This is a genomic window from Sutcliffiella horikoshii, assembly GCF_021991925.1.
Classification (GTDB): domain Bacteria; phylum Bacillota; class Bacilli; order Bacillales; family Bacillaceae_I; genus Sutcliffiella_A; species Sutcliffiella_A horikoshii_F.
The window spans coordinates 461,373-519,043 of the sequence record NZ_RXZI01000002.1; the positions used below are offsets into that span (position 1 = coordinate 461,373).

51 protein-coding genes (2 of these 51 cut by a window edge) are annotated in these 57,671 nt (G+C 39.9%); 34 read left to right on the top strand and 17 right to left on the bottom strand.

Translation table 11 applies throughout. From position 1 onward, the window contains the following. Both galU and EKQ44_RS07645 read left to right on the top strand, forming a co-directional pair. Positions 1-588 carry the 3' portion of a UTP--glucose-1-phosphate uridylyltransferase GalU gene (gene galU / locus EKQ44_RS07640; RefSeq protein ID WP_237662959.1) on the top strand. Its footprint begins 297 nt before the window's first position, so only the last 588 of its 885 coding nucleotides appear in the window; its start codon lies off the left edge, out of view; the stop codon is at positions 586-588. A 321-nt stretch (positions 589-909) separates the two neighbouring features. Further along, positions 910-1,386, top strand: a complete 477-nt coding sequence (locus EKQ44_RS07645; protein WP_237662960.1) for a VanZ family protein — start codon at positions 910-912, stop codon at positions 1,384-1,386. A 103-nt stretch (positions 1,387-1,489) separates the two neighbouring features. Here the strand turns inward: EKQ44_RS07645 and EKQ44_RS07650 are convergent, their stop codons facing one another. Next, positions 1,490-2,869, bottom strand: a complete 1,380-nt coding sequence (locus tag EKQ44_RS07650; RefSeq protein ID WP_237662961.1) for a Glu/Leu/Phe/Val family dehydrogenase — start codon at positions 2,867-2,869, stop codon at positions 1,490-1,492. A gap of 109 nt (positions 2,870-2,978) precedes the next feature. Beyond that, positions 2,979-4,622 carry a diguanylate cyclase domain-containing protein gene (locus EKQ44_RS07655; RefSeq protein ID WP_237662962.1) on the bottom strand — a complete coding sequence of 548 codons (1,644 nt, stop codon included), beginning with the start codon at positions 4,620-4,622 and terminating at the stop codon, positions 2,979-2,981. 314 nt (positions 4,623-4,936) lie between these two features. Between EKQ44_RS07655 and EKQ44_RS07660 the strand changes: the two genes are divergently transcribed. The 6 genes from EKQ44_RS07660 (at position 4,937) to EKQ44_RS07685 (ending at position 12,081) form a co-directional block, all read left to right on the top strand. After that, the gene (locus tag EKQ44_RS07660) at positions 4,937-5,905 is read left to right on the top strand and encodes a carbohydrate ABC transporter permease (RefSeq protein ID WP_237662963.1); all 969 of its coding nucleotides are present in this window, start codon (positions 4,937-4,939) and stop codon (positions 5,903-5,905) included. Then, positions 5,905-6,732 (top strand): carbohydrate ABC transporter permease, encoded by an 828-nt coding sequence (locus tag EKQ44_RS07665; RefSeq protein ID WP_237662964.1) that lies wholly within the window; start codon positions 5,905-5,907, stop codon positions 6,730-6,732. The genes EKQ44_RS07660 and EKQ44_RS07665 overlap by 1 nt, the downstream gene beginning before the upstream one ends. Before the next feature lie 94 nt (positions 6,733-6,826). Beyond that, positions 6,827-8,104, top strand: coding sequence for an ABC transporter substrate-binding protein (locus tag EKQ44_RS07670; protein WP_237662965.1), 1,278 nt, complete (start codon positions 6,827-6,829; stop codon positions 8,102-8,104). Positions 8,105-8,473: 369 nt separating this feature from the next. Beyond that, entirely contained in the window at positions 8,474-10,267 is a 1,794-nt protein-coding gene (locus EKQ44_RS07675; protein ID WP_237662966.1) for a sensor histidine kinase, read from the top strand. Then, the gene (locus tag EKQ44_RS07680) at positions 10,248-11,006 is read left to right on the top strand and encodes a response regulator transcription factor (RefSeq protein ID WP_237662967.1); all 759 of its coding nucleotides are present in this window, start codon (positions 10,248-10,250) and stop codon (positions 11,004-11,006) included. The genes EKQ44_RS07675 and EKQ44_RS07680 overlap by 20 nt, the downstream gene beginning before the upstream one ends. 37 nt (positions 11,007-11,043) lie before the next feature. Then, entirely contained in the window at positions 11,044-12,081 is a 1,038-nt protein-coding gene (locus tag EKQ44_RS07685) for a Gfo/Idh/MocA family protein (protein ID WP_237662968.1), read from the top strand. Between the two features lie 117 nt (positions 12,082-12,198). Here EKQ44_RS07685 and EKQ44_RS07690 read toward each other — a convergent pair whose 3' ends face one another. Next, complete coding sequence (locus EKQ44_RS07690) at positions 12,199-13,560, bottom strand: general stress protein (RefSeq protein WP_237662969.1); 1,362 nt, start codon at positions 13,558-13,560, stop codon at positions 12,199-12,201. A 446-nt stretch (positions 13,561-14,006) separates the two neighbouring features. On the opposite strand from EKQ44_RS07690, the gene EKQ44_RS07695 reads away from it, so the two are divergent. After that, positions 14,007-15,080: a bifunctional glycosyltransferase family 2/GtrA family protein gene (locus EKQ44_RS07695; protein WP_237662970.1), complete on the top strand. Its 1,074-nt coding sequence runs from the start codon at positions 14,007-14,009 to the stop codon at positions 15,078-15,080. A gap of 326 nt (positions 15,081-15,406) precedes the next feature. Here EKQ44_RS07695 and EKQ44_RS07700 read toward each other — a convergent pair whose 3' ends face one another. Next, the gene (locus EKQ44_RS07700) at positions 15,407-15,931 is read right to left on the bottom strand and encodes a hypothetical protein (protein WP_237662971.1); all 525 of its coding nucleotides are present in this window, start codon (positions 15,929-15,931) and stop codon (positions 15,407-15,409) included. A gap of 143 nt (positions 15,932-16,074) precedes the next feature. Then, positions 16,075-16,500, bottom strand: coding sequence for a hypothetical protein (locus tag EKQ44_RS07705; RefSeq protein WP_237662972.1), 426 nt, complete (start codon positions 16,498-16,500; stop codon positions 16,075-16,077). A 224-nt stretch (positions 16,501-16,724) separates the two neighbouring features. Between EKQ44_RS07705 and EKQ44_RS07710 the strand changes: the two genes are divergently transcribed. The 4 genes from EKQ44_RS07710 (at position 16,725) to EKQ44_RS07725 (ending at position 19,929) form a co-directional block, all read left to right on the top strand. After that, positions 16,725-16,871 carry a hypothetical protein gene (locus tag EKQ44_RS07710; RefSeq protein ID WP_237662973.1) on the top strand — a complete coding sequence of 49 codons (147 nt, stop codon included), beginning with the start codon at positions 16,725-16,727 and terminating at the stop codon, positions 16,869-16,871. 184 nt (positions 16,872-17,055) lie between these two features. Further along, entirely contained in the window at positions 17,056-18,111 is a 1,056-nt protein-coding gene (locus EKQ44_RS07715) for an SEC-C metal-binding domain-containing protein (protein WP_237662974.1), read from the top strand. 190 nt (positions 18,112-18,301) lie between these two features. Beyond that, positions 18,302-19,246, top strand: coding sequence for a processed acidic surface protein (locus EKQ44_RS07720; RefSeq protein ID WP_237662975.1), 945 nt, complete (start codon positions 18,302-18,304; stop codon positions 19,244-19,246). Next, positions 19,246-19,929: a class D sortase gene (locus EKQ44_RS07725; RefSeq protein WP_237662976.1), complete on the top strand. Its 684-nt coding sequence runs from the start codon at positions 19,246-19,248 to the stop codon at positions 19,927-19,929. The genes EKQ44_RS07720 and EKQ44_RS07725 overlap by 1 nt, the downstream gene beginning before the upstream one ends. 475 nt (positions 19,930-20,404) lie before the next feature. Here EKQ44_RS07725 and EKQ44_RS07730 read toward each other — a convergent pair whose 3' ends face one another. Next, entirely contained in the window at positions 20,405-20,833 is a 429-nt protein-coding gene (locus EKQ44_RS07730) for a YwpF-like family protein (RefSeq protein WP_237662977.1), read from the bottom strand. A gap of 343 nt (positions 20,834-21,176) precedes the next feature. On the opposite strand from EKQ44_RS07730, the gene EKQ44_RS07735 reads away from it, so the two are divergent. Next, positions 21,177-21,650, top strand: a complete 474-nt coding sequence (locus EKQ44_RS07735; RefSeq protein WP_237662978.1) for a single-stranded DNA-binding protein — start codon at positions 21,177-21,179, stop codon at positions 21,648-21,650. A gap of 394 nt (positions 21,651-22,044) precedes the next feature. On the opposite strand, the gene EKQ44_RS07740 is transcribed toward EKQ44_RS07735, so the two are convergent. Further along, positions 22,045-22,446 (bottom strand): helix-turn-helix domain-containing protein, encoded by a 402-nt coding sequence (locus EKQ44_RS07740; protein WP_237662979.1) that lies wholly within the window; start codon positions 22,444-22,446, stop codon positions 22,045-22,047. Between the two features lie 230 nt (positions 22,447-22,676). Between EKQ44_RS07740 and EKQ44_RS07745 the strand changes: the two genes are divergently transcribed. Together EKQ44_RS07745 and EKQ44_RS07750 are read left to right on the top strand one after the other, a co-directional pair. Then, the gene (locus tag EKQ44_RS07745; RefSeq protein ID WP_237662980.1) at positions 22,677-23,165 is read left to right on the top strand and encodes a hypothetical protein; all 489 of its coding nucleotides are present in this window, start codon (positions 22,677-22,679) and stop codon (positions 23,163-23,165) included. A gap of 122 nt (positions 23,166-23,287) precedes the next feature. Further along, the gene (locus EKQ44_RS07750; protein ID WP_237662981.1) at positions 23,288-23,818 is read left to right on the top strand and encodes a VanZ family protein; all 531 of its coding nucleotides are present in this window, start codon (positions 23,288-23,290) and stop codon (positions 23,816-23,818) included. Between the two features lie 224 nt (positions 23,819-24,042). Here the strand turns inward: EKQ44_RS07750 and EKQ44_RS07755 are convergent, their stop codons facing one another. From EKQ44_RS07755 to EKQ44_RS07765, 3 genes are all read right to left on the bottom strand, one after another. Further along, positions 24,043-26,856, bottom strand: coding sequence for a DEAD/DEAH box helicase (locus EKQ44_RS07755; RefSeq protein WP_237662982.1), 2,814 nt, complete (start codon positions 26,854-26,856; stop codon positions 24,043-24,045). Continuing rightward, positions 26,849-28,399, bottom strand: coding sequence for a hypothetical protein (locus EKQ44_RS07760; protein ID WP_237662983.1), 1,551 nt, complete (start codon positions 28,397-28,399; stop codon positions 26,849-26,851). The genes EKQ44_RS07755 and EKQ44_RS07760 overlap by 8 nt, the downstream gene beginning before the upstream one ends. A 508-nt stretch (positions 28,400-28,907) precedes the next feature. After that, on the bottom strand, positions 28,908-29,450 hold the full coding sequence (locus EKQ44_RS07765; protein ID WP_237662984.1) for a BsuPI-related putative proteinase inhibitor: 543 nt from the start codon (positions 29,448-29,450) through the stop codon (positions 28,908-28,910). A gap of 223 nt (positions 29,451-29,673) precedes the next feature. On the opposite strand from EKQ44_RS07765, the gene EKQ44_RS07770 reads away from it, so the two are divergent. The 4 genes from EKQ44_RS07770 to EKQ44_RS07785 all read left to right on the top strand — a co-directional run bounded on the left by EKQ44_RS07770 (position 29,674) and on the right by EKQ44_RS07785 (position 32,923). Continuing rightward, a complete protein-coding gene (locus EKQ44_RS07770) occupies positions 29,674-30,462 on the top strand; it encodes an N-acetylmuramoyl-L-alanine amidase (protein ID WP_237662985.1) in 789 nt (262 codons plus the stop codon). A gap of 368 nt (positions 30,463-30,830) precedes the next feature. Further along, positions 30,831-31,148 (top strand): hypothetical protein, encoded by a 318-nt coding sequence (locus tag EKQ44_RS07775; protein WP_237662986.1) that lies wholly within the window; start codon positions 30,831-30,833, stop codon positions 31,146-31,148. 79 nt (positions 31,149-31,227) lie between these two features. Beyond that, on the top strand, positions 31,228-31,836 hold the full coding sequence (locus tag EKQ44_RS07780) for a class D sortase (RefSeq protein WP_237662987.1): 609 nt from the start codon (positions 31,228-31,230) through the stop codon (positions 31,834-31,836). Between the two features lie 316 nt (positions 31,837-32,152). Beyond that, entirely contained in the window at positions 32,153-32,923 is a 771-nt protein-coding gene (locus EKQ44_RS07785) for a tyrosine-protein phosphatase (protein ID WP_237662988.1), read from the top strand. Positions 32,924-33,174: 251 nt separating this feature from the next. Here the strand turns inward: EKQ44_RS07785 and tagU are convergent, their stop codons facing one another. Together tagU and EKQ44_RS07795 are read right to left on the bottom strand one after the other, a co-directional pair. Beyond that, positions 33,175-34,101, bottom strand: a complete 927-nt coding sequence (tagU, locus tag EKQ44_RS07790) for a polyisoprenyl-teichoic acid--peptidoglycan teichoic acid transferase TagU (RefSeq protein ID WP_237662989.1) — start codon at positions 34,099-34,101, stop codon at positions 33,175-33,177. A 214-nt stretch (positions 34,102-34,315) separates the two neighbouring features. After that, the gene (locus tag EKQ44_RS07795) at positions 34,316-34,690 is read right to left on the bottom strand and encodes a hypothetical protein (protein ID WP_237662990.1); all 375 of its coding nucleotides are present in this window, start codon (positions 34,688-34,690) and stop codon (positions 34,316-34,318) included. Positions 34,691-35,097: 407 nt separating this feature from the next. Here EKQ44_RS07795 and wecB point away from each other — a divergent pair, with 407 nt between their 5' ends. The 5 genes from wecB (at position 35,098) to EKQ44_RS07820 (ending at position 40,754) form a co-directional block, all read left to right on the top strand. Beyond that, a complete protein-coding gene (gene wecB / locus EKQ44_RS07800) occupies positions 35,098-36,240 on the top strand; it encodes a non-hydrolyzing UDP-N-acetylglucosamine 2-epimerase (RefSeq protein WP_237662991.1) in 1,143 nt (380 codons plus the stop codon). Between the two features lie 278 nt (positions 36,241-36,518). Then, on the top strand, positions 36,519-37,631 hold the full coding sequence (locus tag EKQ44_RS07805) for a glycosyltransferase (RefSeq protein WP_237662992.1): 1,113 nt from the start codon (positions 36,519-36,521) through the stop codon (positions 37,629-37,631). Between the two features lie 19 nt (positions 37,632-37,650). Next, positions 37,651-38,754, top strand: a complete 1,104-nt coding sequence (locus EKQ44_RS07810) for a glycosyltransferase (RefSeq protein WP_237662993.1) — start codon at positions 37,651-37,653, stop codon at positions 38,752-38,754. A gap of 18 nt (positions 38,755-38,772) precedes the next feature. Continuing rightward, positions 38,773-40,041 carry a glycosyltransferase family 4 protein gene (locus tag EKQ44_RS07815; RefSeq protein WP_237662994.1) on the top strand — a complete coding sequence of 423 codons (1,269 nt, stop codon included), beginning with the start codon at positions 38,773-38,775 and terminating at the stop codon, positions 40,039-40,041. Between the two features lie 2 nt (positions 40,042-40,043). Further along, entirely contained in the window at positions 40,044-40,754 is a 711-nt protein-coding gene (locus tag EKQ44_RS07820; RefSeq protein ID WP_237662995.1) for an acyltransferase, read from the top strand. Positions 40,755-40,808: 54 nt separating this feature from the next. Here EKQ44_RS07820 and EKQ44_RS07825 read toward each other — a convergent pair whose 3' ends face one another. Then, entirely contained in the window at positions 40,809-43,373 is a 2,565-nt protein-coding gene (locus EKQ44_RS07825; RefSeq protein ID WP_237662996.1) for an SH3 domain-containing protein, read from the bottom strand. Between the two features lie 235 nt (positions 43,374-43,608). On the opposite strand from EKQ44_RS07825, the gene EKQ44_RS07830 reads away from it, so the two are divergent. From EKQ44_RS07830 to EKQ44_RS07865, 8 genes are all read left to right on the top strand, one after another. After that, positions 43,609-44,670: a glycosyltransferase family 4 protein gene (locus EKQ44_RS07830; RefSeq protein WP_237662997.1), complete on the top strand. Its 1,062-nt coding sequence runs from the start codon at positions 43,609-43,611 to the stop codon at positions 44,668-44,670. Between the two features lie 115 nt (positions 44,671-44,785). Continuing rightward, complete coding sequence (locus EKQ44_RS07835) at positions 44,786-45,793, top strand: glycosyltransferase family 4 protein (RefSeq protein ID WP_414491284.1); 1,008 nt, start codon at positions 44,786-44,788, stop codon at positions 45,791-45,793. A 144-nt stretch (positions 45,794-45,937) separates the two neighbouring features. Beyond that, positions 45,938-47,047, top strand: coding sequence for a DegT/DnrJ/EryC1/StrS family aminotransferase (locus EKQ44_RS07840; protein ID WP_237662999.1), 1,110 nt, complete (start codon positions 45,938-45,940; stop codon positions 47,045-47,047). Between the two features lie 63 nt (positions 47,048-47,110). Continuing rightward, positions 47,111-47,863 (top strand): GumC domain-containing protein, encoded by a 753-nt coding sequence (locus tag EKQ44_RS07845; protein ID WP_237663000.1) that lies wholly within the window; start codon positions 47,111-47,113, stop codon positions 47,861-47,863. Continuing rightward, the gene (locus EKQ44_RS07850; RefSeq protein ID WP_237663001.1) at positions 47,856-48,866 is read left to right on the top strand and encodes a Gfo/Idh/MocA family protein; all 1,011 of its coding nucleotides are present in this window, start codon (positions 47,856-47,858) and stop codon (positions 48,864-48,866) included. Before EKQ44_RS07845 ends, EKQ44_RS07850 begins: the two co-directional genes overlap by 8 nt. A 14-nt stretch (positions 48,867-48,880) precedes the next feature. Continuing rightward, positions 48,881-50,194 (top strand): nucleotide sugar dehydrogenase, encoded by a 1,314-nt coding sequence (locus tag EKQ44_RS07855; protein ID WP_237663002.1) that lies wholly within the window; start codon positions 48,881-48,883, stop codon positions 50,192-50,194. Positions 50,195-50,231: 37 nt separating this feature from the next. Then, positions 50,232-51,653, top strand: coding sequence for a lipopolysaccharide biosynthesis protein (locus EKQ44_RS07860; protein WP_237663003.1), 1,422 nt, complete (start codon positions 50,232-50,234; stop codon positions 51,651-51,653). A 190-nt stretch (positions 51,654-51,843) separates the two neighbouring features. Beyond that, positions 51,844-53,028, top strand: a complete 1,185-nt coding sequence (locus EKQ44_RS07865) for an O-antigen polymerase (protein ID WP_237663004.1) — start codon at positions 51,844-51,846, stop codon at positions 53,026-53,028. Positions 53,029-53,134: 106 nt separating this feature from the next. On the opposite strand, the gene EKQ44_RS07870 is transcribed toward EKQ44_RS07865, so the two are convergent. The 4 genes from EKQ44_RS07870 to EKQ44_RS07885 form a co-directional block, all read right to left on the bottom strand. Continuing rightward, positions 53,135-54,661: a SpoIID/LytB domain-containing protein gene (locus tag EKQ44_RS07870; RefSeq protein ID WP_237663005.1), complete on the bottom strand. Its 1,527-nt coding sequence runs from the start codon at positions 54,659-54,661 to the stop codon at positions 53,135-53,137. A 1-nt stretch (position 54,662) separates the two neighbouring features. Then, positions 54,663-55,319 (bottom strand): SH3 domain-containing protein, encoded by a 657-nt coding sequence (locus EKQ44_RS07875; RefSeq protein WP_237663006.1) that lies wholly within the window; start codon positions 55,317-55,319, stop codon positions 54,663-54,665. 130 nt (positions 55,320-55,449) lie between these two features. Continuing rightward, on the bottom strand, positions 55,450-56,418 hold the full coding sequence (locus EKQ44_RS07880; protein WP_237663007.1) for an LCP family protein: 969 nt from the start codon (positions 56,416-56,418) through the stop codon (positions 55,450-55,452). A 20-nt stretch (positions 56,419-56,438) separates the two neighbouring features. Then, positions 56,439-57,077, bottom strand: coding sequence for a YigZ family protein (locus tag EKQ44_RS07885; RefSeq protein ID WP_237663008.1), 639 nt, complete (start codon positions 57,075-57,077; stop codon positions 56,439-56,441). A gap of 359 nt (positions 57,078-57,436) precedes the next feature. On the opposite strand from EKQ44_RS07885, the gene EKQ44_RS07890 reads away from it, so the two are divergent. After that, positions 57,437-57,671 carry the 5' end (the start) of a sensor histidine kinase gene (locus EKQ44_RS07890; RefSeq protein WP_237663009.1) on the top strand. It continues 908 nt past the right edge of the window, so 235 of the gene's 1,143 nt are visible here — the first part of the coding sequence; the start codon lies at positions 57,437-57,439; its stop codon lies beyond the right edge, outside the window.

The following is a 57,671-nucleotide window of genomic DNA, read 5'->3' on the forward strand; positions in this document are numbered from 1 at the left end:
TATATTCGTCAAAAAGAACCACTAGGTTTAGGTCATGCCATTTGGTGCGCCCGAAAATTCATAGGTAATGAACCTTTTGCAGTTTTATTGGGAGATGACATCGTTCAATCAGAAAAACCTTGTCTCAAACAGTTAATAGATATCTATGAAAGGTATAATTGTGCAGTATTGGGTGTAAATGAGGTCCCAAATAAGGATGTAGTCAAATACGGAATTGTAAATCCGAAAGGACATATGATAGAACCTAGTGTTGTTCATGTTCAGGATTTAGTGGAAAAGCCCTCAGAGGAACATGCACCATCTAACCTTGCTATCATGGGTAGATATATTCTTAGACAAGAGATATTTGATATATTAGAAAACCTCCCAACTGGTGCGGGTGGAGAAATACAACTTACTGATGCAATCAGGCAATTTAATCAGAAACAGGCGGTACTCGCATACAATTTTGAAGGAACACGTTATGATGTGGGAGATAAAGTAGGCTTTATCAAAGCGACCATTGATTTTGCTTTACAAAGGGATGAATTAAAAGAAGATATACTAAATTACTTGGAAAGAGTGGTTAAGTATAATACTGAGTTTTGATAATTGTATAGTAATAGAAAGAGCCACCGTAGAATGATGGCCCAAGTGTTTCTTTATATTAGAAATGGGACTACGCATCCGATATGAATTACAACCGTTCTCCTTTAGCTCAAAATAATCTCTCTGATAGAAAAAATTCTTAATCCGCCCACCCGGAAGATCCCAGTGGATACTACTACATAATTATATGATTATATGCCACATAGGAAGAGGTTTCTATAAGGCAAGAAGGCAGGACCGATGGAGGAGATGGGGAGGTATATGCTATACTATCTAGATATCTAGTGAAATTTTAACAGTTTGTATTAAGGGAGAAATAGGATGTATTTTCAAAAAAGAATGCTAGCGGTAGTGTCCTGGGGCCTTGTTGTTAGTTGGATGGCTCTAATTTTTTTACTTTCCGCCCAGCATGCCGAGCAATCAGCAAATCTGAGCGGTGGTATCACCGAGCTGGTAAATGAAGTAGTTGAAAGAGTTGCGCCTCAGACGGACTTACATATAGAACAGATTAGCTATTTTGTAAGGAAGAACGCGCATTTCTTTGCTTATTTGTTGCTTGCGCTCCTGACTTTGAATGCGCTGAGAAGGAGTGGGGTGAGAGGTAGGAAGAGTGCTGCTTTGGCATTTGGCATCTCTGTACTCTATGCCATTTCCGATGAAGTGCATCAGCTTTTTGTCCCAGGAAGAAGTGGCCAGGTGAGTGATGTGCTGCTTGATAGTGTGGGGGCATTGACGGGGATTGGATTGTACGTGCTCCTTAGTCAAAGGAGAAGAAAGAGGAAAATGGGACAAATATAAAGAGCCGGAATGAAGGGATGGATGCCCTGGCATTCCGGCTCTTTTTTTGGGTTTCTTTAGTGCTTTAATTGATTGAGGGTCAGACCCCTTTTAACACGATACCTCAATAAAGCTTCCCTTGCCTATAAAGCACGGTGGAGAGCTTCATGACGGAGTGGATGTAGCAGTTTTGCCTTAGTGGGTGGGGGTCACCGAAGAAGGCTGGTAATATGGTGTCCATGGTGTTTTTCATTTTGTCGAGCAGGAGTTTGTATACCTGATCCTCTGAGTAAAATTGGGTTTCCCGTCCTTGCATCCACTCTAAGTAGGAGACGATGACTCCACCTGCGTTCGCCAGGATATCTGGTATGATGATGACCCCTTTATCGCTGAGGTATTCGTCTGCCTCGCTTGTCACTGGAGCATTGGCTCCTTCTACTATGATTCGTGCTTTGATCTTTTCTTTATTGGTGTCATGGATTTGGTCCTCAAGTGCTGCAAGGATCATTACGTCCACGTCCATGTACAATAAATCGTTCCTATCCATGATGGTTGCTTTTATATTCGCATCTAAAAGCTGGTTCTCTCCGGTTGGTAGATCACCATTATTCAGTGCAACAAATTTTATCAATGCTGGAATATCCAATCCGTCTGGGTTATGCAGAGTGACATTCCGGTCACTGACGGCTACCACTTTGTTTTGCATGTGCTGGCATTGATAAGCCTCAAGCGCAGCAACCGACCCAACGTTTCCAAAACCCTGCACGGCGATTGTCATGGGGCTTCCGTCGTATTCCAAAGCGGTCTTAGCAAAAGCATTATCCGTATTAGAAAGAAATTTTCTTTGGTTTTGTAAGAAGTCATGTAACAAATAGCGGAAAGTAAAATACACACCCTTACCAGTTGCTTCCCGCCTTCCCAAAGATCCTCCATTTATGACACTCTTTCCAGTAAAGCTTCCCTTATAGGCCTGGCCAGGCCGTATGCTTTTGTACTCCGCCATCATCCAATCCATTTCACGCTCTCCGGATCCCATATCAGGCGCCGGGATGTCCTTGTCCGGTCCTAGGATATCACTGAAGTATTGGACATATTTTTTGCATATTAGGTGAAGTTCCTTCTCGGAGTAAGATCTGGGGTCCAGTACAATACCGCCCTTGCCTCCACCATAAGGTACATCATGTAATGCGTTCTTCAATGTCATAAGGGAAGCCAAGTTGATGACTTCATCCTCATTCACCGATTCATGAAAGCGGATCCCGCCTTTATATGGTCCCAAGGCATTGTTATGTTGGACCCGGAAGGCAGGAATTCTGACAACGCTTCCATTTTCAAGCGCGATACGCAAAAACGACTTATGTAAATGGTTCGGTGTGGAAAGGATAGCACCAAGCGATGTAAATGCCTGTTTTCTTGCGTCCCCATCAAGCTCCGGTAGGAAAGCAGAATCCTCCAATAAAGCATCCAAAGACTCCTGTACAATCATTCTCGTCTGACTAATCATAAAAGACCTCCATCTTCTCTATATTTTCTAAAAAGTATAACATAATAAAAAAAGAAGCACCTTCGAGAAGGCTTACTCGAAGGTGCAGAGAAAAAGGGTCAGACCCCTTTTACTTCTCTACCGCACTAAAACCACTGACTTGGTAGCCGTTGCGGCCGGCTTTTTTGGCGGCGTAGAGGGCTTGGTCGGCTTTGCGGAAGAGTTGTTTGGCTGTTGTTCCGTTGGCTGGGTAGGTGGCCACGCCGATGGATGAGGTGACTTTGATTTGGTGCCCTTGGATGGTGTATGGGCTTGCCAAGGTTGTCAGGATTCGTTCTGCTACTTTGTCCACCTGTTCCAAGTTGTCGATGTCGTGCAGCAGGATTACAAATTCGTCGCCGCCTAGTCTGGCCACCATATCTCGTTCTCTTATACACTTTAATAAACGTTTGGAAAAGGCGATAAGTAGGTCGTCCCCCACTTCATGCCCATGTGTGTCGTTCACTTCCTTTAGATGATCGCAATCAAGGAAGAACACGGCAAGCATGGCTTTATTCTTTTCGGCCTCGGCCAAAGATTCTTCCAGCTTATCCTTCAACATTCTGCGATTAGGCAGCTCTGTCAGGCTATCATGATAGGCTTGAAAGGTTAGCTGTTCTTGGAGTTTTTCTCTTTCTCTTTCCATAATTCTTTTGTCCGTAATGTCTTGTGCGATGATATAGGTCCCCTTGGTGATGCCTTTTACAATAATGGGGACATTCGTTACGGATAAATAAAGGTCACGACCCTTGGCATCGGGAAAAAGTAGTTCGTAGTTTGCCACCTTACCACGCTTTGTCTTGTCCAGGTCTAGTTCAGGCACAACTTTATTTGCGTATTTTACAATGTTATAGCCAATAATTTCTTCTTTAGAGTAGCCTGTGATTGTCATACAGGCATCATTAGTATTTTGAATAACCCCTTCATCATCTACCATACAGACCGCACTTTTATGATAAGAAAATAGAGATTTGTACGCGTCATGGCTTTCCTCGAGCTTTTCTTCCAGTTCCTTTAAATGCTGGATGTTTCGATAAATCATCGAAATGGCTACGACTTTCCCATCCTCATTAAGGATAGGTGAATAGCTGATAGATGTGTGGATGGCCATTCCTGTTTTAGTCAACCGAATGGTTTCTTCAGTGGGTACGGACTTTGCTTCCTTAAGTAAGGCCAGGGTTTTCCACGATTGCGGTTTCATATCTTCTGGTGTAACGGCAAGGGACTCCAAAGGCTTTCCAATAAGTTCGCATGTATTCCAGCCGAATTGTCGGACAAAGGCTTTGTTAATTTTAAGTATAAAACCATCGGTATCGATGACGAGCATAGCATCTACTGTATTTTCTACTAAGGATTCGAGGAAAATATAATCTTCCGCCTTCTTTTTTTGGGCATTTAAGGTCTTAGTGATTCCAAGAACGAACGTCTTCTCATCCTCTTCAATAAAAGTCAGGCTTGTTTCTGAGGCGGGTAAGTCTGCAACAAACAGGTTAAGGTCTGAATAGGTGACAGGTTGCCTGGTTTCAATGCATTTTAAATAGTTCTCATTTATTAAGGTATATACGGATTGGGGAAGGACATCCACTAGCCTCTTTCCGACCATGTCTATTTTAAGCTTCTGCTGGGCAGCTGGGTTTACTTCTGTGTACCACAGTTCGTGATTCTTCCACTCTACCAAAAAGACCATATCGGCCATATTTTCAAAAAACAATGAAAACTGCTGCTTAATATTCATTTTATTCCTACTTTTCTTGAAATATAGTAAAATTTCCTCTTATTATACCAGAGAATATGGAGCGAATTAACAAAAAGAAGTGAAAAAAGTAAGGGTGAGGGGTCAGACCCCTGCAGGAATTTCCCCTCTCATGTCGAAGGCGCAAAAAAATTTTAAAAAAGGGTCAGACCCCCAAAGGATTTTCCCTCTTCATGTCGAAGCCCAGCGGCCATCGGTCAATTTAGTACTCCTAAGGTGTCAATTGAGTGGCCCTGAAATGTTGTGGAAGCGTTTTATAATGTAGGAAAGCGTTTACAAATAGGCGGTGAGTAACGATGGAGACTAAAATTGAACCTAAGGTGGATCCTGTTGTGCCGAATACGTCAGGCAGGACGAAGTTGCATGATGTGAAAGGCGATCCGAAAAGGAAAGCCAGGCTTAAGAGTATTTTAACGTACACGGCGTTTGTTGGCCCTGCACTTATCTTTTTCTTTGTAATCCAAATCATCCCGTTCCTGATGGGAATCTATTATTCTTTTACTTCCTGGAATGGTGTCAGTTCTGCCATTGAATGGGTGGGGCTTGCGAACTACAAACGAATTTTCACAAATGATGAAGTATTCTTCAACTCTTTCATGTTCACGACAAAATTCATGTTCGCGGCAGTTATCATCAGTAACTTGATAGGCTTCGGCCTCGCGCTGTTATTAAACGCAGCACTGAAAACGAAAAACATACTCAGAACCGTCTTCTTCATCCCGAATGTCATCGGGGGACTATTGCTCGGTTTCATCTGGCAGTTCATTTTCGTAAGAGGATTCGCATCCGTTGGGGAACTTACCGGACTTTCCTTCTTCCAGCTACCATGGCTTGGAGATGAAACAACGGCATTTTGGGGAATCGTCATCGTATTCGCTTGGCAAATCAGCGGTTACATGATGATCATCTATATCGCAGCGCTACAAGGGGTGGACAATTCCCTGCTTGAAGCGGCAAGGATCGATGGAGCGAACAGCTTCACCCTTATCACCAAAATCATCATCCCGTTAATTTTACCGGCCTTTACGATCTGTTTCTTCCTGACGATCGCCATGGCATTCAAAATATTCGACTTGAACCTGAGCTTAACTGGCGGTGGACCATTCAACTCGACACAGTCGGTGGCCATCAACATTTATCAAGAAGCGTTCCAGAATAACCGTTATGGCCTCGGAACGGCTAAAGCAATCATCTTCTTTGTAGTCGTAGCGATCTTCACGACATTCCAAGTAATGGCGACAAAGAAAAGGGAGGTTGAAGCATAATGGATCAAAAGTATACAAAACGAACCTTTGTGCTGGAAATTATCGGCATCCTAATTGCAATCATCTTCCTCATTCCCTTTTATTTTGTCATTATAAACTCGGTAAAAAGCTTTAGTGAAATACTGATTGACGCGGCTGCATTGCCGACAGAGATCCTTTTTAGCAACTATGCAAAAGTATGGGAGATCATCCAATTTCCACGTGCTTTCTGGAACTCGCTGATCATCACGGTTCTCAGTAACATTGGAATTGTTGTCATCAGTTCGATGGCAGCATGGAAAATGGTCCGCACTCCCGGAAAGTTTAGTAAAATATTATTTGTCATCATCGTTTCCGCAATGGTCATCCCGTTCCAAACGGTTATGATCCCATTGATGAAACTAGGTGGAGCACTTAATCTAATCAACAGCATCCCAGGAATCATCATCATGTACTTCGGTTTCGGGGTTCCGCTATCGCTCTTCCTTTACCACGGATTCGTCAAAACGGTCCCAGTGGAGATAGAGGAAGCGGCAAGAATCGATGGCTGCAGTCAGTTCGGGGTATTTTGGAGAATCGTATTCCCGTTACTTAAGCCGATCACGGTGACGGTCGTCATCCTGAACACACTATGGATCTGGAACGATTACCTGTTGCCATTACTGGTACTTCAATCGGCAGAGCTCAGAACGATCCCGCTTGCCACAAGCTCGTTCTTTGCCCAATATACGAAACAGTGGGATATGGGGCTTGCCGCATTGATGCTCGGTATCGCACCAATCATCATTTTCTTCTTATTTTTACAAAAGCATATCATCAAAGGTATTGCTGCAGGTTCTGTTAAGTAAGCTTTGCAAGGGCTGCAAGTTGCAAAGCGCACATTTTGCAGTTCCTGCCAGGTTACTATAAAATTATTCATTTAAAAACAAGGGGGGCATTTCAATGAAACGCTTAGTACTTCTATTATTATCGTTGTCATTGGTTGTGGGGATTTTTGCAGGATGTTCTAGCGATAATTCTTCCGGCAACAATGGCAATAACTCCGGGGATGGAGACCAAGTAACACTGAACCTTTTCCAATTTAAAGTGGAAATCGCCGATCAATTAGCGGAAATGATCAAAGAATTCGAAGCAGAACATCCAAACATCAAAGTAAAGCTTGAAACAGTTGGTGGTGGTGCCGATTACGGTGCGGCGCTGAAAGCGAAATTCGCATCCGGCGAGCAGCCTGACATCTTCAACAACGGGGGATTCAAAGAGCTTGAGCTTTGGAAAGAGCACTTGGCTGACCTTTCTGAGGAGCCTTGGGTAGAGCATGTACTTCCAATCGGAAAAGTTCCAATGACAGATCCGGAAGACGGCAAGCTTTATGGAATGCCAGTCAACCTTGAAGGATATGGTTTCATCTACAATAAAGATCTTTTTGAAGAAGCAGGAATTACAGAAGCACCAACTAATATCACAGAATTAAAAGCGGCTGCTGAAAAATTGGAAGCAGCAGGCATCACACCTTTCTCCGCTGGATATGGCGAGTGGTGGGTAATCGGTCAACATTTACTTAACATTCCATTTGCACAACAAGACGATCCGGAAGCGTTCATCGCAGGTTTATATGACGGTTCGGAGAAAATCGTTGGAAACAAGCATTTCGAGGATTTCAAAGAGGTTCTTGATGCAGAAATCAACTTTGGGAACGCAAACCCTTTAACAACTGACTACAACACGCAAGTTACTCAATTTGCTAGCGGCAAAACAGCGATGCTTCAACAAGGTAACTGGACAGAAAACATGATCTATGAAATTGATGCGGACATGAACATGGGCTTCTTGCCGATCCCGATCAATGACGATGCAAGTGCTGACAGCCTGCCTGTTGGGGTTCCAAACAACTGGGCAATCAACAAAAACTCTAAAAACATCGAAGAAGCGAAAACATTCCTTAACTGGATGGTTTCCTCTGAAACTGGTCAACGCTTCATCACAGAAGAGTTCGCCTTCATCCCGGCATTCGACAACATCGAGCCTGCTGGCCTTGGTGACCTTGGTCAATCTATCCTTGAGTACTCCACTGCGGAAAAAACGGTTCCTTGGACTTGGTTCATGTGGCCGGACGGAGCAAACAAAGAGTTTGCTGCCACGATCCAGGAGTATGCAGCTGGAAGAATCGATTACGATACCGTTCTTGAGCGCTTCCAAACTACATGGGATAACCTAAAATAAGTACTATTTTCGAAAAGCATGTCTCTTAGCGGGCATGCTTTTCTGCTATAATTATAAAAAAGGTTTTGTTGAACTGCTGTTGACTTAGAGCACCGGGCTTTGCTTTCCTCGGAGCGCCTGGGGAGTCTCTTTATCAACAAACAGCCAGATTCTTCTACTGCAGTTACCCTTAAACATTAAAAAATTCCCCCCTGTTGACTGAAGTGCAAGGTGTGAGACTCCTGCGGGGGGAAACGGTAGCTTGAGACCCCGCAACGAAGTGAGGAGGCTCAAGCACCGTCCCGCGGAAAGCGAACACTTGGAACGCAAGGAAACAGGGAGTTAAAAGGGTATACACAAAAAAATGTAAGCGCTTCGGAGGTGGTTGGGATGTTCAGGAAAAGTATTCGTAATAAGCTAATCGCACTACTATTGATCATCACCATCCTGCCATTCGGAACGTCGATCATCATCACCTACTACCAAACAAAAGAGGCATTCAAAGATCTTGTCGTCCAAGAAAATAGCAATTTGCTCTATCAGGGGAAAATAAATCTCCAAAACTATCTGTCAGAGCTGAACGGACTGACGTTATCCCTCTATAATAATCCTGATTTCATCAATTACATGAGGGCTCCTGAGAAGGATGATAACTATATAACGATAGGGATGGTCCGGAACGTGCTGCAGACTATCCTCTATGCGGAGGATAATATCACGAGGGTTCAGATTTCTTTTGCAGATGATAATAGGGGGATCACTGCATCCAAACGATCGACGGTTGTTTTTTCTGATAGGGTTTCGGATGCGTATGACGCTGCCTATAAGCTTGCACAAATCAGTCCGTTTAACTACCATATCGAAACAGATCAGCTTCAACAGGGACGGAATACCATTTATGTGCACCGGGTGCTCAGGAATGTACCTTCCGATAGGGTGCTCGCTTTTCTTACACTGGAAGTAGGAACGGAAAAGATATTAGAGTTAAGTGAAAATCTTTTTACAAAGGAAACGGAGGAATTTTTCATCCTTTCCCCAACAGGTGATCTAATCTACAGTTCGAATCCCGTGGTGGCTTCCGAGCAGGAGGAACAAGAATGGATCCCCGCCATCATGCAATCCGATGCTGAAAAAGGGACGATGGAGTGGGAGAATGGTGAGTTCCAAGGCGTGATGATGTTTGACCGGACAGAGCTAGCCGTTGGTGGCTGGATTTTGGTCAAGCGTGTTCCGTATTCAACCCTTTATGATAATGCCTTTGTTGTGACGAAGATTAATATCTTGTTTGGCGTCATCGGGTTATGCCTAGTCATCCTGGCCTCCTTGATCGTTTCGTTTAAAATAACTTCCCCGATCCGGGTGCTTTTGCAAAATATCCAACAGGTGAAAGAAGGGAATATGAAGGTTCAGTTTGAATCATTGGGGAATGATGAAATCGGTATTCTAGGATATCGTTTTAAGCAGATGATCGAGCGCATTAATATGCTCATTAATAGAGAGTATAAGCTTGAGATTGAAAACAAGACCAATCAATTGAAGGTGTTGCAATCCCAGTTGAATCCGCATTTTCTCTATAATGCCCTACAATCGATCGGCACACTGGCATTGAAAAACAATGTACCTCAGATCTATACGCTCCTGACGCATCTGTCCAAGATTATGCGTTACGGCATGAACATGGAGGAGGACATGGTCCCTTTGAAAAAGGAGATCAACTACTTGAAAGCTTTTCTTTTGCTGCAAAAGGAGCGATTTGGGGAGCATTTTGAATATGATTTTGATGTGGAAGAAGAAGCACTGAATGTAGAGGTGCCGAAAATGATCCTCCAGCCAGTCATCGAGAACTATTTTAAACATGGATTTGATATCCGGGAGGGCGTCGGGAAGATCGATATTACCGGAAAAGTTAAGGGTGAGTATCTGCATCTGACCATCCGTGACAACGGTGCAGGGGTGAGTGAGGGCAGACTGGCCGAAATTTACAGGGGCTTTTCGGAAGGGAATCCTGGTAGGGATGGAGAAGAAACACATATAGGACTCCGAAATATCTATACTCGTATGCAATTATATTATGATAATTTAGCGGCGCTTCGTTTGGAAAATCATCAGGACGGTGGGTTCATGGTAACACTGAAGCTTCCGCTCGAAGTTGGGGGTGATCGGGATGAAGGCAATCATCATTGATGATGAGAAACATGTGCGGGATGGCCTGCAACTATTGGCCGATTGGAAAGGAAATGGCATCGATAAGGTGTATGAGGCCGGAGATGGGGACGAGGCGATCAGGCTCATCAAAGAGCATCGTCCCGAAATCATCTTCACCGATATGCAGATGCCAAAACGGGATGGCATCAGCTTGTTGAAGTGGATTGCCGAATCGGAACTCACAAGCATTACAATAGTGGTCAGTGGCTATGATGATTACACTTTTATGCGAAATGCCATTACGTATAAAAGCTTCGATTATATTCTGAAGCCGATTGACCCTGACTTATTGAATGAAACATTAGAGCGGGCGGTCAAGAAGTGGAAGGAGGAGGCGCTGGTAAGAAGGTCTTTGGGTAGTGTGGAAACGATTCCTGCTGTTTCTGGGATTGGTGTCCCTTCTAGTATGGAAAAAATAGAGGAATACTTGCGGGCCAATTATCAGCAGGATATCACTCTCCAGGAGATCGCCGACCGCTTCTACTTAAGCAGGGAGCATATTTCGCGTAAATTTAAACAAGAATATCATGAGACCATCACGGATTATGTGACGCGGATCCGGATGGAGAAGGCGAAGGAGCTCTTGGCCAATCCAAGATCTAAAATCTATGAAATTGCCTATCATATTGGCTATCATAATGAAAAATACTTCAGCAAGGTTTTTAAGAAGTTTTATGGGGTCACCCCTAATGAATATAGGACTTCACTAGTAAAGTGATAACCAGACACAGAGAACAGATATGAGGTGCAGATAAATGGAAAAGTTAAGAATGGGAATTATCGGAGTGGGTGGCATTGCGCAGAACCGCCATATCCCGACGTTTTTAAAAATAAGTGACAAAGTGGAGATTGTCGCAATCAGTGATGTGAATGAAGCGACAGCAAAAATAGTAGGAGAAAAATTCGGTATAGCCAAAGTGTATGCACATTATGCCGATATGTTTGGGGATGTGGATGCAGTGACCATCTGCACACCGAACAAGTTTCACGCAGAAATTTCCATCGCGGCGCTTGAAGCTGGTTTGCATGTCTTCTGTGAAAAACCGATGGCCATGCGTCCTGATGAATGTGAAGCGATGATTGCTGCTTCTGAAGCTGCCGGGAAGAAGCTTGCGATTGCATACCATTACCGATTTATGAAGGAATCGGTTGCCGCTAAGCGTCTTGTATTGGAGGATGAGATCGGTCGTCCGATGGTGGCAAGGGCAAAAGGGATGCGTCGTCGCAAGGTTCCTGGATGGGGTGTGTTTACGAATAAGGAGTTGCAGGGCGGCGGTAGCCTGATCGATTATGGTTGCCACTTGTTGGACCTTTCCTTATGGTTGCTAGGAAATCCGAAGCCTGTGGAAGTGATGGGAACAACCTATAATGAGTTGAGCAAAATGCCAGGTCAGGTGAATCAGTGGGGAAGCTTTGATCATGAAACGTTTGAAGTGGACGACCATGTGACGGCATATATCAAGTTTGAGGGTGGAGCGTCGATGCTGTTTGAAACGTCCTGGTCTGCCAATGTGAAGAGTGATGAGGAGAGTGTCAGCATTTCCGGCCTGAGTGGGGGAGTGGACCTATTCCCGTTCCACGTCAATCAGATGAAGCATGGAATGCTCTTAAACACAGAAGCCGATTGGGTGCCGGGCGAAGATGACCCAAGCCTGCCGCAAGCCCTAAATTTCGTAAACAGCTGCCTAGGATTGGAAGAACTGGTGGTCAAGCCTGAAGAGGCCATGCAAACCTCGTTGATCATCGATGCCATCTACCGCAGCAGCGAAACAGGGAAGAGTGTAAGCTTGTAGTGGAAGTGGGGGGTTCGACGTCGAGGGGGAAAATCCTTTAGGGGTCTGACCCCTTTTTTAACTTTTTTCAAAAAAAAAGCACCAGCCCCCGGCTGGTGCCCTTTCTCTATTATTCTATTATTTCCGAAACAGGTCATCGTCCTCTGAGTCAAAGAGTCCGGCTCGTCTTGTTTCCATTCGCTCTTTTTTACGGGAGGAAAATGGCTCTGGGGTTTCCTCTTCAAAAACAGAAGTCTCATTCTCGTAATTGGAAGGTGTCTCTGAATAGATGTCGGCGTCTTCATCTGCCAATACGCCTTCTTCATACTCGGTTGTGTAGAGATCCTCTTGGCTCTCTGTCACAAGCGTTCCTTCCTCATCCAGGCCAGGCTCCGTTCCCATTTTGTCGCGTTCTATCTCGTTCAACGTATCCTCAAAAAGTATGGGACCGTTATCCTCAGTCGACACTTCTTCTTCTTCTTGCTCTAGTGCAGATGTTGGTCTTACTCCTTCATCAGATTGGAATAATGGCTTTTCCCTTTCGGTTGTGGTGGCATCCCCTGGTACCTCTTCGACATGCAATGGCCCGTCTGCGATGACATTTCTATCGTATACCTCTTCTTCATATGGCTTTTCCATTGGGAATGGTTGGCCATGCTCATAAAGTAGTGCCTTGTCCACATCTTCCTCTGTTTTGTTTTCCGCATATCGCTTTCCATTATTTGACTTTCGGAAGGTGGTATCCGCTCGCATTTCTCCTCGATCCATTGTAGGAGATTCATTGGTGACACTTGCCTGGTCATGCAGGGAAATTACTTCCTCCCGAGCGAAATCCTTTTCCACTTTTTCATCCACAACCGGCTCCTCCGTTAGCAATTGCTCATCAAGTGGAACACTGCCATCAATATTGGCATCCGGCATAGGTCTGTTGATGGAGCTACCAGGTGTATTCCCGGAAGTATGGTTGGAGGTGCCGGCCACATTCTCTCCTCCATCTCTCTGGATGTGGTTCTCGGAAGTGCTCTTCCTAGCCCCCACTTGCTTATCATCTTCCTCTATCATCAATGCCGGGTCCTCGCTCACACTATAGCGATTCACTCGGCTCTCGGTTGTATCTGACCCGCTGGTTGCTACCGGGGTAGCGAGAATCAGCATTTTCCCGACCTTCACATCAAATTCATAGCGGTAGGCTTCTTCTTTATCGATTCCAAGCTCCATCAGGGTAGCAGCGACGCTTTTGGATTCAGGTTTCAGCAGGCTGCCCGGAGAAACAACGGAACTGGTGGCACTTGTGCTAGCGTAATCGGTTTCCTCTGTGCCAGGACGACCTGAAACACCGCTGATTGGTTCTTCTCCCAATTGCTCCAACACGCCGCGTCGGTCGCGGATGATCCAAATTTCCTCAGGGTGGTAGCCTTCATCTTTTAACCAATTCACTTTATTCATTGCTTCTTCTTCCATTAGGTAAGATCCTACAATTTCCATGCGTTGCTCAGTCATGCTACTTCCTCCTCAAGGGTTGCGTTTATTTTATATGGGCATATTCCGTATTCTGCATCGTTATCCTTCTCGTCTATGAACGAAAATAGCTTAATGGTTATATACCCGGTACCCGGAAAAAGGTAAACCAACCTAGAAAAATATTCTAAAATGGCAACCTTTTATGTTAGGGATTCGTCTATTTAGGGAAAATAATGACAAATGCTTACTGCGAAAGTTCTGTGAACCATTTATTAGATAACAGCTTCTACATAGTGAAAGGCTATTTTCGTAGACTTTGTAATTTTACGTTCTGTCGTACTCTCTTCCTTGCACTATTGAATTTATTACTTGTTTTAAGTTTGTAAGCAGTAAAAAGTTCAATAGTTGACTTTTTACATTGACTATAAACAATTTTTTGGGAAAAGAGCGTAGTATAAAAATCCATCGTTATTGGAGGTATCATAATGGTAAGTAACAGTGATGTCACCGTTCTAATCCCGGCCTATAATCCTGATGAAAAGCTGACGACACTTATAGAAGAGATCATCAAGGAAGGCTTTCAGCAGATCTTAGTCGTGAACGATGGGAGCAAAGCCGATTGTCAGTCCATCTTTTCGAAAATAAAAGAGAGGGAAGAATGCATTTTATTAGAGCATGACGTCAATAGGGGAAAGGGGCAGGCGCTGAAGACAGCTTTCACTTATTTTCTAGAGGAGTGTCCGGGTTCGGTGGGGGTGGTGACGTTGGATGCGGACGGTCAGCATGCGGTGGAGGATATGAAGAGGGTGGCAAATAAGCTTACCGAACGACCGAGAAATCTTGTCCTAGGTGTTCGTGATTTTTCTGGAGAGGACATTCCGTTTCGTAGCAAGTTTGGAAATGTTTTAACAAAGAATATTGCCCGGCTTGCCTGTGGGGTTAAGATTTCTGATACACAAACAGGGCTACGAGGGATTCCAGCTCATTTTATAAAAAAATTGCTTGGTGTTACCGGGCAGCGTTACGAATTTGAGATGAATATGCTAATGGAATGCAAATCAAATCAAATCGAAATCGAAGAAGTGAAAATCCGTACAATCTATCTCGAGGAAAACAAGTCATCTCATTTCAAACCCATTAGGGATTCTGTACGGATCTATACCGTCTTTTTAAAATTCATCTTATCTTCCGTGCTATCATTTGGAGTGGATATCCTGCTTTTCGCCCTCTTCATCATGATGTTGAACGGAATATTTGTAGAATCCTACATCCTTCTTGCAACGATTGTCTCTAGGGTGCTGTCCTCGTTGTTCAACTATACCCTTAATCGAAAAGTGGTGTTCCAGTCTCACAGTTCTCATGCTCTGATAAAGTATTTTTCTTTGAGTGTGGCACAAATGCTTGCTTCGGCTGGGGGTGTCTACATTTTCTTCGAGTTGATAGGCTTTGGCGAGGTTGGGATAAAGGTAGTTGTCGACGGCCTTCTTTTCCTAGTCAGTTATGTTATACAACGAGAGTGGGTCTTCAAAAAGAAATACGCCTATCGGGCCGAACAGTAAACTCCCCAAAATAAAATCCCCATCTACTAATGGATGGGGGTTTTATTTTACTTATATAGCTATTTCAAAAGTTAATCCGAAATACGATGGCTGAACCCTATGGGAATCCTAATTTTCCGTTTACGGTTAATCAAACGTTTGTTTAAAAAAAGCTATATTAATCAAAATGAAATTTTGGAAATCCTTATTTTTCTATGGATTTCGACATCTCGTCATAAATGTTACCAACATAGCTTTCTCAAAAGTTAATCCAGAATGCAACAGCTGAAACCCATGTGAAATCTAACTCTTCACATTCAATTGATCAATCGTTTGTTCAAAAATTACTATTCTGGGTTTGGAGTCTTACGGGGTGGAAAAGCAATGGCTGTTAACGATCGATCCTGTACCTCGACACTGGCGATATGCTGTTCAGGCAAGGTAATGTGGTTAACTTCAATGGCATAGGTGTGGGTTCCCGGTAGAGGGACTATATCTGTCCATGTGATTTTCGTTGTGTTGATGATCGTTTTTTCGCTTTCTTTTTTTCCTATCTGGTTGATCATGGCAAAGCTTTCACTTGTCAGGGGAGTCGTCCCCCGCAATAATGAAAACTCCACGATAAAGCTGTAATACGGATCATTTTCCGTCAAGATGAAGGCCTCCAGCATCGCATCCAATTTTACGGGTTCATTTGGTTGGTATGTTGTTACCTCTAGTTCAATGGCCTGTGTCGGCGTATCAGCAGGAATAGCCATCATTTCATCCGACTGGTTAAAATAGTAACGCGGTTCCACCTGCTTTGGCTGAATATTGCAATTACATGGCACCCGGCACCCGCAGCTCTTCCTCCATTCAAAATATAATGACATAGTATAAATGCCTCCTTTAGACATACTATCCACTCCATAACATATGCTTGTCATGGTTGTTTGGCGAGGGTAGGAGCCTTGAAAAGGAAAATAAAAAAGCCTGTAAACACATGTTTCACGAGTTTACAGGCACAAATCTTTAGTTATTCATACAATTCCCTATATACAATCGCCTTCAAGGCCAGCAATTCCTCATCTGTCAGCTTATCCTCAAATGTCTGGATCATCTCCATGGCTTCCTGTTCCGTCATGCCGTTGGAAACCTTCGATTGGATTTGCTGCATCTCTTGGAAGCTTAGCTTGCTCATGACCATTCTTGTCGCTTCTTCTCTTGTTTGAATTGGCAATTCTTCCAAATTTGCCTGTGAACCCTCTGCGATATAATTCTTCAGTGCCGGGGAGTTGTCCACATATTCCCTTGCCATTGCAAGGTCGTTGTTATTCATAATATCATTTTCCACATACTCAACAGCCTGATCTTCGATGTATTTATTAATAATATAATAGCCTGCAAAACCAAGTCCACCAATTACAAGAGCAGTGATGAACATTCCTTTGATTACTTTCATTTAGAACACCTACTTTCTCTTTTTACTATATAAAATTGGGAGGAGGAAAAGCAAATTTTAAAAACATGTTTATGATTATGGGGAAAAGGCTATAGAATATAAAACAAATATCGACGTGAATTTTATACTATTAGAAAAATTTTCAAAATAATCTTGTCTTTTTTCGAGAAAGTAGTAGAATTGTAGTATATTTTGTAATTAATTAGGCGGTGAAATTCAGAGAAATGAATGACTATAAAGTTATTGATAATAAAGATGAAATCATAAAAGTCCTTCAGTATGCGTATCAACAAGGAACAGAACGGGAGAATATCTCTATGATGGAGCTTGTAGATGAAATGAGAGAAAAGCTGCAAACGCTTATAAAATAAATTGATAGATTGAAAGATGACACTTCTGAATTTAATGCTCAGAGGTGTTTTTTTATTGCCGTTGGCTAATATACCCAGCCCCTGGTTTCTCCATGAAGTGGAGAAGTATGTTAGAATTAAACTCGTTGTCTGTAATTTAGAAGGACGAACAACTACGAAAATACAAAAAGTGTAAGGTGATAGAATGATTGGAAGAAATGAACCATGCCTATGCGGCAGTGGCAAGAAATATAAGAAATGCTGTGAAAAGAAGCAGGATGGCCTTGAAAAAGTATTGGAGTCGGAACTGATGGGTTTGCAAGTCGATATCATGCGATTTGCATATGAGAAATTTGCTGGAGAGCTTGAGAGTGTAAGCACCAAATACCTACATGAATTTTCAATGGATGAGATGAAGGAAGAAGCTTTTAATGAGCTTCTCCATCTCTGGTATATGTTCACGGTCAAACACGATAACGGCCGCACGATTGTGGAAGAGTTTGTTGATGTTAATGCAGGGAAGTTCTCACGTTCCCAGGTGAAAGAATGGGCTGAGAGCTGGCAGGACGCTTATCCTTCCATTTACAAGGTGGCAAATCTTCGTGGAGATGTTTACACCATGGAAGACTTTTTCACCAAAGAAAAAGTGAAGGTCACATATATTGGTAGAGAGGACAGCTTAAGCAAAAACGAGCTGGTCATCGGGATGTTTGTTTCATATCAGCAGGCGAAAGTTGTATTCATGTCGACATTTGAACGTGGCGTGTTGGAGACAATCCGTCTGGAAGAAAAAATGCAGGACGCACTTAGCGACATTGCTGTAAACGAGACCTATATTCGAGAAAACTTCCCAGACCTTGCAGGGCGCATGGTTGAATTTGAGTTGAGTGAAGAGGATGTGCAGGAGCTTCCTGTCCAGGATGAGGCGCAGGAACGCGTATTGGAGCTGTTTGCTGAGGCGGCGAAAAAACGCGGATATCCGGAAAGGTTCTTGGAATTTGCCAACATGCTGTGGTCCATCTATTGCATGAAGGAAAGTCCGATGATCCGCAATGAACAGAACTACGCAGCAGCCATGATTTACTTTTTGGATACCCATTTTATGAAAGAGCAAATGGAAACCCAAAAGGCGCTTGCCGAGGAGTTTGGAGGATCACCCGGAAGTGTATCATCCACCTTCCGTAAGCTGGATGAGGTATTACAGCCTGTTCTTCAGACATTTGAAGAGGATATTGAAGCTGCACTGGAAGGCGCTTCTTAAAAAAGTTCAATGGCATCTGGTCTCTACCGTTTATTTTGGCGGCGGTAGAGGCTGGGTGTTTTTTTGTTGGAAAAGATTGGGGTAATCATCATTTAGGTTGCTCTATCCTCTTCACACTTGTGTTGTATAATTTTTCCGTTTTGGCGCATCCTACTAAAAAAATGTAGCGAGAATAGGGAGGCATGATGGTATGCAACGGATTTTATTGTTTGCTTGTGCATGGATGGTGGGGCTGACATTATTTCTTGGACCCGTCGCTGTTGCTGCGGCACCGAAAGTGGAGGAAGTGGATTCGTATTTGAAGGAAATTGGTTGGACGAGAAAGGACTTGGACAACTATTTGAAATTTTATGAGGTAAGTCTAGAGGATTTTAAAGATATCAATCACCTTCGCGATGAGTTAGGGACCCCGATTAACGAGGAAAATCTTTTGATTATGCTAGAAACATACGATTTGACGAAAGAAGAGTTGGAAGTGCTGTTATCCCGATTTGGTGAAAAAGTACAGGATTACACGTTCATTGAAGATTTAGAGCTTGCTGTGGACTTTTACATGACACACGAGGAGGAAGTGGCGCGCGCAGAGGATTTTCTTGTTTCCATGGGATTTGAAGCGGAGGAAGCAAGGTCCATTTTTCACCATATCCTAAGTCTGCCTAAAGACGTGCTGGCACAAGAGTTGGAGCGACTGGAGGGGATGCTGGAAGAGGAGCCTAATTCTGTAGATAAGGTGTTTTCCCTTTGGACAGAAATGATGAGTGTATTCCAGGTGGATGCGGACCTGCATGTAGAGGACGGCGAACGGGTGCAAGTGACAGAGGAAACCTTGATGCAACCAGGTTGGCTGGAGGGAAAGGATGTCCACCTGGATTTATATAATGGGGAAGGCAGCCTGCTTGCTTCTGCGGTGATGGATGAGCAGATTGTATCCCCATCCTATGTGAAGTCCACGGGAACTGAGCTTGTCCACCTAGGTCAGGTTGGGGTAAAGATGAGCGACGAGCTTTATCATAATAGAATGCCTGATACGGCTACCCTGTATGGTTTAGGAATGTTGGCTGGGCTATGTATGTTAGTCGCGGCAGGTGTGTTGGTGAGATGGAGTGGCATGGGCTTGGCACGCAGAGGTAACTGATGGATGGTGGAGCTGGTGGTTTTTCCGGAATGTTATTGCATGTGCTTCGGATAGTTGGAATAGTGTTGTTTGTCGTGGGGGCTGCTTTGTTAGTTGGAAGCGGCCTTTTGTATTGGGAGGGGTTTTCGGCTGTTGATGAGAGGAAGGATATTGTTGAGGAGTTTTCGTCGTCGGGGTTGGAATTGGAGGAATTGCGTTTGGGCGAGTCTCGGGTTACGGGGGAGGGGGAACGTGGTGAATCTGTAGAGGTAGAGGCAAAAGTAGTGGCCGGTGAAGAAATCGGCGAAGTTTATTTTCCTGTTTTGGAAGTTGGAATGCCGGTATTCCATGGTGTGTCTGAGGATGAGCTGGTAAAGGGAGTTGGCCATGTACCAGGAAGCCGGTTACCTGGAGAAGGGGGGAATATTGTACTTTCAGGTCACAGGGACACCGTATTTCGTAGGCTTGGGGAGCTTAAAGTCGGTGATAAGGTTGTAGTAGGATTTGATGGTGGGGAGTATATCTATAAAGTTGCCAGGACCAGGGTGGTAGACAAAGAGGATACTTCCGTGGTGGTCCCGAAACCGCGGGAGGTGTTGACGATCACGACATGTTATCCATTTCGATTCATTGGAAGTGCGCCTGAACGTTATGTGGTGGAGGCGGAGTTTTTGGGAAGGAGGTGGGAACAGGAAGTTCGTTAGGTTAGGTTAGCTTAGGCTGGTGAGAGGGGACTGGTGGTTATGCGAGTGAGTGAGTGGATTGCTAGTAGAAATATCGGAGATTTTCCCTAAATAGAGAGGGAAATCACTAATTTCCATTGTTCAAAATGTGTTCGGACATATTTTAATGCGGTTTGGACATTTGAACCCACTTTTTAAGCTAACTTTGGACAAAGATTTCGCTCATTGAGACAATAACAAGGTGGGGTTCGGACATTTGAAAATTTGGTTCGGACACTTTCACCAAAACTTCGGTCAACTTCTCGAAATCTTCGGACATTTGCCCTAGAGGGCTACCTGTATCATGGATATAACCCTTAAATTAACCGATGAATTTAGCGCATTAACGCACAGAGGGTCAGACCCCTTTTAGCGCATTAACGCAAAGAGGGTCAGACCCCTTTTAACACATTAACGCGCAGCAGGTCTGCCCCCCCCCTCTTATTCACGTCTATTTCTACTTACTCTTCTCCAACACAGGCTTTTCTTTGACTTTTGCCTTGAAGGCTTGGACGAGTTCTTCGCCTGCGTAGCCTTCGAGGACGAGGCGCTCGAGCAGTTTTTCGTGGTAGTTGGTGTTTTTGCGGAAGAGTTCGCCTTCAAAAAGGATGCTCATTTTGTTCTCCATCACAGCCACTTGGCGAACGACAGCTTCAAAGGAAGCGGGGTCATTTGTCGGTTTTGAGATGGTGGCTTGAATGTGAAGCATCTCTTCGGTATCACGGAACTTTTCATATTTTTCCGGCTCGCTCTTTGGAAGCAATGCCTCGATCAGCCAGTTTTCTTTGCCGTACTCTCTATTGATAATCAAACCGTCTTGTAAATCCAGCTGTTCAACGTCTTCACCATGTACGAGGGATAATGCTACTAGTTTGAACGTTTTCATGATTTTCCTCCAACGGGTCATTTTTTGGCTTAGTCGCAGTGGCAAACTCACGTTTAAGGCACTGGAGAAACCAATAACATGTACCAATATTTTGTCTTATTATAACATAAGCGCAACGAAAGATACCTTCTCAAAAAGAAAGCTCAAAAAAATATCCCATTTCTTCTAATATCATAATTCGACATGCACGTGGCGAATCAAAATCGTATTTTCCTCTAGGACAAAAACATGTTTTTACACAAAAAACACCAATCAAAATTCTAAAATCCTCATTTTACCAGATTTCCAAGAGCAGTTATGATAACGAAGCAGCACGAAAATTGTAGAAAAAGGAGGGAAGAAAGTGATAAATGAAGTAGTGCTCATAGGCAGAATGGTGAAAGACCCGGATCTGCGGTATACAAAGGATGGAATCCCTGTTGCCAGCTTTCGTTTGGCTGTCAATCGCACCTTTAAAAATCACGAAGGGGTGATTGAGGCGGATTTTGTTTCCTGCACTGCATGGAGAAATCTTGCGAAGACAACAGCTGATTATTGTCGGAAAGGTGCCTTGGTGGCTGTTACCGGAAGGATTCAGACAAGTAGGTTTGAAGGGAAGGATGGCACCACCGTCTTTGTGACAGATATTGTGGTCGACAATGTGCGATTTCTGGAAAAGAAGCGAGAGGAAAAACAGGAGGTCCCTGCGGCTTCCCATGGAACAGTTCCCCCGCCGCCACCGCCAAACCCTGACAAAGCCCCGTACACCCAAGCCCAAGGACAAAGGGACAGTGGAACCACCACGGGAATGGAACCAGGTTCAGGTCCCACAGGGTAATCAGAACGTTTCCCATCAAACACAGGAGTCCCAAGTATCCTCCCATACACAGGATCATCCGGATTTCATGGGAAGGCAGCCTGAAAAAGTCGAAGCTTAATTTTCTGCGCCATTAAAGTCGTCCATATTTATGTATCAAGTGATTTTTAACCTATTACCAATAAAGCAAAGGGCTCCCCTCCCATTTTTGCTTTGGCCTTTCATGTAAAAGGCAACTTGCGGAAACAAGCTGCCTTTCTTTTTTTGCTTATCAGCATGAAGCAGAGGATAAGCCCTCCAGGTTCCTCTAGAGAGAAGAATTGCCTCTATGTATCTCCATTTCATGGTGCCAGCCTTTGAGGGGTTGGCTTTTTTCGGATATATTGGTTAGCTTGTGGGGGGCATAGACCCACCCTCATTTATTCACATAGATACCCATCATTTCTTCCATCACTTTTCGATCTGTTATGTTTTGCTTGGTATGCTTATGTAGTATTTCTTTGAACTTTTGGTGCTGTTTCAAGTAGTCGACAATTTGCATGAGTTCTTCGTCTGACTGGTTGATCTGATAGAGTCGGTTGAATTCTTTTACATAATGGTCTTGTTCATAATGGTTGCCTACCAGGTAATCGATGGACACCTTAAATAGTTTGCTAAGCTCGATGAGGGTTTCTAATGGGGGCACTTCCTTTTCCGTTTCCCACTTACTGATGGTGGCGTGTACCCTGTTCAGGCGATCGGCAAGGTCTTGCTGGGACCAGTTTTTCTGATTGCGAAGGTATTTGATGTTTCTGGCTAAAAAGGACGTGTTCATCATATCTCCTTCCTCTTTTCCGCATTTCTTTTAACGTAATAGATAAGAGAAGGAGTGACTGTTCTTATGTAGAACAATGATCGTTAATGTTCCTATATGGAAAGTGTCGAATTTTGCAAATTAAGGAGAATAATTGAGTATAGGAAAGAATACCTAGAAAAACACAACAAAACATTAAATTACCTATATTTTCTATAAAAAGTAAATTTATCTATACTTAGGAGGAGTGAATTATGCAAGAGGGAGTGATGAATGTGGCAGATTTCAAGTTGACGACAGTTAGCTTTCATCCTGGGCCAGGTGACAGTTCGGCTGATGGGCAAAAGTACTTTATTTATATAAAAGAACCATCGGAAGACTATTCTGCATCAAGGGCTTCTTTTTTTGAAGCATTGGAGATCAGTAAGGAAGAATTATCTTTCAAAGAGAATCTGCGCTGCATTTCCACGTCCGGCAACCAGGCCGTTGAACTGCACTTCCGCTCTTATGCGGATAAAAGGATCATTTCGGTCACCATCAATCTCCCAAGTTACCAGCTTGATATCTCCTCCTATGCGTGGTACCGGCATCGAAAAGCATTCCTCAAGGTCGATTATCCAGAACAAGTGGGCATTGATGTGATAGAAGAGCTATTGCAACGTATTTTTGTGAAACATAAAGGGAAAACCGCCTATCTTACCATGAGGGAATCGAAACCTGGTGTGACAAGTAAGAGAATTTAATCATACGTGTATAAGGGATGCCTAGTTGGGACACACCGTAATTAAGTAGAATCTTTTTCTTAAAAGGCATCGAAAAGAGAGCCTCATAAAAAAGATCTAACACATTACCGGTGGTGGCTCCTATGAAAAATAAGAGAATCCTATACTATTTGTTCTTGGCCTTTGGCTGGACCGTCATATTGTTTTATTTGTCTTCTATGTCCTACGCGGAGCAGGATATCAGGCCATACTTGCGGATGCTTGTAGCAGAAGAACACATCGCTCAAGTATTTTCCGACGTCGAAATTACGTACAGGGATAACACGGTGAGTGTAGACAATATGGGAGGCTACCAGTTTGTGGAGTTTCTCTTCCGAAAAGGAGCCCATCTGTTTTTTTATAGTATCCTTGGTTATTTGCTTGTCCGTTATTTTGCAAGTTCTTTAGGGAGGAAGTATTTGAGGGTCTGTTTGTTTAGTCTATCAATCCTTCTAACCATTTCGATGCTTGACGAGTATTTGCAGCACCTGCACCCTGAACGAAGCGGACAGTGGGCGGATGTTTGGTTGAATGGTATGGGTGGGGTAAAGGGGATCATCACCGGTTTCCTCTCCACCTATATAAAAAAGAACCGTAAAGCCGAAACAAAAAAGAGCGCAGATCCATCTATGTAGATGGGAGCTGCGCTTTTTTTTGGTAATGAAGACAATCCCAACGCCAAAATGGGAGTGAGATTGTCATTATCGACCTTTAAGACAATCCCAACACCGAAATGCGAGTGAGATTGCCATTATCAGCCTTATGAAGACAATCCCAACGCAAAAATACGAGTGAGATTGTCATTATCTCCAACATTACTATGACTTCGCTTTACGTCGATACTATCCACGAAGCATCATCACCGCAACGTCAACAAATCTCTCAATTCCTCATTATCAAGCTCCGTTATCCAGCCTTCACTCGTGATGATCTGGTTATTCAGCGCTTGCTTGGATTCGATCATGGCATCAATTTTCTCTTCCAGCGTCCCGGTGGCGATGAATTTATGCACATGCACAAACCGGTCCTGGCCGATCCTGTAGGCCCTGTCCGTTGCTTGGTTCTCAACAGCCGGGTTCCACCAGCGATCATAATGGATGACATGGTTGGCCGCTGTCAGGTTCAATCCGGTTCCCCCTGCTTTCAAGGAAAGCACCAACACATTGAATTCCCCGGCCTGGAAGTCTTGGATGAGTTGGTCACGGTCTTTTTTGACCACACTACCATTCAGGAATCTTCCCTTTTCCCCTAAACTAGAATCCAGAGCCTCGATGATCATATTCCCCATCGAGATGTATTGGGTGAAAATAAGGCAGCTTTCTCCGCGCAAACGGATCTGCTCCACTAATTCCACGAGCTTTTCCATTTTACTGGAGCGCATCAACAGATTCTCCGGGGCCTCTTCTTTTAAATAAAGGGCAGGATGATCGCATACCTGCTTCAGCTGTCCGAGCATTTTTAAAACAAGGCCGCGGCGCTGGATGCCACCGAGTTCTTCTACCTTATCCAATGTCTCTTTTACGAGCTGTTCATAAATGGACGCTTGTTCAATGGTCAGCGGGCAATATTCCTTCTGCTCCTGTTTGGCAGGAAGGTTAAGGGCTACCTGTTCGTCTTGCTTGGTCCGGCGCAACAGGAATGGCTGAATCAGCATCTGAAGCTGCTGAATTTTCTTTTTATCCTGATCCTTTTCAATCGCCAATACAAACTGCTTATGAAAGGAGCCAAGGGAACCCAGATAACCTGGATTGATAAAGTCAAAAATTGCCCATAGCTCCGACAGGCGGTTTTCCATCGGTGTTCCCGTCAACGCGATATGGTGCCCGCCACTCAGGTTCCGTACTGCCTGAGACTGTTTCGTATCTGCATTTTTAATATTCTGCGCTTCATCCAGACAGATGGTGCGCCAGCCGACACTCGCCAGCTCCTCTTCATCAAGATGGGAGATGGCATAGGAGGTCAACACGACATCAAACCCGAGTACTGCCTCGCGGAAAATGGATCCTTTCCCGCGATTGGGTCCGTAATGTAGCATCACATCCAGGCTAGGAGCGAACTTTTCCAGCTCCTTTTGCCAGTTGCCAAGGACGGAGGTCGGGCATATGATCAGCACGGGCGGTCCCTCGGGTTCCTTTTCCTTGCAGGAGAGGAAGTAGGCGATAAGCTGAATCGTTTTCCCAAGCCCCATGTCATCTGCTAGGCATGCACCAAAACCATGCTCCTTTAAAAAGGACAGCCAAGCTGCACCATGTTCCTGATAGGGTCTAAGCTCCCCTTTAAATGTCTCTGGCACGTCAAAAGGTGGGATGTCCTTGCCCTGATATAGCTGTTCAATCAGGCGCTCTGCTGATCCGGTAAGTTCGTAGGAGATATCCTGGACGGAATAGCTTGAATTTGACTCTGAATCATCCGGAATCTCGCCACCCATGCCGGCTGCATTGCTTTTCAACAGATCTTCCATACGGATCCCGTTTTCTTCCGCATGCTTCATCATTCTTTTGATCTCTTCAATAAATCCGGGATCCAATACTACCCACTCGCCTTTAATCTGTACGAGACGACGGTTCTCTTCTACTAGTGCGAGAAACTCCTCTTCAGACAACTCGGTGTTACGGGTAGAAAAGCGCCATTCAAAATTGACAAGCGATTGAAGTCCAACGAAGGACTGGGAATGGCCGCCGCCTTTTTTGGAGCCGTTCACCCGGGCTTTCACCTTGATGCGGGAATCCTTGATTGCCTGCCACCATGGAGGCAGATGGATGAAGCTGCCGATTGCAAGCAGCTTTTCACTTCCGTCCACAAGGAAGCGCCAGGCGTCTTCTTCCGTCAGATAGCTTCTGATCTGGCCGTTTGAAAAGAGGGAAGGGGTGAGTTGTTGCCATTTTTTAAATCCGCGGTTCACTTCTTTTTTATATTTTTTATAGGAAGATGGAAGGGAATCCTCCTCCCACACATATAGTTCCTCTGTTTTTTTATCCTTCAAAAGGGTTTCAAGCTTCCAGTCCTGCTCGCCTTTTTCGGGCTCCAATAAACGGAGTCCAAGCTTGAAGGGGGTGGAATCTTTTGTCCATCCAATATCCCGGAGCCAGTCCTCTTCGTCAAGATACTGCACCAGTCTGCCTTCTGCCGCAAGTTTACGTGGATCTCCAGCATAGTTCATCCAATAGGTTTGCAGGTTTTCTTCCTCTTTCCGGTCCAGCCAATCCTTCATGATGGCATCGATCCATTCCTCCATTTTTTCCTTATAGGAGGGGAGAAGAGGATTCTGCTCAATAAGCTCCCGTCCCTCGTCAGTTAAGGAGAAAGCAAGCTTTCCTGTCTGCCAGGCAGCAAAGTCCGGTTGAAACGCTCTTTGGTTCAGTACATCCGAAACAGCAGGGGCAATCAGGCGATATTGCTCAGACTGATCGCACCATTCCAGCTCTAAAAAGGAATTCTCCGTGTTGTTTGCAAAAAGTTCCAATGCATCACCGGGATTTAAAAATACCCCAGCCACCCCCTCATGTGTGGACTCCTGAAAAAAGGAACCAAAAAAAGAACCTTCATGCCAGGTGAACAGGAGTGGAATGAATCTTGATGGCGGAAGGACAGAAGATCTGAGTTTTACATAAAGAAAAAATTGATTCTGTTCTTCGATGTAGCTTGAATTGGCATATAAAGCCTCATTAATCATAACTGAATCTTCCTTTTTTTAATTCTTCTTGGAAGGAGCGGAGTCGCTTGGTTCCTTCTTTTAACTGCTGCAAATATTGAAGCCAGACATCCTCGAGTTTTTCTTTTTTATAGAGGCTATGTAAAGCTTTTAAAAGGGAGGTGGCCTCTTTATAGGCAGTCTTGTTTCGTTGCTCCAACGCCTTATGTATTGCCACATGATACAGCGGGAAAAGGGCATAAGGGTCGGCCTTCTTGATCTCTTTTAGCTTGAATGCCTCCAGGCCGCTTAGTTCAAAGCCCATCCACAGCTGGAGCTCCACCCATTTGCGATAGCTTTTCGTTTCAAATAGGTACCATTCATATTCCCCGTAGCTATATGGCATGAGCGTGCGTAAGGCTTCTTTATATAATCGGTCATGTTTTGTTTCCATGGCGTAGTCAGTCAGCATTTTTAACAGATGTCTAGTCAGTTGCCTTTTCCGCTCATAGGTAGCTTCTGAGTGTATATAATCCGTCACGATGGGAAGGGACAAAGAAAGCCAGCTTTCGAGTCTGTCCTTCGCTTTGGCGCTAACAAGAGCCTGTAGCCAGTGAAAGACATATGGGGCATACTGGTTGCCGTTTTTACGAACAAGCTTTAGCGCTTCTTCATCCTTTTTCTGTAAAAAGAGCAAGTGGGTTTTCGCCAGTTCCGCTTGCAGGGATGCATCCCCTTCTAACTCTTTTAACTCGGATGCCATCCAGTTACGGCGCTGAAACACATCATTCCATGTGAACTGATAGATATAAAACATTTCCCTTATAAAAGGTTCTTCTTGCTGCAATAGCTTTTCGCGGATCAACTGTCTGCTTTCCTTCAGCAAGGAGTCCAGTTGAAAGGCAATCGCACTGTGAAAAAGTCCTTTTGCTTCCTCTTCGACAATGTCCACGAATCGGTGCAGGATATCTGCTATGTATTGATATGGCTGAGTATTATCATAACTCTTGATCACTTGCTCCATGCAATAGATGGAAGCGTGCAACAAAAACAACGGACGGATCTCCGCCTTTTTTGGCGCTTGTAAACGCAGTTTTGGAAAAAATGCGTGAGTAAGCCCGGTCAGGTAGGTCCTTTTTGTCGGGATGGAGCTTCTAAATTCTTCATGTTGATCGTTCACAAATTCCAGCCAGCTAGAAAGGGAATCCTCTTCAAAGCCCGTTACCTTCTTTTTAGCTGTGGCAGATAGGACGGGGACAGCATTTCCGGCTGTTTCAGATTTCCAGCTATCTATAAGGGAAGCAATGGTATGATGTTCTGACCAAATGGCTAAAAAGGTGGCTATCTGGTGGGAGCAAAGGGTAGAGGCACCGCATGAGCATCTGCTGAGGTCACCGATTTCGGTATCAAGCAGTACGTGCTTTTGTCCGTTGTCCTGCACTTTGCCGATCATGCTTGTGCCTTCCTCGTAGGCGTTGATGACATTACCTTGGCGGAAGAGTTTTAAGCCTTCTTTTAGGTTGTGCCTGTTGGTTTCTTCCGTGAGCGGATATGTATCTATCAGCCATGTTGTGAACTGCTCCATTTTATGTCACCTTCCATTTGCTTGTAAGTTGATTCTATTACTCCTGTATCCTTTGTTTCAGGCGCTCGCTTTCCGCGGGGCGGTCCTGAAGACTCCTCACTTCGTTAAAAGGCCACTGAAAAAGTAAATCATCTTAATGATCTGTTTCATACCGCTATTGATTTCCGCAACGGCTTCCTTTCCACGGGGCGACCTTGAGCCTCCTCGGGCAACGCCCTGCGGGGTCTCAAGATTGTCGCTATCCCCCGTAGGAGTCTTCGCCTATTGCTCCAATCAACAGCTAGAAATTATTAAAAAGGTAAGTTATTGGATTTTTCGGTGGTCTTTTTCATTGCGGGGTCTTCCCTGTCCTTTCCAGGGGACATACATTAAGCGCCACGTCCTATTTCTCATCCTACCAAAAAACGAAAAGGTCTACTTCGACTCGTAGACCTTTGGCAGTAAAAACTTCTTATTCTATTATAGATACTTTACGGTGGAGTTACAACCTTATGACAGGTTGCAGAAATCATTCAATGGTGAATGTTTCTTTTGCTGAAGCGTGGAGATTGGAGCCGGTGAAGATAAATTCAATGGTGTATTCTCCAGCAGCTAGATCACCTGTTACGTCATCATAGGATACTGGGTATTCCAGCTTTTCACCTGGTGCCAGAATGACTTCTTTCATAGCCTGGGTGTACATCATTCCCTCTGACAGCTTTTTAACGACTGCCCCTGATTCATCCATCACAACATAATCGTATTCCTGGCCGGATGAAAAAGTGATTTCCGCATCCTTTTCCTGGTTGTTCGTGACAGTGAATAGGAAGTCCTGATCTTTACGCTCAATTTGTCCGTTGAGCTCACCGTCTTTATTTTCCTCTAATTTCATTTTCTCTTTCAGCTCATCTTTTGACTTGTCCGAGTCACCATTTTCCCCTTCCCCCTCATATGGAACCTCGCTGCCTGTAGAGGTGTTGTTTTCGATTGGTACCTCCTGGGTGGAATTCCCTCTTGTTCCGCATGCAGCAAGCATCATGGAAACTGTCAGTAAAAGTATTATTTTATACATATCTACGCCTCCATTTTTATCATTAGTACTAAGGAAATGCATCATTCCGGGGCTTTTTTACACTCTATATATACCATACCCCTCTTTGTAACGTTAGACGTTAAATTATATAAAAGGTTACAAGAGGACGAACTGGTCAAATGCCTCTTTTTGTAAATGTTTTACATTTAGGACATACGATGATAGTACAAATGGTCTAAATTTGTAGAAAGAGGTGGGATTGATGAGAATAGTGCTAGATGCAGGGCATGGGTACAGCACCCCTGGAAAACGCACACCCGATGGAATGAGGGAATATGAGTTCAATAGGGTAGTTGCACAGTATGCAAGGGAAGAACTGCTCCGCTACTTGGATACCGAAATATTGTTCACCCATTCAGATGAAAGGGATGTCCCGCTACAGGAACGTACAGACCGGGCGAACAACTGGCGCGCACAAGCATTCGTTTCCATCCACGCAAATGCCTTCGGGAATGGAGGCTGGAATACGGTACAAGGCATTGAAACATATACGCCGATAGCTAGTTCCCCCGACTCCGACCGTCTTGCTGGCATGGTGCATCGCAGGCTCATCCAGGCTACAGGAAGAAGGGACAGGGGGATAAAGTCCGAAAACTTCCATGTTCTGCGCGAAACCGATATGGCCTCCATATTATGCGAGTGTGGCTTTATGACACACTTCCAGGAAGCACAATTGCTTAAAACAGACAGCTATCGCAGAACCTGTGCGGTCGCTATTGCAGAGGGACTGGTGGAGTATTTCAACTTGCAATTGAAGCCAACACCGCCAACGACAACAAGATTATATAAAGTGCAGGTAGGGGCATTCCAGGCCAAGGAAAATGCAGACAATCTTGCAGCAGAATTAAATCAAAAAGGCTTCAACACATTTGTGTTCAATGAGCAAAATTTATATAAAGTGCAGGCAGGAGCTTTTTTACAGAAAGAAAATGCTGAAAGCTTGGCGACAACCCTCAGGTCACAAAACTATACAACATTTATAAGCATATGATAACTGACCCCTGCAAAGGGGTTTCAAACCGTAGACAAACCCTAATTATCATTATATTTGCATTTAACAATAGATCTTCGTTCCAGGCGCTTCGCTTTCCTGCGGGCGGTCCGGAAGCCTCCTCGGGCTACGCCCTGCGGGGTCTTCCCTGTCCCTTCCTCCCGCGGGAGTCTTCGCGCCTTCCACTACGATCAACTTGAAAATTGCTATGAAATTTACTTTGTCTACAAGCTGTGACCCCTTTAAAGGGGTTTTTATTTGTTTTCGACATTTTTTCTCCAAAATAAAGAAAAAAACAGGGAAAATGTACTTATTTATCGAATGAATAGGGGAGACATTGAATTGGGGTTTAGGGGGATATAGAAAGAATGAAATCTATTGATTGGCGGTCAAAAATTAAGAGCTTTACGAACATCATGTGCTTTATACTTTCTCTTTTATTATTAATTTATAACATTAGTATAGTAGGATTCTTCTATTTACTCATGACTTTTGGGGAAGCTCAAGGGGTCATGATTTACTCCATGATTAGCGTAGCGGGCATTCTATTGGTTGTCATTCCTTTGGTATTCCGCTTGGCAAAGAGTAAATTTTATTATTTCGCATTGATTGGCTTGCACCTGATTGCCGCATTTTTGCCAATCATCATGAAAAACATATCCGGGGTATTTGATAAAGTATTGTAATTTGTCGAACCGATGGGGCTTGTTGTTTTGAAGAGGTAAGGTAGAATGGAAGTAAATGACCATGAGGAGATTGGACACATTGAAAAAAGGAATGATCATTGCCGTCCTGTTTATCATTGCCGGTTTTTCTTTCATTGGTTACGGCCTCTTTGAGAAAATCAGCATGGATAGAAAGACAGAGGCTGCCCTGAGGGATGCTGTAGGAATGACAAAGGACAGAGTCGATGCCAAAGCGAATCCCGACAGAAAAGACCGTCCCACTAAACCTGACGACTTTTCACCGGAGACAGGCGAGGTTATTGGGTTACTGGAAATACCAAAGCTTAAAGCGGAGCTTCCGATTGTAGAAGGAACAGACCCCACGGAGCTTGAAAAAGGGGTAGGTCATTATAAAGGGGCATCTTTTCCAGGTGAGAACGGCCAGATTGTCTTTTCGGGACACAGGGATACAGTATTTCTGCGTTTAGGAGAACTGGAGATGGGAGATAGATTCTTTGTCCGGATGCCTTATGGTGATTTTATGTATGAAATTTACGATTCGAAGATAGTGGATGAAGATGACCGGACTGTCATCACGCTACATAAAGAAAACGAGGACCTGCTTTTGACCACGTGTTATCCGTTCACACTTACCGGGGCAGCCCCAGAGAGATATATATTATATGCTAAACCTGTGGATACAAGATGAGACACCTTTCGAGGTGTTTTTCTTTTGCTCTCTTATCGGCAAAACTTTCAAAAAGTTTATAGATAAAAAGTAACTTTTTTCGATGAAAGTATTTTTTAAGCCGATTTACCGAATTTAATGGAATTATCTGTCGTTTATTGGTATGTTAATATAGCTATTTAGGTAAATTTAACCACCGAACAAGTACTTATATCCTTGATTTTACTTGATTCGACAAAATACACCCATTCTAATAGGATTACTACTATGATAATATAATGATAGACTATTAAAAGAGAGAAAGATGGTACCAAAGTACTATTTAGGAGGGGTTCAAATGATTGATGTGCATTGTCATATTCTTCCTGCGTCAGATGATGGAGCTAGACATATGACCGAAAGCTTGGAAATGGCCAGAGCGGCAACGAAAGAGGGCATTACAAAGATAGTAGCTACGCCTCATCATAATAATGGGCAGTATATGAATACAAAGGAAGAGATTTTGGAGAAGGTCAAGGAATTGAATGATCGCTTAGAAAAGGAAGGTATTGGTATAACCATCCTGCCTGGTCAAGAATGTCGAATTTCGGGTGAGTTGCTTGAACAGTATGAAAAAAATGAGCTGCTGACCATCAATGATACGGGCCGTTATGTTTTTATTGAACTGCCTTCTAGCCAAGTTCCTCTTTACACGGAAAAGATCATTTATGATGTGCAACTGAAAGGCCTTATTCCGATTATTGTGCATCCTGAGCGTAATGCGGAATTGATAGAAAATCCGGAGAAATTATATCAGTTAGTGAAAAAGGGTGCCTGTACGCAAATAACGGCAGCCAGTGTAGCTGGGAAGTTCGGTAAAAAAATCAAAAAATTCTCATTGGACCTGATTGATGCGAATTTAACCCATCTTGTTGCTTCTGATGCGCACAACTTGAAAAACAGAAACTTTCAAATGACAGATGCGTTTAAGGTGATAGAAAAAGAATGTGGCGTAGATGCCAAATACATGCTGATGGAAAATGCAGAACTGTTAGTGGAAGGCTCTATGATCATGAAGGAAATACCGGAAAGGGTCAAAAAGAAAAAATTGTTCGGTCTGTTGGGCTGATTGTTCTTAATAACAAAAAGCTCTTTTCTTAAAGATATAGTAGCTATTTACTAGTAAAAAGTCGGCAATGGGACGTTTTACGGTTACATACTCCAAAGAATAAAGTTTTAAATTTAGTAGAGCAGGGAAAAGAGCCCGACAATAGGGAATATTACGGTTGGTTTGTAAGTGCGTAATAGCAACAAAGCTTACGAAAATAACCTAACAAAAAGAGAAGGCTGCCGCGGTCATTCGGGAAGCCCTCTCTTTTTTCAGTTGTTGCTTGCCACTTCTGTATCAAGTTCTAAATGCTCTTTTAGTTGGTTGGAAATGGCCAAGCGATCTTCTTCAGGAACAATTAAATAATAGATGTTATCAATTCTTGTCCCGGACCCTGTCAGCTGATGTTGGGATAGCTCGTGACGTGCATCTTTATAGTTGGATTGAATGTCCACCATCTCATTGAAAGTTAAATTTGTCCGAACGTTATTTCCAAGAATGTCTAATATATCATCAATTTTAGTAACAGAAGAGATGTTAGCTCCTTTGTTGATTACTCCCTGGATGATATCGCGTTGTCTTTGTTGACGACCAAAATCACTATCCACCGAACGCATACGGGAAAAGCTTAGTGCTTGCTCACCATTCAATTCAATTTCCCCTAAAGGAAAGTGGTGTCCGCTTTGACTGAACTCCAATTTATTGTCTACCGTCACTCCACCGACTGCATCGACAATTTCCTTGAAGCTCTCCATGTTGACCTGTACAAAATAATCTATCGGGATATCCAAGAAGTTTTCCACTGTTGCAATGGACATTTCCGGTCCTCCAAAAGCATAAGCGTGGTTAATCTTATCCTCAAAGCCTTTTCCGATGATTTCTGTCCGGGTGTCACGAGGTATACTGACCATCTGCATCGACTTATTGTTAGGATTGACTGTAAGTACAATCATGGAATCTGAACGTCCCTTGTCACCAGGGCGTTCATCCACCCCTAGAATCAAGAAGGATAGAGGATCTTTTTCTTTAAAATCTACTTGTGACGATCGCTTATCGGAATTTGATCTATCTAATGGTGTATGCATGGATGTTGCTGCATTTTCAAGAGATTTATAGACGGTAAAAGCAAATATTCCTACACCTATTGTGGTAATTCCCAGCATACTGACGAGCACAATAAACCATTTTTTCTTTAACATAGCACGCTTCCTTTTGTTTTATATTTTCTACTAACGATTATATGGTTTATTTTCCTTTTACACAATAAAAACAAATCCAAATACTGTTTGAAAATGTAACAAATTGTATAATGAATGTAGGAAATGTGTACTAGTGTCCAGAAAAAAAGAGTGAATTACATGTAGAAAATGGTAGAGCGCTGATTAGAAAAACCAGCGCCATTTTTTACGTCATTTAGATTTTAATAAAAAGAATCCATAAAATAAAGCTTGTTACTATGATTCCAAAGTAAACATAGGAAGTGATTTGGCCGAAGCGTGAGCGAGATGTAATGTGCTGAATAAATAAGAATGGAACAATAAACCATGGTATAAGCATGAGAATGGAAAGCATGTAACCGATAACGGAAGATTCACTATGTGCAAGCTTGAAAGAAAGTGCAGGAAGTATTGTCAGAAATGGACTCAAAGAGGTAAGGATAATTAGTCGAATGCCATATGCGTTCATCACGTCGTGTAATTCAGACCAGTTCCAGTCAGGTCTCCATTTTGTTGCGGTGGTGAATGTATTCTTCATAAGCGGAAAAAATTTGTTGGTAATTGCAGTCATAAATTACTCACCCTCTTTTCATTACATGGTATTTATATAATATGATTCCTCTTTCCACTCTATGAATACTTTTAATAGATAAGTAGTCAATCTATTAGTACCCTTATTTATATGGTACTTAAACTGGTAATTGCGTAGTCGAAAAAAAATCGGAAAAATTTCACTGTAAGCATAGATACCGGTATTCGTCTATAAGTAAACCTATTATAAATTTATGATTGTTTATTTTAGCTATCCATTACAGGTGGAAAGTAAATTACATAATAAGTCAATTTTGTAACCGGAATTATAAAACTTATTTCCTTTCCCTTGATGCCATTTGTTAATGTTTATTCTCTATGATAATGTTAATATAATTAGCAACATACACCTGAGTTTTTATTTTTGATTTGAAAGGTGAAGAGATTATGAAAGATAAAATAAAAGTAATGACGATTTTTGGAACAAGACCAGAAGCTATAAAAATGGCACCGCTCGTATTGGAGTTAAAGAAATACTCAGAAGATATTGAACCTATAGTAACAGTGACTGCACAACACCGTGAAATGCTTGATCAAGTTTTGGAGCTATTTTCAATAGTTCCAGATTATGACTTGAATATCATGAAAGACAGACAAACTTTAACTGGTGTAACAGTACGTGCATTAGAAGGTCTTGAGACTATTATGAATGAGGTAAAACCAGACCTAGTTTTGGTCCATGGAGATACTACCACTACCTTTGCAGCAAGTTTAGCCGCATTCTATAATCAAATTTCTGTTGGCCACGTTGAAGCTGGATTGAGAACTTGGAATAAATATTCTCCATACCCTGAAGAGATTAATCGCCAAATTACTGGTGTGATTTCTGATTTGCACTTTGCTCCCACTGAAAAATCAAGAAACAATCTTTTAAATGAAAATAAGTCTGAAAAATCTATTTTTGTAACCGGAAATACAGCTATTGATGCTTTGAAAACAACTGTTTCAGAAACTTATGAACACGAAGTGTTGGATAAGATAGGCAAAGACAGGTTGATATTATTGACTGCTCATCGAAGAGAAAATGTGGGTACCCCTATGCGCAATATGTTTAGGGCTATAAAAAAAATAGTAAACGAACATTCAGATGTTCAAGTAGTATATCCAGTACACTTAAATCCTGCAGTGAGAGAGATTGCAAATGATATTATCGGCGATGACCCTAGGATACATCTAATTGAACCACTTGGTGTGTATGACTTTCATAATTTTGCTGCCAGATCAACTTTTATCCTAACTGATTCCGGAGGCGTCCAGGAAGAGGCACCTTCACTTGGAATACCTGTCTTAGTATTAAGAGATACTACAGAACGTCCAGAAGGAATTGAGGCCGGAACTTTAAAGCTTGCAGGTACGGATGAAGATGAAATTTATGAGTTGTCTTATCAACTCTTAAATAACAACGAGTTTTATGACACCATGTCTAAATCCTCAAATCCTTATGGTGACGGAATGGCTTCAAATCGCATTGTTAAATCAATTTTATATCATTTTGGTAAAGGGCCAAAACCCGACTCTTTTAACCCTTAATCAATTTTTACACCAGCTCTATATAGAGTTGGTGTTTTCCTTTTATGAAATTACACAATGTGGATAAAATAATAATTTTTGAACACATTCTAATTAGTTAAGTTGTGAGGCGAAATGGACTTAGTAATATTTAATAAAAGTCCTTAACTTCCTTTTTCTTGAATATTACATTTCCTATTATGGAAACTTAACTTGAAAGTAATTTTATCTTTCTTTAATTTAAATAGGATAGAGTATATAATGGTACAGAATCTAAAAAAATTGAGGTAAATCCGAACATGAAAAAAATAATTGTTTATTTCCCTTATGAACTTAAAGAACAAAAAAGCGGATCTTCAGTAAGGCCAATTAAAATGATTGAGGCTTTCAGAGATTTTGGTAAAATTAACCATAAAGAGATTATAGAGATATACGGTAACTCAAGAGAAAGAAAATTAAAATTGAAAAAGCTCTATACTCAAATTGATCCAAATGATATTGAATGTTGTTATACAGAAAATGCTACAATTCCGCTTTGGTTAACTGATCGAGATCATATCCCACGTAATCCTTTTTTGGATATTGGATTTTATAAATATTTACAAAAAAACAATATACCTTTAGGACTTTTTTATCGAGATATATATTGGAAGTTCGATGAATTATACAAAGTTAATAGCTTTGTAAAACCAATAATGCAATCATTATTCAAATTCGAATTGGCAATATATAAGAAATATGTGACCTGTTTTTATCTTCCTAGTATATATATGAATGAATATCTGGAATTACACCCAGTTGAAATCCTACCACCTGGTGGTACGGACTTAACTAATTTCCGGCAGAATCCTATAGATAAAGAAGTGGCACAGGCTATATACGTTGGAGGAATCCATCCAAGATATGGTGTTTATGAGATGTTGGAAGCAGTTCAAAATATTAACAATTCTCAGATGAAGGTTTCATTAACTTTAGTTTGTCGAGAAAGAGAATTTCATCAATTTAAAGAACTTTTTGCTCCTTATTTAAACTCTGGTTGGTTAAATCTGATACATGCACATGGAGAACAATTAGTCCCGTTATATAAGAATGCAGATTTTGGTATAGTGCCTATAAAGAAAGACTTTTACAATGATTTTGCAGTAGCTGTAAAACTTTTTGAATATATTTCATATGGATTACCTGTTGTTGCTACCAATTGTAGTGCTCAAAAAGATTTGGTTGAAGATGGTGAATTTGGTGTTGTGGTCGAGGATAATGCCATAGGTCTTGAAAAAGGAATTAGTGAGATGCTTCACTATAACAAAAGACAGCAATATGAAAAGAATGCAATAGAAAGCTTAAAACAAAAACATCTATGGCTAGAAAGGACTAAAACGGTTTATTCTAGTTTGATGCATTCAAAAAACTAAAAGTGTGGTGTAATACCTTATGAAGATTCTAGTGCTTGCTCAAGATTATCCCAGTGAGGCAAATAGATATGCTATGAACTTTGTTCACACGAGAAATTTGGAGTACAAACACAATAATCTAGAAGTAAATGTACTGTCTTTTGATGCTACTAGTAGTTATAATTATGACGGTATAAATATTCTTACTGAAGAAGAGGTTGTAAAAAATAAACTTTATTCTACTTCCGACATTGTAATAAGTCATGCCCCGAATATAAGAAATCATATTAGATTTTTAAAGAAATATATAGAAAAGATATCTCACCTCGTAATGTTCTTTCATGGACATGAAGTAATGAATATGAACAAATATTACCCAAAACCATTTTCTTTTATGCCTTCATCAAAACAGAATAAATATGTTCAATACATATATGACTATTTTAAATTATTAACGATAAAGAAGTTTATAATTAAGTTGATAAAACAGAATAAAATACAAATGGTATTTGTGAGTAATTGGATGAGGGATATTTGTATAGAGAATACAGGTTTAGACAGACAAGCAGTCATGAAAAATTCTACTGTTATTCCTAATTCGATGAATAAAGTATTCCTAGAAAAAACTTATGTACCTAATCAGGGAAAAAAGGGGGATTTCATTACGATAAGACCCCTTGATAATCCAAAGTATGGAGTTGATATTGTAGTTAGCCTTGCAGAAAAACACCCTCATTTGACATTTGATATATATGGTAAAGGAAACCTTTTTAAATACCTAGATCAGCCAAATAATGTTAGGGTGTATGATGAATTTTTAAAACCTGATGAACTAGCTGAAAAATTGAAGGGATATAGTTGTGCCATAATGCCAACTAGGTTAGATGCTCAAGGAGTAATGATGTGTGAAATCGCTTCCTATGGTATGCCGGTCATTACCTCAGACCTCCCAATTTGTAAGGAGATGCTCCGAGATTTCCCTAATGTATGGTTCTTTAACAATGAAGCGTTAGATATATCATTAGACAATGTGTTAAATGAAATTGATTTGGTAGATGATCCGCAAATTAAGGAGAAATTTTCATTAAAAAAGACAACATTAAAAGAGATAGAACTCTTTAATAAATTGAATAAACTAACTTGAAATTGTGAGTGATTTATAATGAAACTATGGATATTTAATCATTATGCCATTGCACCAGGAAAGAGTGGAATTACAAGAGATTACGATCTAAGTAAAAGACTGATTGATGCTGGTCACGAAGTCACTATCTTTGCGTCATCTTTTGATCACCGTACACGCAAAGAAAACTATTTCTCTAAAGAATCTAAGAGGTTCTATAAAGTTGAGAAGCTAGAGGGGATAAGGTATGTCTGGATAAGAACAACGCCTTATAAAAAAAATAATCTCAAGCGTGTTTTTAACATATTAAGCTATGCTTATAGAGGCTTAAAAGCTTCTAGAAGAATAGAAGGAAAACCAGATACTGTTATGGGTACCATAGTCCATCCTTTGGCTGCATTCTTGGGTTATGTTGTTGCTCAAAATCAAAAAGCGCTGTTTTATTTTGAAGAAAGAGATTTATGGCCTGAAACGTTAATACATCTCGGGAAATTTTCGGAGAAGAATCCTATAATTAAAGTTTTAGGACAGCTAGAATTATTCTTATATAAGAAAGCTAAAAGGATAATTGTTTTATTTGATAAAGCACCGGATTATGTAAGGAGTAAGGGGATTGAAGAAAGAAAGATAATTTATCTACCTAACGGTGTAGACATAGAACGTTACAATCGAATTTACCCCTTACCGGAAGATATGGAGAAAAAAATAGAAGGGCTTGAGGAAAAGTTTTTAGCAGTTTACACCGGTGCACATGGACTAGCCAATAATCTAGATGTGCTCATAAACACAGCAAAGATAATTCAAGAAACTAATAATAATATCCATTTTCTATTTGTTGGGGATGGAGTAGAGAAAGAAAGATTGATTTCTAGGGTGAAGAATGAAAAAATCCATAATATCTCTTTCTTCGACCCTATATCAAAGGACCTTATTCCAAGCCTTCTTTCAAGGTGCAATGTAGGTTTAATTTCTATGTTGGATGCTGATCTTTATAAATGGGGAATGAGCCTGAATAAAGTTTATGACTACATGGCTGCAAGCATTCCAACAATTATTAGATGTAATATGTCTGAAACAATTGTGCAACGCTCCAATGGTGGAGTTGAAGTAAAGAGTGAAGATGAAATGGCAGAGAGATTAGAATATGCTTACAGACACCCTGAAATTATGAAGCAGATGGGGTTAAATGCAAGGGAGTATGTCGAGGAATATCACTCTTGGGATGAAAATGCAAAAACATTAATACAAGCAATGAATGAAGATCTTCAAAATGAAAAACATGTACATGAGCTTAAAGGAGGAAACTAAAAATGAATAAACCTATTACTGGGGAAAATGTAGTTATAAAAGATAATGTAGAATTTGGAGAAAATGTTACGATTGGTAACAATGTAGTAATTTATGAAGGTACAAAGATAGGAAGTAATGTAATTATACAAGACAATGTAATAATAGGTAAACAGCCGACTCGTGCTAAAAATTCCATCCTCCCTGAAGTGAAAAAGTTACCACCAACCTTTATTGGAGCAGGGTGTACAATTGGAACTTCGGCAATTATATATGCCAATGCTGAAATTTCAGAAGAGGTGTTTGTTGCTGATTTGGTAACTATTCGCGAAAGAGTAAAAGTAGGATTCAGAACCATTGTTGGACGAGGAGTAGCTATTGAAAATGATTGTTTGATTGGTGAAAAATGTAAACTAGAGACAAATTGCTATATTACTGCATATTCTACTATTGAAAACTATGTATTCATTGCTCCGGGAGTAGTAACTACTAATGACAATTTTATGGCGCGATCTAAAGAAAGATATGATAAATTCAAAGGGGTAACTATTAAAGAAGGTGGAAGAGTAGGGGCTAATGTTACAGTGCTTCCAGGAAAGGTAATTCACGAAGATGGCGCAGTAGCAGCCGGAAGTGTTGTAACGAAAGACGTTCAAAAAGAAGAACTAGTGTTAGGAAGTCCTGCTAGGGTAGTTCGAAAAGTATCGGAAGAGCAATTATTGAAAAATCAGTAAGTATAATTAGTGAAAAGGTTCGATGTGAGTTTTACTCACATCGAACCTTTTTTGTTACCTATTAAAATAATTCAATAAACCTTGAACCATTGCATTGGTAATCTTTTCTTGATAAGTATTCGTTGCCACTGTTGCTTCCTCTACCGGATTTGATAAAAACCCAAGTTCAACTAAAGCGGCAGGACGCTGGTTATTTCTTAAAACATTCACATCTTGATATTTTACTCCGCGATCTCTTAATCCGGAATAAGAGACAAGTTGACTTTGAAGATGCTGAGCTAGTGCTTGATCCTTACTTTGATTATAATAAAGTGTCTCTATGCCTGTGGCTGTAGGGGAATTCCACACAGAATTATAATGAATACTGATAAATGCATCTGCATTATTGTTATTGCTTATTCTTGCTCTATCTATAAGCTCTACATAAGTATCCACTGTTCTTGTTTGAACGATTATTGCTCCGTATCCACTCAACTTTTCTTCGAGTAGTTTGGCAGTCCTTAATGTTAAAGCTTTTTCTTGAAGTTTTAAAAGAGCCCCTATTGCACCCGGGTCTACTCCTCCGTGACCTGCATCCAACACAATTACTTTACCCAATAAGGAGGTGTTGGGTTTGGTGATAATTTGAACCGTGCTTACGTTAAGCCATCCCTCGTTATTACCATGAGAAACAAGGTACCATTCTCCTACCTGCCTTTTGATATAAACTTGCTTCTTATAAATTGACGAAGAAACAGTACTATATTCAGCTCCAGGACCACTTCTTAACGAAACAGATGAAATGACTACTGCTGGTATCATAACCGGGGCAGGACTTCCTTCAATAACATGACTGGAAAAAACCCATCCAGTAACATTGGATGATTTAATATAGTACCAACCATTTATTTCTTTCGTTATTTCGAAAGATGCTCCTTTGTTTAAAGTGTTTATCGGACTAATTCTTGTAGTGGGAGAAGGGTATACATCCACATAATTACCGATTACTTTAGAATTAGCCTTTAATAGATTGCCATAAACCCAACCAGAAAGGTTATTATTGTAGACTATTTGATACCAGCCATTTATTTCTTGAATAATATTGACAGGAGTATCTTTTGAAAGAGTATGGACCAAGGTAGTCCGTAAACTAGCCCCACTATATACCGCTAAATTGTTTGATAAAACAATAGCTTTTTCACCATTTACATTAATAGGAGTTGGGCTACCTTCAATCAAATGTGTTGAAAATACCCATCCGTTCTTCGAATCACTTGTAAAATAATACCACCCGTTAATTTCTTTTTTAACAGTAATTAATTCGTTTTGAAGGTTAGAAATCACTTCACCGCGGGTACTAGGTACACCATATACATTGGCGATTTTGTTAGAAGACTGAATAGTAGATTTAAGTAAGCCGCCATATACCCATACATTTTTCTGGTTTAGTGTAATCTCATACCATCCGTTAATTTCTCTGACAATCGTAACAGGCTCATCTTTAAGTATATGACCTAAAAGTGTAGTTCTTAAGCTTGCACCTGAGTAAAATGGTAATTTCTCAGGTAAAACGATAGCTGGTGTACCAGATATAATAATGGGGTTTGGGCTTCCGTTCGTCACATGATCAGAATAAACCCAACCTTCTATTTGATTATTGTAAAATTTATACCAGCCATTAATTTCATTGGTAATAATTAACTTATCACCCTTTTTTAAATTGCCTATAGTATCTACTCTGGTACTTGCGGCTCCATAAACGTTTACGAAATCACCTTTGACTTCAATATTTGTTTTGAGTAATCCGTCATAAACCCAACCATTAATAGAAGCGGAGTTTATTTCATACCATCCGTTAATTTCTGTAAGTATATTAACTTTAGTGTCCTTTGCTATACTCCCTATTTTAGTTGTTCTTAGACTGGCACCACTATAAACATCTAAATGTGAGGGTAAAACAATTGCTTCTGCCGTCACAGATGAAGGGGGATTAGGACTTCCATTATTTAAATGTGAATAATAAATCCATCCTTGTATACCAGTGGATGAGATATAATACCAACCATTTATCTCTTTAGATATAGTAATGGTTGTCCCATTTGTTAAAGAGCCGATAGTCGCCACTCTAGTACTAGGAGACCCATATACGTCTACTTTCCCGTTGTTAACTGTAGTATCAGAATATAGAAGGTCTTTATAAACCCATCCTGTTAAGGCAGAGGTTACTATTTCATACCACCCACTAACTTCACGTTTAACCAATACTTTTTGATCTTTATCAAGTGTCGCAATTACGGAGGATTTAGGACTTGCTCCGGACCGCACTTCTAAGTTCTTGGTAAGCGAAATTGCATTTTTATATGAAGTTTCGGGGGTTACTAACCAGCCTGCAATCCATCCAGACTGGGTTGCATTCAACTGGATTTGGTACCACTCATTTTTATACGTCAACACTTCAAATTTTTGTCCCATAGTAACTGTAGTAATTCGAGTGTAATTTGTACCAGGGCCTTCCCTAACATTAACAACATCTTCCGCCACTACAATGTGAGAAATGGTATTGGCATGAGAATCTGTTTGGGGGAAAATTAGACTAAAAAACAATAACGACAAAAACAAGATGCTTCTAAACTTAAACATTATGTCCTCCTAATAAAATTTTGTCACAATTCTCATTATACTTTAAACAAATGTTTAAATGTGTAATATATTTGTAACTTTATATAAAATATATCGTCAATATTATAGTTTCATTAAATTATAATTTTTTCCATTTGCAAGTTATATATATAAGTTGTAAACTAGTCAAGTAGATTAGATGTAGAATTAAGTCGATTATGGAAAAAAAACCTTTATATAGTAAGGGGACTATACCATGTATTTAACTATCATTTTTGCTTTTCTTGCAGCGTTTGTAACGGCTATATTGGTGACACCTTTGGTTATAAAATTTGCATTTTTAATTGGAGCAACGGATAAACCAAACAAAAGAAAAGTTCATCAGAAAATAATGCCTCGTTTAGGGGGCTTAGCGATTTTTATTAGTGTAGCTGTAGGTTATTTTGTAGCTGGACTTTATGATCAAAAGGTAACAGCTATAACGGTTGCTGGTATTATAATTGTCATTACTGGGATTTTGGACGATAAGTTTGAATTATCACCTAAATCTAAATTGCTTGGCCAAGTTATAGCTGCTGTACTAATTGTAATGAGTGGGTTGACCGTACAAAATATTTATATACCATTTATAGGAGATATTTTACTTGGCTATTTAGCTATTCCTATAACAATTATTTGGATAATTGCCATTACAAATGCAATAAACTTGATAGACGGCTTAGATGGCTTGGCAGCAGGTGTTTCCGCAATAGCAATAGCAACAATCGCCGTTATGGCATTAATGAATGGTAAAATGCTGATATTGACACTTTCCTTAATTGTGTTAGGGAGCGTTTTAGGCTTTTTATTCTATAATTTTAATCCAGCGAAGATTTTTATGGGAGATACCGGAGCATTATTTTTAGGATATTGTATTTCTGTACTATCTCTCTTAGGGCTTTATAAAAGTGTTACTCTTTTTAGCTTCATTGTTCCTATTCTTATTTTGGGATTACCAATTTTTGATACTTTATTTGCCATCTTGAGGAGGATTGCAAATAAAAAACCAATATCTTCTCCAGATAAAGGGCATTTGCACCATCGTCTAATTTCACTGGGTATGTCTCACAGAAAAGCTGTACTATCCATGTATGGTTTAAGCATATTTTTCAGTTTTGTTGCTTTGATGGTTTCTTCTTCTACAATATGGGGAGCAATTGTTATCACACTAATCTTATTAGTCCTTTTGCAATTACTAGCTGAACTCGTAGGATTAGTAAATCAAAATTACAAACCAATGATAAATATGTATAAGGTATTCAGAAAGAAATATCGTTAATCACAAAAAACGTTGAAGAAATCAACGTTTTTTGTTTGTTTAAAGAATTTATCATTTTTCTCTCTTGCAATGCGCATACTATATACGATGGCTGGCTCAAGGAGAAAAAGAAATGATTATTAGTGAATTAATTAAAGTCTTTTTAGCATGCTTTATTACAGTAGTTTTAATAACTCCACTTGTAATGAAGTTAGCCCTCAAATGGGGTGTGACAGATAAGCCGAACGAGAGGAAAGTTCATCAAAAGTTAATGCCAAGGCTAGGAGGACTAGCTATTTTTATTGGCTTGTTTTTGGGCTATATCATTAGTGATTTAAGTGAATATCACATAAGTTCAATTAGTTTTGCCCTTATAATAATTGTTCTTACCGGTTTTTTAGATGATCTCTTTCAAATTTCACCTTGGAAGAAACTTTTCGGGCAGATTTTAGCAACTTTAATTGTCATTCAAAGTGGACTGCTTATTGAGTTTCTTAATATCCCATTTTTTGGAACCGTTCAACTTCTGGATTATTGGAGTTATATATTTACTTTTTTATGGATTATCGGAATCACAAATGCTGTAAATTTAATTGATGGTTTAGATGGTTTGGCAGCAGGTGTCTCATGTGTCATCATTATTACAATATTAGGGTCAGCAATTAGTAATGAGAAGGTATTAATAAGTACTTTGGCCGTGATGGTACTTGGAAGCACACTGGGTTTTTTACCATATAATTTTAACCCAGCAAAGATTTTTATGGGGGACACTGGATCGTTGCTGCTTGGGTTTAGTATCGCAATTATTTCATTATTGGGATTATATAAAAGTGTGGCTCTTTTTAATATTACAATAACAGTGCTAATATTAGGTGTTCCTGTAATTGATACTGTTTTAGCGATCATTCGGCGTCTTATAAATAGGAAACCCATTACGCAACCGGATAAGAAACATCTACATCATCAGATTCTATCCTTAGGTTTTTCACATAGAAACACTGTTTTGCTCATCTATTCCATCAGCTCGTTTTTCAGCTTAATGGCTCTCTTTTTGAGTCGGGATTATTTTAGCATAGTGTTCTTTATAACCATTATATTCGGGTTATTAGGAAGCATCTTTACATTTTATAGTTTAAAGAGTTAGGAAAAAGGAATATTAATAATAAATTACGTGATAATCACTTAATAATATTGTAAAATAAGAGTTGTTTTTGTTAGAAATTGTCGGTAGTATATGTGTTATTATGTACGAGTGGTATTATTATTTATTTTAAGGAGACGAATTTACATGAAGGTTTCTATGTTAGATTTATCCGAACAATATTCATCTATAAAAGATGAAGTTATGGTTAAATTAGATGAGGTAATGAGTTCCTCACAATTTATTCTTGGGCAAAACGTAAGGCAGTTAGAGGAAAGTGTAGCTGCTTATTCAAACGTAAAATATGGTGTGGGAGTAGGAAATGGAAGTGACGCCATACATATCTCTTTACAAGCTTGTGGTGTAAAAGAAGGCGATGAAGTCATAACAACTCCATTTACCTTCTTTGCAACAGCAGGGGCTATAGCTCGTGTAGGAGCAAAACCTGTGTTTGTTGACATCGATCCTATAACTTTTAATATTGACCCGGCTAATATTGAAGGGGCAATCACTGATAAAACCAAAGCAATAATCCCGGTTCATCTATATGGGCAAATGGCTGATATGCAGCCAATTAGAGAAATCGCAGATAAACACAACCTTTTTGTGGTAGAAGATGCTGCCCAAGCAATCGGATCTAAGTATCAAGGTAAATCGGTCGGAGAATTAGGTGATACCGCAACTTATAGCTTCTTCCCGACTAAAAACTTAGGTGCCTATGGGGACGCAGGCATGATTGTGACAAATAATGAAGAAATTGCTGAAAAAATGAAGGTAATACGTGTGCATGGAAGTAAACCTAAATACTACCACCATGTATTAGGGTACAACAGCCGCTTAGATGAAATGCAAGCCGCCATTTTGAATGTGAAGTTACCCCATCTTGATGAGTGGAGCAATAAACGAAGAGAGCTAGCAAACAACTATACATCACTTATTAAGGAGTCAATAGAATCCATTGTTACTCCTATTGAAAAAGAAGGTAATCATCACGTCTTCCATCAATATACACTTAGAGTGGAGAGACGAGATGAATTGCAAGCATTTTTAAAGGAAAATGGTGTAGCGTCGATGGTGTATTATCCACTTCCGCTTCATGTTCAGCCGGTCTTCAGTGATCTGGGTTACCAAAAAGGTGATTTCCCTCATTCTGAAAAAGCAGCGGAAGAAGCACTTTCCTTACCTATGTACCCTGAACTTAAATTGGAACAACAAGAGTACGTAGTAAAAGTGATCCGTGAATTCTATAATAAATAACTAACGGTATTTCTCCCTATTATAGGGAGAAATTCTTTTGTACATAAAGTAGGAGGTACATTCATGGAAGAAACAAAAGAACGTTATGTACTATATGAGTTTCTAGAGTATTTTTGGAAGAAGAAATGGATTTTTGTGGTGCTACCTATAACGCTAGCAATAGTGGCATTTGGTTTAACGAAATTCACAGAGGAAAGACCTTATACTGCTCTTAAGACTGTTTATTTGGGTAGTGAAAGTAAAGGGAGCTTTTCTGATCCGGTATTAGTAAAAAATGATTATGGTAAATTTATCGATAGAAGCTTGCGAAAAAATTTAGAAATGGTACCAAATAACCGTGTGGTGGTTTTTAGTTTAACGGGCGGTTCACAGTCAGAATTAGAAGAGCAATTGGATAGAGTTACTGAAAACTACTTTCGTGATTTAGTAGAAGATTCTGAAAGAACGAAGAATACTATGAATAATCAAATTACTGCCTTGGAAATGAAAAAACAACAAACGGAAAAGGAAATAGAAAAATATAAAGGTTTCTTGGATAGGGAAGAGTTAGATCCATTAACCATTCGCGATTACCTTCAAAGGCTTTCTAATCAAGAGGATATATTATTTGAATACACATTTGAGTTGACAGAGGAACAAAATAATTTAGAAAACTATGAAGAGCCAAGGATTTTGGATACAGTTGTAAGTCAGCAAAGGAGTAACCTTAAAACCAACGTTGCCGCTGCCTTCCTTTTCGGTTTATTCCTATCCCTTCTTCTAGTAACACTTCTCAAGTATATTCAAGATGCAAAAAGGGGGAGAAGGTATGATTAACTTTGCTATAGTAGGAATTGGCCATATTTCTAAAAAACATATGGATGCAATCGCAAACATTGAGGGTGCTCAAGTTGTAGCGCTCTGTGATAATAATGAATTGAGACTAAAGGAATATGAAGGTCAATTTGAACTTTTTAGTGATTTAGAAACAATGTTAAAAGAGCAAACGAACATAGATGTTGTAAATATTTGTGTCCCTTCTGGGTTACATGCCAATATGACAAAAATTTGTGCGAACTATAACAAACATGTTATTGCTGAAAAACCAATGGCGCTGAAATTACAAGATGCAGAAGAAATGATAAAGGTTTGTGAAGAAAATGGAGTGAAGCTTGCTATTGTTCATCCAAATAGATACAGGCCGGCATTCTTGGAACTAAGAAGGCTTTTCGACAATAATATATTTGGTAAGATTAGCCATGCTAATGCGACTGTTAGATGGAATAGAAATGATGCTTACTATGCTCAAGCTCCATGGAGAGGAACGAAAGAGTTTGATGGTGGAGTACTAATGAACCAAGCCATTCACGATTTGGATTTACTGTTATGGTTCATGGGAGAGGTTGAATCTGTACAGGCGATGGCTACCACTCGTTTAAGGAATATTGAAGCAGAAGATGTTGCTGCAGCGGTTGTAACGTTTAAGAGTGGAGCACTAGGGATTATTGAGGCAGCAACCACTATTTATCCGAAAAACTTAGAGGAATCCTTAGCGATATTTGGAGAAAATGCTTCTATTAAGATAAGTGGGCAAACTGCAATTAACTTTGAAGTGTTAGATGCTAAAGATCTAAAAGAAGAAGAAAAAATTGAAATTATTGAGAGAGTTAAGAATGATCCATTTGGAACCCCAGGGCATCAACACATCATTCAAGATATGGTGGTATCAATTAATGAGGGGAAAAATCCTAATGTTGATGGACAAGCTGGTATAGCTCCTGTAAGGTTAATATTAGCTATATTGGAATCTGCGGAAACCGGCAAAAGAGTTTACCTATAAAGGAGATAACGATTATGAATACAAAAGAAATATTACTAAATAAAATAAATAATAAAGAAGCAGTCATTGGAGTGGTAGGACTTGGATACGTGGGCTTGCCATTAGCTGTGGAAAAAGCCAAGGCTGGTTATAAAGTTATAGGGTTTGATGTGCAAGACAGCAGAGTTGCTCAGGTTAACGAAGGGGTAAACTATATTGGGGACGTAGTGGATGAAGAGCTTAAGGAACTTGTTCAAAGTGGAAAGCTGATAGCAACAACTGATTACTCAAAAATAGAAGATGTAGATGCAGTAGCTATTTGTGTTCCAACACCGCTAGATGTCTACCAACAGCCTGATACATCTTACGTAGAAAGCTCTACTAGAGAAATAGCGAAATTTTCTCATGAAGGAATGCTTATAGTTCTAGAATCTACTACGTATCCTGGAACTACTGAAGAGATCGTTGTTCCAGCTTTAGAACAAGCTGGATTAACTGTAGGTGAAACGGTATTCGTTGCTTACTCTCCTGAAAGAGTCGATCCAGGGAATAAGTTCTATAATACCAAAAATACGCCTAAAGTAGTAGGTGGTGTTTCTCAGAACTGTACGGAAATTGCTGCAACTCTTTATCGAGCGGTGCTTGAAGGAGAAGTTCATCAAGTTTCCAGTCCAGCAGTAGCAGAAATGGAAAAAATTTATGAGAATACCTTCAGACATATTAATATTGCTTTAGCAAATGAAATGGCAATACTTTGCGAGAAAATGGGTATTGACGTATGGGAAGTAATTGATGCAGCAAAAACAAAACCTTATGGGTTTATGGCATTCTATCCAGGACCTGGACTAGGTGGTCATTGTATTCCTATCGATCCATTTTACTTAACATATAAGGCTAGAGAGTTTAATTACCATACTAAGTTAATTGAACTTGCAGGTGAAATTAATAATTCTATGCCAGATTTTGTTGTAGATAGGGTTATGTATGCACTTAATGAAAGATCAAAAGCATTACGTGGATCAAATATCCTTGTATTAGGAGTTGCTTATAAGAAAGATATCGATGATGTTAGAGAGTCTCCATCATTACCAATTATGTCTAGGTTACGTAAAGAAGGTGCAAATTTAACTGTGATTGATCCATTTGTAAGTTCTTTCAAATTGGACGGAGATGTTATTGAACCTGTAGAACTAAATGAAGATCTACTCAAAAAAGCAGATCTGACACTTATCTTAACAGATCATACAAATATTAATTATGAGATGGTAAGTAAACACAGCAATGTAATATTTGATACACGAAACGCAATGAAAGATGTGGAAAAGCCGGCTAACTACATTAAGTTGTAGACAACAACTTTTACACTGTCTTAGGAGTGTTAAATTCTTGTTTAATCATCTAAAACGATTGGGGGGAGATTCCCTCCTTTATGCATTAATGAATGTAGGGACAAAATTAATTGCATTCCTGATGTTGCCAATTTACACAACCTACCTATCCCCATCGGAAATGGGAGTGTTTGAAAACGTAGATGCTCTCATTTCCATATTAATATTTGTTGTTATTTTTGGTACCGATAATGCACTTGCTTATTATTTCTACAATACAAATGATGAAAAAGAAAGAACAGAGTTGTTCCAGACTGCTCTATATTTCCGTGTTATTATTGCAGTTGGATTTAATTTAATCTTTATATTTTTTGGTGAGTACATTTCTACCATTTTATTAGGTACGCCAGATTATAAATACATCTTTTTCCTAGCAGGAACCGTCCTCATTGTCGAAACAATTATTACTTTGGTATTAACCTATTACAGGTTCCAATTTAAAAGTAAAAAAGTTGTTTTTACTACTGTTGCAAAATTAGCATTTGTAGCCATACTTTCTTATCTATTTCTTAAGTATTCAGATCTGCAAGTAAGTTCTATTTACTTGGGACGACTGATTAGTGTAATTATCATTGTATTAGTTTTGGTTCCTTCATTAATAAAAATGTTTTCTTTTAAATTTAATAAAGAAATACTAAAAAAATTGGTGGTGTATGGTGCACCTCTAGTGCCTGCTTCAGTTGCATTCTGGATTATAACTTTCTCCAATCGGTTTTTTTTAACAACGTTTGAATCTTTAAATAGCGTAGGTATATATGGTGTTGCAATTAAATTTGCGACAGTAATAAGTTTATTAACCTCTAGTGTCCAAATGGCGTGGAGACCTTATTCTATGTCGATAAAGGATAATTCAAATGCTAAACAGATTTATTCAACATTGTTTTTACTGATATTAATTATCGGTATGACTGGACTACTGGGAATAGCGACAGTAATCCCATTAGTAATGGAATTTATGATTAAGGACCCTGCTTATGCAGAGGCTAGTCGCTATATAGCTATTTTAAGCTTAGGATCATTTTTAAGTTTTTATTACTTAATTATATCTATAGGTCTCTTTTTCAATAAGAAGACAGGTGTCATATCTATTTATGTTGGAATATCAGCTGTAATTAGTGTGGTTTTAAACATATTATTAATCCCAGTATTTTCAATATGGGGGGCAGTAATTGCTCTAATAGCCTCTTATTTATTTGTGAATATTTCAATTTTTATAAGAAGTCAAAAAGAGTATTATATTCCCGTATCCATTTTCAAAATGGTTCTTTTGTTTTTAAGTGGCATATTGGGCATACTAACTATAGTTTATGTACAAGAAAATGAGGGAATTAGCAATTACTATATTGTTATACCCTGGATTGTGAACATTGTCGTCACACTTTTAACTATTAAAGATAAATTAATCAGCATAAGAAAGTGAGGAAATAGCTATGCTTTATATAACCTTATGGCTAATAACCCTCATTACATCTTCATTTTTGTTCTATAAAGTATCAGGTAGCTTGTCTCTATTAAAGCCGAACCTAATAAGTATAACGTATTATTATTCATTATTAGTTTCAAGTTTTATTGGACCTTTACTAATTGTGTTAAAGTTAGACGAAAATTACATGATACATCGAATGCAAGACGATACTTATAGAGTTATTGGGTTTTTGTGGCTATGCTACATTATGATTATAATCCCTCTTACAATGTTGATGTTATCTAAATGGGTTGGTTTTAATGCGAAGAAGGAATTTCATTTATATTTAGAGGCCCCGATAACCACGGATTTAAGGGAGAGTAAAGATTATTTTTATATCTTTTCTATCTTAATGTTGTTTAGCATTGCGGCTATAATTTACATGATAACCCAACTAAACAATGTACCAATAATAGCTGCCTTAACAGGCAGTTCTGATCTTGGGAGACTTAGGATAGAAGCATCTCATGGATTTACAGGAAATGTTTTATTCAAGAATATTTTCGCTCTAGGATTAACACCAATTTTATCTTTAATTGCATATGTATATTATGTAAAAACAAAATTGTTAAGATGGAAAATTTCTTTTATGCTGATGTTTGTTTTATCTGTTTTTGTATCTGTATATGATTTGCAAAAAGCTCCTGTTTTCTTCTACATCCTTATGTTTATATTAATAAATTTTTACATCGGTAAAATTAGACTTTCCTTAAAAAGGCTAATGATGCTTGGATCTGTGGGAGTAATTTTAATAGTGACCATGTATGTTTTTATACAAGGAGTTACGAGTGTGGATCAATTCCTTTCTTATAATTCAGGGCCAGTTGGAAGATTAATTCTTTCACAAATATCACCGTTCTTCTTACACTTAGAGCTTTTCGGAAATCAAGTTGACTTTCTTAATGGCAGAAGCTTACCCAATATTCTCTTGCAATTCTATGACTTGGAACAGGTACGTTCTGCAAAACTTGTCATGGGGCAATATTTTCCTGATAGAGTGGCAGAAGGGACGGCTGGTGTTTTAAACACAGTGTTTGCTGGGGAAGCATACGCTAACTTTGGCTATTTAGGTATCTTGTTCGGGACAATTTATCTTGGTGCATACATTCAAATAATGTACATCTTTTTTATAAGAATGCCGAAAAATCCGGTATTTATTAGCTTATTTGTTTTCTTTACAGTTAACATACCGAGAGTGGTAGTTGGAGGATTTATGGATTTTATTTTTAATCCTTTTTGGCTTTTCGTATTTATCCTCTTTTTATCTACCCTATTTTGCCTCAAAATAAAACAAGAATTTCTGAGAATTTATATTAAGCAAGCTCATTAAAACAGCTTGGACTGAAATTTTAACCTTACGTTATAAGAAGACCCCATTTCAACGCGGAAATGGGGTCTTCTTTATTTTCAATAATATTTAATTTGTAAAAGCTTTCTTATAAATCATTAACAACTGTTCCACGATAATAATGTTTAATAATTTGGTCATAATTCCAACCGTTATTAGCATAACCTTGTGCACCATACTGGCTCATTCCTATTCTATGCCCCCAGCCCTTCCCATTAACGATAATGGATTGAGGGTCTGTTTCCTTAGAAATATTTGTATTGGAAAGAGCTATAGAAGTGTTTGTTGCACTAAGAGAAGTAAGGCTATTAGCTAATTGAACTTGTTGACCTTTTAAGCTCAACTGATTCCTTGTACCATTTGCCAATTGAATAGTAAATGGCGTGTTAATTGTTAAATCAAACCAGTTGCTTTTTAAGAATCCATACGTATTGCCGTTACTGGTTGGGAAAAGCTGGCGTATAGTCAATTCGTTACCCGCTCTTCGGAAATCACCGTTACCAGTATGAAGTGTTACTGCTGATACTTCACCGTTTGCCCCGGTTTTTTCAAGGGAAACATTATAAAGAGGAACATTGGTATTAATGCCGAAACTTGTTAATAAAGAACTACTGTTATATGTTTCAGTCCAATTACTGTGTGGTGAAACTTCAAAAGCATCCTCTACTGTTACTAAATAAGGAAAACTGCTTTGGTTTGAATTCCAGACATCTCCTACATTGGCTGTTCTCCCACCACTAGTAGAAAAGAAGAACGTTTCTATAACATTATTATTATATCTAACTACTTTTTTATCTGTTTCATCTACGGCTTGATTTGTCCTGCTATTTTCAGATGTATAGCCACGATAGACTTGACTTGAAGTAGTATTAGACAGTGGACCTCTTGCATTCTTGACATATGCGTAACTTCTTGCTGCCACCGCTTGAGCTTTGAGTGCTTCTAGATGAAATGAAGCAGGCATCTCATTGGGTAGTACACCTTTTAGATAGGATTGCATATCTAGTTTATTAATAAATTGCCCTGCATGAATTATAGCACTGCCTCGATATTTTCTATCATTATTGGCGATAATGGTGTTAATTGTTGAAAGTGCAGGAGAATTTATCAACTGAACATTGTTATTAACAAGTACAGCAACATGCTGACCATTTAATCTTTTTACAATATACCAAACGCCTTGACTATTGTTATGCGTACTTACATATTCTGCTGCTTCCCCGTTTTCAAAGGTTGTTAAAATCTGACCCGAAGTACTTGCATCTCTGCGTCCAGGCGTGCTAGCAGAAAATACTACAATTTGCGAGTTACCTGTCATTTCAATTATTTCGAAACCATTTGTTGAGGAAAGTGTTATAGATCCAAAACTAGCTACAGAATTACCTGAGTTATTTGTAATTGTTAATGATTGATTAGGTTTAATAAAACGTTCCGTGTTATTTTGTAAATTTTTTATTTTATATGTCCCAGCAGGAGTAAAGTTGATCGTATTGCTTCTTGTTAACTCAACAGTAACTGGATTAACATACTGCTTTGGTATAAACTCTGCATTTGAAAAATCCACTTTGATGAAAAAGAATAAAAGACAAAAGAAAAGAAATACTTTTTTTTGCATGTTATCTGATCACCTCAGCAAAGTTTGAACGTACCGCACCTACTCTTCCATCATTCATTTTAACAAGATACCATTTCTCTCCTGTAGAAGAATTCACAAAAGTACTTTCGTATTTCATGGTAGATCCAACAGCAGCAGTAGTATATATTGAATATGAATCGGAAGCCCCTCTTCTTATTGGCGCTGGATTGTTAAATACAACATTCTGAAATCCAGTTTGAATTGGTGTTACGGAAATTTGAGAATCTGAACCTATTACAGCACCAAGTCTATTATCTGATAATCTAACAATAAACCATTGTTCCCCATTTGAAGGGTTAGTGTACGTACTATGATAAGTAACAACAGTGTTTGCAGGAACATCTACTAAACTAGCATATTGAGTACCTGCCCCTCTTCTAATTGCAGTTTGTTTTGTAGTTACCACGCTTGACACATCTTGAATAGGATTGCTTGGAGTAGGATTTCCGGAACCAAGTTCATTTACACGTGCTTCAAGTTGACTTAGTCTTTGTTCCACAGGGTTTATTTTACTCAAAACCCACTCGACACTTGCTAAAACTACATTACTATTCGCGTTAGCAGTGGAGATACTAACTGCGCCGAACCCAAAACCAAGTAAAAATACAAACGTAACGATAAATATCTTCTTTTTCAAGAAATTGCCCCCTAATTATTTCATATTTTTCAATTAATAAGTTTATCATAAAAAAACACTACTAAATAGGTAATTTAGTAGTGTTTTGAAAAAAATGTAGAATTTTAGGGGATGCTGTTTAGTTAACAAGCTAATCCATTTCTAAATGTTCTTTTAGTTCTATCTGAAGATTAGCAAGTGATGTATCATCAGGTATATAATAATAAATGCCGCCAATATATTCATCTGTTCCTTCTAAATCAAGATTATTAATGGAAGAAGCTCGGAATGAAGAATATTTCTGCTGAAATGCTAAAACCTCATTTACTCTCATATTCGTTTCAACATTTTCACCCACATCATTCACAATATCATTAACTTTAAAAAGAGTAGATGGTGAATTAATCTCATCAATTAACGCTTTAACGACTTGTTTCTGTCTTTCTGTTCTCCCTAAATCACCACGAGGGTCTTTCTTTCTCATTCTGGCGTAAGTTAATGCTTCCTCACTGTTCAATCTCATTTTGCCTTCTTTGAAATAGAGTTTTGTATCCCAATCACCGTGTTTGTAATCCCAAAAATCAAAAGGTACATCAACAGTAACCCCACCAACAGTATCAATAATATTCAGGAAACCATCAAAATCTAAGGTTACGTAATAGTCTATTGGTATCTCCAAGAAATCTTCCACGGTACTTACTGTCATGTCTAATCCACCGAAAGAATACGCATGATTTATCTTATCTTTTTCATCTCTTCCAGCAATGTTTACTCGAGTATCTCGAGGAATGCTGAGTAAATTCATGGAAGCATCATCTGGATTAAATGTGGCGACCATTATAGTATCTGACCTTCCCCCTTTACCACCACTACCATAGTCCTCAATTCCCAAAATCAATATTGTAAAAGGGTCTTTTCTTATTTCGACAGGCTTTTCCCTGTATTTTGATTTATCTCTATCTAATGCCACGTATGAGTTATTTGCTGCCTTTATGGTTTCATAAACCGTATAACCAAGATAGAGTGCTATAAGTAGAAGAGGAATAGTGATGAATAGAAAGATTCTTTTGAAAACTTTCTTTTTCTTTGTCTTTTTGTAATCTATTCTCGAATGTTTCATATAAATAATCTCCTCAAAAGTTAAAATATAACCGATTTCTCTTTATAAATAGATACTCCGGAAGTTATTTCACCCTTACCATTTGTTAATTCAGTTATCCAATTCTTGAAAAGTGGTGTTTCCATTGCTGTAACATAAATTTCAAATGTAACAGTATCCAAGTAGAGAATTTGCTTTATTTCATAGCTCGAAGTATGAAGTGCGTACTCAACTTTTCCACTTAGAGTATAATCAACTGTAATATGCATAATTTGCACTAATTTCCGTTCTACCATTCCTGTGGCACTTATTCCTTCAGAGGTAGCTTTCCCATACGCCCGTATTAGACCTCCAGCGCCAAGTTTAATACCGCCAAAGTAGCGGGTAATGACAACTACAGTGTCTTTTAGGCCCTTTTTCTTCAACACTTCAAGGATGGGAACGCCGGCTGTGCCGCTCGGTTCTCCGTCATCGTTGGCTTTTTGGACCTGGTCGTGTTCACCGATCATGTAGGCGGAGCAATTATGTGTTGCACCCCAGTGCTTCTTTTTTATCTCTTGTATGAAGTTTTGGGCTTCTTCCTCGGTTGTGGCACGGGCGATATGTGCAATGAATCTGGACTTTTGAATCGTTATTTCATGCTCGCCATGCCCTTTTACGGTATAGTAGTGAGACAGCACTCTGACAACTCCCCTTTAATGACTGGCACTTTTGTAGGGCATTTTTTTATGCCCATACTCTTTCTATTATAAGTGCAAAAGGGAAGGACATCAAATGAATTCTAGTCCATTACTCCTTTTATACGGCAAGAATCGACAAACTTTAATTTGATTGTAATAATAATGTTATACAAGTAAAACTTTGGTCCGATATAATAAAGTGTGGACAATTTTCGACAGGTACCCCCACAAACGTTTGGAAAAATTGGAATGATATAGCATATAGTGTCTTTCTTGCGTTTGGGTATAATGTACTATATTGAATAAAGAAGTATCCCTGATATTCTTTTAAGAATACCGGGTCTTTTGGAGGATGTCCTATGTCTCGGAAAGTTATAAACTCTAAACAATTAGACATGATTATTGAACAAATGGTTAAAACGGTGGAAGTGAGCAAGGACGAGATTTTCGAGATAGGGGAAAGTTCCCGCAAGGAATTTGAGAACCTTGGCAAAGAGTTGAATGCGGTAAAGCTTGAGGTGACACAGCTAATCCATAAACAAGATAAGCTGGAGATCCAGGTCCGCATGGCACGAAACCGACTATCAGAAGTAA

What these genes read in the sequence shown, in the direction of transcription:
- EKQ44_RS07645 (WP_237662960.1), top strand. Translation starts at nt 910, where the DNA reads ATGTATTTTCAAAAAAGAATGCTAGCGGTAGTGTCCTGGGGCCTTGTT.
- tagU (WP_237662989.1), bottom strand. Translation starts at nt 34,101, where the DNA reads ATGTTAAAGAAAAAATGGTTTATTGTGCTCGTCAGTATGCTGGGAATT.
- EKQ44_RS07670 (WP_237662965.1), top strand. Translation starts at nt 6,827, where the DNA reads ATGAAACGCTTAGTACTTCTATTATTATCGTTGTCATTGGTTGTGGGG.
- EKQ44_RS07685 (WP_237662968.1), top strand. Translation starts at nt 11,044, where the DNA reads ATGGAAAAGTTAAGAATGGGAATTATCGGAGTGGGTGGCATTGCGCAG.
- EKQ44_RS07765 (WP_237662984.1), bottom strand. Translation starts at nt 29,450, where the DNA reads ATGTATAAAATAATACTTTTACTGACAGTTTCCATGATGCTTGCTGCA.
- EKQ44_RS07845 (WP_237663000.1), top strand. Translation starts at nt 47,111, where the DNA reads ATGGAAGAAACAAAAGAACGTTATGTACTATATGAGTTTCTAGAGTAT.
- EKQ44_RS07725 (WP_237662976.1), top strand. Translation starts at nt 19,246, where the DNA reads ATGGATGGTGGAGCTGGTGGTTTTTCCGGAATGTTATTGCATGTGCTT.
- EKQ44_RS07665 (WP_237662964.1), top strand. Translation starts at nt 5,905, where the DNA reads ATGGATCAAAAGTATACAAAACGAACCTTTGTGCTGGAAATTATCGGC.
- EKQ44_RS07870 (WP_237663005.1), bottom strand. Translation starts at nt 54,661, where the DNA reads ATGCAAAAAAAAGTATTTCTTTTCTTTTGTCTTTTATTCTTTTTCATC.
- EKQ44_RS07705 (WP_237662972.1), bottom strand. Translation starts at nt 16,500, where the DNA reads ATGAAAGTAATCAAAGGAATGTTCATCACTGCTCTTGTAATTGGTGGA.
- EKQ44_RS07865 (WP_237663004.1), top strand. Translation starts at nt 51,844, where the DNA reads ATGATACATCGAATGCAAGACGATACTTATAGAGTTATTGGGTTTTTG.
- EKQ44_RS07795 (WP_237662990.1), bottom strand. Translation starts at nt 34,690, where the DNA reads ATGACTGCAATTACCAACAAATTTTTTCCGCTTATGAAGAATACATTC.
- EKQ44_RS07715 (WP_237662974.1), top strand. Translation starts at nt 17,056, where the DNA reads ATGATTGGAAGAAATGAACCATGCCTATGCGGCAGTGGCAAGAAATAT.
- EKQ44_RS07805 (WP_237662992.1), top strand. Translation starts at nt 36,519, where the DNA reads ATGAAAAAAATAATTGTTTATTTCCCTTATGAACTTAAAGAACAAAAA.
- EKQ44_RS07650 (WP_237662961.1), bottom strand. Translation starts at nt 2,869, where the DNA reads ATGATTAGTCAGACGAGAATGATTGTACAGGAGTCTTTGGATGCTTTA.
- EKQ44_RS07855 (WP_237663002.1), top strand. Translation starts at nt 48,881, where the DNA reads ATGAATACAAAAGAAATATTACTAAATAAAATAAATAATAAAGAAGCA.
- EKQ44_RS07710 (WP_237662973.1), top strand. Translation starts at nt 16,725, where the DNA reads ATGAATGACTATAAAGTTATTGATAATAAAGATGAAATCATAAAAGTC.
- EKQ44_RS07660 (WP_237662963.1), top strand. Translation starts at nt 4,937, where the DNA reads ATGGAGACTAAAATTGAACCTAAGGTGGATCCTGTTGTGCCGAATACG.
- EKQ44_RS07740 (WP_237662979.1), bottom strand. Translation starts at nt 22,446, where the DNA reads ATGATGAACACGTCCTTTTTAGCCAGAAACATCAAATACCTTCGCAAT.
- EKQ44_RS07720 (WP_237662975.1), top strand. Translation starts at nt 18,302, where the DNA reads ATGCAACGGATTTTATTGTTTGCTTGTGCATGGATGGTGGGGCTGACA.
- EKQ44_RS07760 (WP_237662983.1), bottom strand. Translation starts at nt 28,399, where the DNA reads ATGGAGCAGTTCACAACATGGCTGATAGATACATATCCGCTCACGGAA.
- EKQ44_RS07880 (WP_237663007.1), bottom strand. Translation starts at nt 56,418, where the DNA reads ATGAAACATTCGAGAATAGATTACAAAAAGACAAAGAAAAAGAAAGTT.
- EKQ44_RS07700 (WP_237662971.1), bottom strand. Translation starts at nt 15,931, where the DNA reads ATGTCATTATATTTTGAATGGAGGAAGAGCTGCGGGTGCCGGGTGCCA.
- EKQ44_RS07830 (WP_237662997.1), top strand. Translation starts at nt 43,609, where the DNA reads ATGTATTTAACTATCATTTTTGCTTTTCTTGCAGCGTTTGTAACGGCT.
- EKQ44_RS07815 (WP_237662994.1), top strand. Translation starts at nt 38,773, where the DNA reads ATGAAACTATGGATATTTAATCATTATGCCATTGCACCAGGAAAGAGT.
- EKQ44_RS07690 (WP_237662969.1), bottom strand. Translation starts at nt 13,560, where the DNA reads ATGACTGAGCAACGCATGGAAATTGTAGGATCTTACCTAATGGAAGAA.
- EKQ44_RS07785 (WP_237662988.1), top strand. Translation starts at nt 32,153, where the DNA reads ATGATTGATGTGCATTGTCATATTCTTCCTGCGTCAGATGATGGAGCT.
- EKQ44_RS07825 (WP_237662996.1), bottom strand. Translation starts at nt 43,373, where the DNA reads ATGTTTAAGTTTAGAAGCATCTTGTTTTTGTCGTTATTGTTTTTTAGT.
- EKQ44_RS07755 (WP_237662982.1), bottom strand. Translation starts at nt 26,856, where the DNA reads ATGATTAATGAGGCTTTATATGCCAATTCAAGCTACATCGAAGAACAG.
- EKQ44_RS07730 (WP_237662977.1), bottom strand. Translation starts at nt 20,833, where the DNA reads ATGAAAACGTTCAAACTAGTAGCATTATCCCTCGTACATGGTGAAGAC.
- EKQ44_RS07745 (WP_237662980.1), top strand. Translation starts at nt 22,677, where the DNA reads ATGCAAGAGGGAGTGATGAATGTGGCAGATTTCAAGTTGACGACAGTT.
- EKQ44_RS07695 (WP_237662970.1), top strand. Translation starts at nt 14,007, where the DNA reads ATGGTAAGTAACAGTGATGTCACCGTTCTAATCCCGGCCTATAATCCT.
- EKQ44_RS07810 (WP_237662993.1), top strand. Translation starts at nt 37,651, where the DNA reads ATGAAGATTCTAGTGCTTGCTCAAGATTATCCCAGTGAGGCAAATAGA.
- wecB (WP_237662991.1), top strand. Translation starts at nt 35,098, where the DNA reads ATGAAAGATAAAATAAAAGTAATGACGATTTTTGGAACAAGACCAGAA.
- EKQ44_RS07750 (WP_237662981.1), top strand. Translation starts at nt 23,288, where the DNA reads ATGAAAAATAAGAGAATCCTATACTATTTGTTCTTGGCCTTTGGCTGG.
- EKQ44_RS07770 (WP_237662985.1), top strand. Translation starts at nt 29,674, where the DNA reads ATGAGAATAGTGCTAGATGCAGGGCATGGGTACAGCACCCCTGGAAAA.
- EKQ44_RS07840 (WP_237662999.1), top strand. Translation starts at nt 45,938, where the DNA reads ATGAAGGTTTCTATGTTAGATTTATCCGAACAATATTCATCTATAAAA.
- EKQ44_RS07775 (WP_237662986.1), top strand. Translation starts at nt 30,831, where the DNA reads ATGAAATCTATTGATTGGCGGTCAAAAATTAAGAGCTTTACGAACATC.
- EKQ44_RS07655 (WP_237662962.1), bottom strand. Translation starts at nt 4,622, where the DNA reads ATGAATATTAAGCAGCAGTTTTCATTGTTTTTTGAAAATATGGCCGAT.
- EKQ44_RS07820 (WP_237662995.1), top strand. Translation starts at nt 40,044, where the DNA reads ATGAATAAACCTATTACTGGGGAAAATGTAGTTATAAAAGATAATGTA.
- EKQ44_RS07675 (WP_237662966.1), top strand. Translation starts at nt 8,474, where the DNA reads ATGTTCAGGAAAAGTATTCGTAATAAGCTAATCGCACTACTATTGATC.
- EKQ44_RS07680 (WP_237662967.1), top strand. Translation starts at nt 10,248, where the DNA reads ATGAAGGCAATCATCATTGATGATGAGAAACATGTGCGGGATGGCCTG.
- EKQ44_RS07850 (WP_237663001.1), top strand. Translation starts at nt 47,856, where the DNA reads ATGATTAACTTTGCTATAGTAGGAATTGGCCATATTTCTAAAAAACAT.